46 protein-coding genes, 1 pseudogene and 1 riboswitch (1 of these 48 running past the window's edge) are annotated in these 57,671 nt (G+C 61.0%); of the genes and pseudogenes, 33 read left to right on the top strand and 14 right to left on the bottom strand.

Translation table 11 applies throughout. From position 1 onward, the window contains the following. A protein-coding gene (gene putA, locus ACA047_RS27065) for a trifunctional transcriptional regulator/proline dehydrogenase/L-glutamate gamma-semialdehyde dehydrogenase (RefSeq protein ID WP_497354672.1) crosses the window boundary here: on the bottom strand, positions 1 to 815 show its 5' portion. The gene continues 3,139 nt to the left of window position 1, outside the view; only the first 815 of its 3,954 coding nucleotides appear in the window; it begins with the start codon at positions 813 to 815; its stop codon lies off the left edge, out of view. Between the two features lie 461 nt (positions 816 to 1,276). Here putA and putP point away from each other — a divergent pair, with 461 nt between their 5' ends. Further along, positions 1,277 to 2,761: a sodium/proline symporter PutP gene (putP, locus tag ACA047_RS27060; protein ID WP_497354670.1), complete on the top strand. Its 1,485-nt coding sequence runs from the start codon at positions 1,277 to 1,279 to the stop codon at positions 2,759 to 2,761. 83 nt (positions 2,762 to 2,844) lie between these two features. Here the strand turns inward: putP and ACA047_RS27055 are convergent. Beyond that, positions 2,845 to 2,961, bottom strand: a pseudogene (locus ACA047_RS27055) (DUF2165 family protein); the annotation flags it as partial. Positions 2,962 to 3,192: 231 nt separating this feature from the next. On the opposite strand from ACA047_RS27055, the gene ACA047_RS27050 reads away from it, so the two are divergent. The 3 genes from ACA047_RS27050 (at position 3,193) to ACA047_RS27040 (ending at position 6,915) form a co-directional block, all read left to right on the top strand. Continuing rightward, a complete protein-coding gene (locus tag ACA047_RS27050; protein WP_497354668.1) occupies positions 3,193 to 5,250 on the top strand; it encodes a type VI secretion system Vgr family protein in 2,058 nt (685 codons plus the stop codon). After that, the gene (locus ACA047_RS27045) at positions 5,247 to 5,978 is read left to right on the top strand and encodes a DUF4123 domain-containing protein (protein ID WP_497354666.1); all 732 of its coding nucleotides are present in this window, start codon (positions 5,247 to 5,249) and stop codon (positions 5,976 to 5,978) included. Before ACA047_RS27050 ends, ACA047_RS27045 begins: the two co-directional genes overlap by 4 nt. 97 nt (positions 5,979 to 6,075) lie before the next feature. After that, positions 6,076 to 6,915: a 23S rRNA (adenine(2030)-N(6))-methyltransferase RlmJ gene (locus ACA047_RS27040; protein ID WP_497354664.1), complete on the top strand. Its 840-nt coding sequence runs from the start codon at positions 6,076 to 6,078 to the stop codon at positions 6,913 to 6,915. Positions 6,916 to 6,964: 49 nt separating this feature from the next. Here the strand turns inward: ACA047_RS27040 and msrA are convergent, their stop codons facing one another. The 3 genes from msrA to ACA047_RS27025 all read right to left on the bottom strand — a co-directional run bounded on the left by msrA (position 6,965) and on the right by ACA047_RS27025 (position 11,826). Then, positions 6,965 to 7,612 (bottom strand): peptide-methionine (S)-S-oxide reductase MsrA, encoded by a 648-nt coding sequence (gene msrA, locus ACA047_RS27035; protein ID WP_497360562.1) that lies wholly within the window; start codon positions 7,610 to 7,612, stop codon positions 6,965 to 6,967. A gap of 109 nt (positions 7,613 to 7,721) precedes the next feature. After that, a complete protein-coding gene (locus ACA047_RS27030; RefSeq protein ID WP_497354662.1) occupies positions 7,722 to 10,415 on the bottom strand; it encodes a putative bifunctional diguanylate cyclase/phosphodiesterase in 2,694 nt (897 codons plus the stop codon). 193 nt (positions 10,416 to 10,608) lie between these two features. Continuing rightward, positions 10,609 to 11,826: an alkaline phosphatase D family protein gene (locus tag ACA047_RS27025; RefSeq protein ID WP_497354660.1), complete on the bottom strand. Its 1,218-nt coding sequence runs from the start codon at positions 11,824 to 11,826 to the stop codon at positions 10,609 to 10,611. A gap of 54 nt (positions 11,827 to 11,880) precedes the next feature. On the opposite strand from ACA047_RS27025, the gene ACA047_RS27020 reads away from it, so the two are divergent. Further along, the gene (locus tag ACA047_RS27020) at positions 11,881 to 12,099 is read left to right on the top strand and encodes a hypothetical protein (RefSeq protein WP_497354658.1); all 219 of its coding nucleotides are present in this window, start codon (positions 11,881 to 11,883) and stop codon (positions 12,097 to 12,099) included. Between the two features lie 222 nt (positions 12,100 to 12,321). Here the strand turns inward: ACA047_RS27020 and aceF are convergent, their stop codons facing one another. Both aceF and aceE read right to left on the bottom strand, forming a co-directional pair. Then, positions 12,322 to 13,959, bottom strand: a complete 1,638-nt coding sequence (aceF, locus tag ACA047_RS27015) for a dihydrolipoyllysine-residue acetyltransferase (RefSeq protein WP_497354656.1) — start codon at positions 13,957 to 13,959, stop codon at positions 12,322 to 12,324. An 11-nt stretch (positions 13,960 to 13,970) separates the two neighbouring features. Further along, positions 13,971 to 16,616 (bottom strand): pyruvate dehydrogenase (acetyl-transferring), homodimeric type, encoded by a 2,646-nt coding sequence (aceE, locus tag ACA047_RS27010; protein WP_497354654.1) that lies wholly within the window; start codon positions 16,614 to 16,616, stop codon positions 13,971 to 13,973. A 382-nt stretch (positions 16,617 to 16,998) separates the two neighbouring features. On the opposite strand from aceE, the gene glnE reads away from it, so the two are divergent. From glnE to ACA047_RS26935, 15 genes are all read left to right on the top strand, one after another. Further along, entirely contained in the window at positions 16,999 to 19,938 is a 2,940-nt protein-coding gene (gene glnE / locus ACA047_RS27005) for a bifunctional [glutamate--ammonia ligase]-adenylyl-L-tyrosine phosphorylase/[glutamate--ammonia-ligase] adenylyltransferase (protein WP_497354652.1), read from the top strand. 370 nt (positions 19,939 to 20,308) lie between these two features. Next, a complete protein-coding gene (gene waaF / locus ACA047_RS27000) occupies positions 20,309 to 21,343 on the top strand; it encodes a lipopolysaccharide heptosyltransferase II (protein WP_497354650.1) in 1,035 nt (344 codons plus the stop codon). A 1-nt stretch (position 21,344) separates the two neighbouring features. Then, the gene (waaC, locus tag ACA047_RS26995; protein WP_497354648.1) at positions 21,345 to 22,403 is read left to right on the top strand and encodes a lipopolysaccharide heptosyltransferase I; all 1,059 of its coding nucleotides are present in this window, start codon (positions 21,345 to 21,347) and stop codon (positions 22,401 to 22,403) included. Then, positions 22,403 to 23,527 (top strand): glycosyltransferase family 4 protein, encoded by a 1,125-nt coding sequence (locus ACA047_RS26990; RefSeq protein WP_497354646.1) that lies wholly within the window; start codon positions 22,403 to 22,405, stop codon positions 23,525 to 23,527. Before waaC ends, ACA047_RS26990 begins: the two co-directional genes overlap by 1 nt. Continuing rightward, a complete protein-coding gene (gene rfaP, locus ACA047_RS26985) occupies positions 23,524 to 24,330 on the top strand; it encodes a lipopolysaccharide core heptose(I) kinase RfaP (protein WP_497354644.1) in 807 nt (268 codons plus the stop codon). The genes ACA047_RS26990 and rfaP overlap by 4 nt, the downstream gene beginning before the upstream one ends. Further along, on the top strand, positions 24,330 to 25,064 hold the full coding sequence (locus ACA047_RS26980; RefSeq protein ID WP_497354642.1) for a lipopolysaccharide kinase InaA family protein: 735 nt from the start codon (positions 24,330 to 24,332) through the stop codon (positions 25,062 to 25,064). The genes rfaP and ACA047_RS26980 overlap by 1 nt, the downstream gene beginning before the upstream one ends. Beyond that, positions 25,061 to 25,813: a lipopolysaccharide kinase InaA family protein gene (locus ACA047_RS26975; RefSeq protein WP_497354640.1), complete on the top strand. Its 753-nt coding sequence runs from the start codon at positions 25,061 to 25,063 to the stop codon at positions 25,811 to 25,813. Before ACA047_RS26980 ends, ACA047_RS26975 begins: the two co-directional genes overlap by 4 nt. Continuing rightward, positions 25,813 to 27,264 carry a lipopolysaccharide kinase InaA family protein gene (locus tag ACA047_RS26970; RefSeq protein ID WP_497354638.1) on the top strand — a complete coding sequence of 484 codons (1,452 nt, stop codon included), beginning with the start codon at positions 25,813 to 25,815 and terminating at the stop codon, positions 27,262 to 27,264. Before ACA047_RS26975 ends, ACA047_RS26970 begins: the two co-directional genes overlap by 1 nt. Before the next feature lie 288 nt (positions 27,265 to 27,552). Beyond that, entirely contained in the window at positions 27,553 to 29,310 is a 1,758-nt protein-coding gene (locus ACA047_RS26965) for a carbamoyltransferase family protein (RefSeq protein ID WP_497354636.1), read from the top strand. Then, complete coding sequence (locus tag ACA047_RS26960; protein WP_497354634.1) at positions 29,294 to 30,424, top strand: glycosyltransferase; 1,131 nt, start codon at positions 29,294 to 29,296, stop codon at positions 30,422 to 30,424. Before ACA047_RS26965 ends, ACA047_RS26960 begins: the two co-directional genes overlap by 17 nt. Next, entirely contained in the window at positions 30,424 to 31,320 is an 897-nt protein-coding gene (locus tag ACA047_RS26955) for an antimicrobial resistance protein Mig-14 (RefSeq protein ID WP_497354632.1), read from the top strand. The genes ACA047_RS26960 and ACA047_RS26955 overlap by 1 nt, the downstream gene beginning before the upstream one ends. An 8-nt stretch (positions 31,321 to 31,328) precedes the next feature. Further along, entirely contained in the window at positions 31,329 to 32,732 is a 1,404-nt protein-coding gene (locus tag ACA047_RS26950) for a PIG-L deacetylase family protein (RefSeq protein WP_497360560.1), read from the top strand. 84 nt (positions 32,733 to 32,816) lie between these two features. Further along, a complete protein-coding gene (locus ACA047_RS26945) occupies positions 32,817 to 33,773 on the top strand; it encodes a glycosyltransferase family protein (protein ID WP_497354630.1) in 957 nt (318 codons plus the stop codon). 56 nt (positions 33,774 to 33,829) lie between these two features. Then, positions 33,830 to 34,594: a glycosyltransferase family 2 protein gene (locus ACA047_RS26940; protein WP_497360558.1), complete on the top strand. Its 765-nt coding sequence runs from the start codon at positions 33,830 to 33,832 to the stop codon at positions 34,592 to 34,594. Positions 34,595 to 34,642: 48 nt separating this feature from the next. Then, positions 34,643 to 35,746, top strand: coding sequence for a glycosyltransferase (locus ACA047_RS26935; protein ID WP_497354628.1), 1,104 nt, complete (start codon positions 34,643 to 34,645; stop codon positions 35,744 to 35,746). Here the strand turns inward: ACA047_RS26935 and ACA047_RS26930 are convergent. Next, positions 35,732 to 36,337 (bottom strand): BUD32 family EKC/KEOPS complex subunit, encoded by a 606-nt coding sequence (locus ACA047_RS26930; protein ID WP_497354626.1) that lies wholly within the window; start codon positions 36,335 to 36,337, stop codon positions 35,732 to 35,734. The two genes, ACA047_RS26935 and ACA047_RS26930, sit on opposite strands and share 15 nt — an antisense overlap. A gap of 107 nt (positions 36,338 to 36,444) precedes the next feature. Here ACA047_RS26930 and ACA047_RS26925 point away from each other — a divergent pair, with 107 nt between their 5' ends. The 5 genes from ACA047_RS26925 (at position 36,445) to hldE (ending at position 42,444) form a co-directional block, all read left to right on the top strand. Further along, entirely contained in the window at positions 36,445 to 37,617 is a 1,173-nt protein-coding gene (locus ACA047_RS26925; RefSeq protein WP_497354624.1) for an O-antigen ligase family protein, read from the top strand. 15 nt (positions 37,618 to 37,632) lie between these two features. Continuing rightward, positions 37,633 to 39,438, top strand: coding sequence for a lipid A export permease/ATP-binding protein MsbA (msbA, locus tag ACA047_RS26920; protein WP_497354622.1), 1,806 nt, complete (start codon positions 37,633 to 37,635; stop codon positions 39,436 to 39,438). 185 nt (positions 39,439 to 39,623) lie between these two features. Further along, the gene (locus ACA047_RS26915) at positions 39,624 to 40,328 is read left to right on the top strand and encodes a sulfotransferase family 2 domain-containing protein (protein ID WP_497354620.1); all 705 of its coding nucleotides are present in this window, start codon (positions 39,624 to 39,626) and stop codon (positions 40,326 to 40,328) included. Further along, entirely contained in the window at positions 40,321 to 40,932 is a 612-nt protein-coding gene (cysC, locus tag ACA047_RS26910; protein WP_497354618.1) for an adenylyl-sulfate kinase, read from the top strand. The genes ACA047_RS26915 and cysC overlap by 8 nt, the downstream gene beginning before the upstream one ends. Positions 40,933 to 41,022: 90 nt before the next feature. Beyond that, positions 41,023 to 42,444 carry a bifunctional D-glycero-beta-D-manno-heptose-7-phosphate kinase/D-glycero-beta-D-manno-heptose 1-phosphate adenylyltransferase HldE gene (gene hldE, locus ACA047_RS26905; RefSeq protein WP_497354616.1) on the top strand — a complete coding sequence of 474 codons (1,422 nt, stop codon included), beginning with the start codon at positions 41,023 to 41,025 and terminating at the stop codon, positions 42,442 to 42,444. Positions 42,445 to 42,532: 88 nt separating this feature from the next. On the opposite strand, the gene ACA047_RS26900 is transcribed toward hldE, so the two are convergent. The 4 genes from ACA047_RS26900 to ACA047_RS26885 form a co-directional block, all read right to left on the bottom strand. Further along, positions 42,533 to 43,498 (bottom strand): metal ABC transporter ATPase, encoded by a 966-nt coding sequence (locus ACA047_RS26900; protein WP_497354614.1) that lies wholly within the window; start codon positions 43,496 to 43,498, stop codon positions 42,533 to 42,535. 33 nt (positions 43,499 to 43,531) lie between these two features. Then, entirely contained in the window at positions 43,532 to 44,344 is an 813-nt protein-coding gene (locus ACA047_RS26895; protein WP_497354612.1) for an aldo/keto reductase, read from the bottom strand. Further along, positions 44,341 to 45,516, bottom strand: coding sequence for an NAD(P)/FAD-dependent oxidoreductase (locus ACA047_RS26890; protein ID WP_497354610.1), 1,176 nt, complete (start codon positions 45,514 to 45,516; stop codon positions 44,341 to 44,343). The genes ACA047_RS26895 and ACA047_RS26890 overlap by 4 nt, the downstream gene beginning before the upstream one ends. A gap of 199 nt (positions 45,517 to 45,715) precedes the next feature. Beyond that, on the bottom strand, positions 45,716 to 46,048 hold the full coding sequence (locus tag ACA047_RS26885) for a DMT family transporter (protein WP_003197153.1): 333 nt from the start codon (positions 46,046 to 46,048) through the stop codon (positions 45,716 to 45,718). A gap of 102 nt (positions 46,049 to 46,150) precedes the next feature. Here ACA047_RS26885 and ACA047_RS26880 point away from each other — a divergent pair, with 102 nt between their 5' ends. Then, entirely contained in the window at positions 46,151 to 47,041 is an 891-nt protein-coding gene (locus ACA047_RS26880) for a LysR family transcriptional regulator (RefSeq protein ID WP_497354608.1), read from the top strand. Positions 47,042 to 47,063: 22 nt separating this feature from the next. Beyond that, positions 47,064 to 48,338: a lipid IV(A) 3-deoxy-D-manno-octulosonic acid transferase gene (gene waaA, locus ACA047_RS26875; protein ID WP_497354606.1), complete on the top strand. Its 1,275-nt coding sequence runs from the start codon at positions 47,064 to 47,066 to the stop codon at positions 48,336 to 48,338. A 63-nt stretch (positions 48,339 to 48,401) separates the two neighbouring features. Here waaA and ACA047_RS26870 read toward each other — a convergent pair whose 3' ends face one another. After that, complete coding sequence (locus tag ACA047_RS26870; RefSeq protein WP_497354604.1) at positions 48,402 to 49,841, bottom strand: TolC family outer membrane protein; 1,440 nt, start codon at positions 49,839 to 49,841, stop codon at positions 48,402 to 48,404. Positions 49,842 to 49,995: 154 nt separating this feature from the next. After that, positions 49,996 to 50,101, top strand: a riboswitch (TPP riboswitch). A gap of 175 nt (positions 50,102 to 50,276) precedes the next feature. Here ACA047_RS26870 and thiC point away from each other — a divergent pair. Together thiC and cytX are read left to right on the top strand one after the other, a co-directional pair. Then, complete coding sequence (gene thiC / locus ACA047_RS26865; RefSeq protein ID WP_497354602.1) at positions 50,277 to 52,166, top strand: phosphomethylpyrimidine synthase ThiC; 1,890 nt, start codon at positions 50,277 to 50,279, stop codon at positions 52,164 to 52,166. A gap of 171 nt (positions 52,167 to 52,337) precedes the next feature. Next, positions 52,338 to 53,630 carry a putative hydroxymethylpyrimidine transporter CytX gene (gene cytX, locus ACA047_RS26860; RefSeq protein ID WP_497354600.1) on the top strand — a complete coding sequence of 431 codons (1,293 nt, stop codon included), beginning with the start codon at positions 52,338 to 52,340 and terminating at the stop codon, positions 53,628 to 53,630. On the opposite strand, the gene ACA047_RS26855 is transcribed toward cytX, so the two are convergent. Beyond that, positions 53,599 to 54,345, bottom strand: a complete 747-nt coding sequence (locus ACA047_RS26855) for a DUF3298 domain-containing protein (protein ID WP_497354598.1) — start codon at positions 54,343 to 54,345, stop codon at positions 53,599 to 53,601. The two genes, cytX and ACA047_RS26855, sit on opposite strands and share 32 nt — an antisense overlap. 214 nt (positions 54,346 to 54,559) lie before the next feature. Between ACA047_RS26855 and ACA047_RS26850 the strand changes: the two genes are divergently transcribed. The 4 genes from ACA047_RS26850 (at position 54,560) to ACA047_RS26835 (ending at position 57,648) form a co-directional block, all read left to right on the top strand. After that, on the top strand, positions 54,560 to 55,177 hold the full coding sequence (locus tag ACA047_RS26850) for an NUDIX domain-containing protein (protein WP_497354596.1): 618 nt from the start codon (positions 54,560 to 54,562) through the stop codon (positions 55,175 to 55,177). After that, complete coding sequence (locus ACA047_RS26845; protein WP_497354594.1) at positions 55,168 to 55,620, top strand: DUF1249 domain-containing protein; 453 nt, start codon at positions 55,168 to 55,170, stop codon at positions 55,618 to 55,620. The genes ACA047_RS26850 and ACA047_RS26845 overlap by 10 nt, the downstream gene beginning before the upstream one ends. Before the next feature lie 127 nt (positions 55,621 to 55,747). Continuing rightward, complete coding sequence (gene cpdA / locus ACA047_RS26840) at positions 55,748 to 56,563, top strand: 3',5'-cyclic-AMP phosphodiesterase (RefSeq protein ID WP_497354592.1); 816 nt, start codon at positions 55,748 to 55,750, stop codon at positions 56,561 to 56,563. 725 nt (positions 56,564 to 57,288) lie between these two features. Continuing rightward, positions 57,289 to 57,648 carry a DUF6124 family protein gene (locus ACA047_RS26835; RefSeq protein ID WP_497354590.1) on the top strand — a complete coding sequence of 120 codons (360 nt, stop codon included), beginning with the start codon at positions 57,289 to 57,291 and terminating at the stop codon, positions 57,646 to 57,648. Positions 57,649 to 57,671: the final 23 nt, after the last annotated feature.

Raw genomic sequence — 57,671 nt, 5'->3', positions numbered from 1 at the left:
TTACTGGCGTTGGCCAGGGCTTCGGCGATGGTTTCGCCGGTGACGAACTGCTCGCCCATCAGGCGCATGGCCATGTCGACGCCCTTGCGGATCATCGGCTCGCCGCTCTTGCCGATGATGCGGCTCAGGGAGGAGGTCAGGCCCGTTTCATTATGGGTGGCGACCAGCTTGCCGGTCAGCAGCAGGCCCCAGGTGGCGGCATTGACGAACAGCGACGGGCTGTTGCCCAGGTGCGGCTGCCAGTTACCGGTGCTGATCTTGTCGCGGATCAGCGCATCGCGAGTGCCCTTGTCCGGGATACGCAACAGCGCCTCGGCCAGGCACATCAGCGCCACGCCTTCCTGGGACGACAGGGAAAATTCCTGCAACAGGCCCTGAACAATACCGGCACGGCCGCCGGCACTCTTCTGGTTACGCAGTTTTTCAGCAATCGAAGCGGCAAGCTTGTTGGTGGCGTCGGCCATTTCGATCGGTAGGCGGGCCTGCTCGATCAGCATGGGCACCACTTCCGGCTCGGGGCGACGGTAAGCGGCGGTGATGGAGGCGCGCAGGACCGATTGCGGCAGGATGCTCTCGGCAAACTCCAGGAAGCACTGGTGGGCGTGATCGGCCTGGACGTCGCCAGCGTCATCGTTGTCGCCGCGGGTCGAACCGTTCAGCTCGGTCAGGGTTGCACCACCCTCGAGTTTTTCCAGGTAATTGAAAATTGCCTGCTTGATCAGCCAGTGAGGCGTGCGATCAATCGAGGTCGCGGCCGCCTTGAGACGTTCGCGGGTCGGGTCGTCGAGTTTGACCCCGAGGGTGGTGGTAGCCATATTTTTATCCTCATGTTTACCACGTATCGCGTGGCATCAGCTGGCGGCAAGATTAGCTGCGAGCTGAGTGAGGTGCAACCGGGTGCAACCCTTTTTTGTCGGAATATTAAGTAGCTTGCCAGGAATTATATTTTGCCGGTCATCGTCCCGCTCTTGCTTGGTGCTTTTGCTTCTCGCTAAACGTCATGCTTGCACTAAAAAGGAGCGAAAATCGACGTTTTGGCGAAAAAACCGATCAGGTGCAACTGAATCGAGCGAAACTGGTTGCACCTTATTTCGTTTGTTGCATAGCATTCGCGGCCAAGGTGCAACCGGCTCCAAGCCGAGGGGCATCGGCTGATGGCTTTCCTGGGGAAACATCAGTCATAAATTCGCGGGGCTGCTAATCGTCGCTACAACGTCCGCGTTGTCGGCGCTTTCAACTGCCACCGCTACATAAAAACAAAGCCAGGGCGTAACTCATGAGTGTTAGTAATCCCACCTTGATCACTTTTGTGATCTACATCGCAGCCATGGTCCTGATCGGTCTGATGGCTTATCGCTCCACCAATAACCTTTCCGATTACATCCTGGGCGGTCGTAGCCTGGGCAGTGTCGTGACTGCACTGTCCGCCGGGGCCTCCGACATGAGCGGCTGGTTGTTGATGGGTTTGCCCGGTGCTATCTACATGTCCGGCCTGTCGGAAAGCTGGATCGCCATCGGCCTGATCGTCGGTGCCTACCTGAACTGGCTGTTCGTGGCCGGTCGCCTGCGGGTACAGACCGAGCACAACGGTGACGCACTGACGTTGCCGGACTACTTCTCCAGCCGTTTCGAAGACAAGAGCGGTGTGCTGCGCATCATCTCTGCGGTGGTGATCCTGGTGTTCTTCACCATTTACTGCGCTTCCGGCATCGTGGCCGGCGCCCGTCTGTTCGAAAGCACCTTCGGCATGTCCTACGAGACAGCGCTGTGGGCCGGTGCTGCGGCGACCATTGCCTACACCTTCGTCGGTGGTTTCCTGGCAGTGAGCTGGACCGACACCGTACAAGCCACCCTGATGATCTTCGCGTTGATCCTCACGCCGATCATTGTGTTGCTGGCCACCGGCGGCGTGGACACCACGTTCCTGGCCATCGAAGCGAAGGACCCATCGTCCTTCGACATGCTGAAAAACACCACTTTCATCGGTGTGATCTCGCTGATGGGCTGGGGCCTGGGTTACTTCGGCCAGCCGCACATCCTGGCGCGTTTCATGGCGGCCGATTCGGTCAAGTCCATCGCTAACGCCCGTCGCATCTCCATGACCTGGATGATTCTGTGCCTGGGCGGCACTGTCGCCGTCGGTTTCTTTGGTATCGCTTACTTCTCGGCGCACCCTGAAGTGGCCGGCCCTGTGACCGAGAACCCTGAGCGTGTGTTCATCGAACTGGCAAAGCTGCTGTTCAACCCATGGGTCGCCGGTGTGCTGCTGTCGGCCATCCTGGCGGCGGTGATGAGCACCTTGAGCTGCCAGTTGCTGGTGTGCTCCAGCGCCCTGACCGAAGACTTCTACAAGACTTTCCTGCGTAAGAGCGCTTCCCAGCTGGAACTGGTCTGGGTCGGCCGTGCCATGGTGCTGCTGGTGGCATTGATTGCCATTGCCCTGGCCGCCAATCCACAGAACCGCGTGTTGGGTCTGGTGAGTTACGCCTGGGCCGGCTTCGGTGCTGCCTTCGGTCCTGTTGTCCTGATCTCCGTGATCTGGAAAGACATGACCCGTAACGGCGCGCTGGCCGGCATTCTGGTCGGTGCGATCACCGTGATCGTCTGGAAGCACTTCGAGCTGCTGGGTCTGTACGAAATCATCCCGGGCTTCATCTTCGCTAGCCTGGCCATCTACTTCGTCAGCAAGATGGGCGCGCCTACCGCCAGTATGCTGCAGCGCTTCGAAGCGGCCGAAAAAGATTTTCGTCTGAACCAGTAAGGCTCTCGGCGAGGCCTTGACGGCTCGCTTGAGGATAAGGAAACGGCCCGTCTCCCATGGAGGCGGGCCGTTTTTTGTGGGTGTCAGTCCGGGGTGGCGTCGGGCTGGTTGAGGAAGATCAGCACGCCCAGTAGCGCCATGTAGGACCTGAAAGCTGCGTCCTGGCCATTCCAGATTTCTGATTGCCACATCAGAAACCATTAGCACGCTCGGGTGCAGTCCCGAGGTCCGTCATCTTGTAGGAAGTTGCTGATTGTTTCGTGCGGGGGCCTCTGTGGTCTCCACCCAAGGAATGTCTGTCGGAAAGTACAGCGTGCTCTGCAGTTTTTATCTCTTTGGGTGTAAGGCAAATCTGTTTTTCATGACCGCCAATCAACTCTCCGGCTTGCTCATGCAGAATCGCCCGCCTTCATTCAGCAGAGGCACATCGGATGTTCGCGCCTGCCAACCAACCACGTTTCACGCTGACGCTCGACAGCGGGCCGAATGAGCTCAAGGTGCTTGAGTTCAGAGGCAAGGAAGCTGTCAGTCAACCCTATCGCTTTGACCTGGAACTGGTCAGTGAACGACCGGACCTGGCGCTGGAAGAGCTCCTGCATCGCCAGGCCTATCTGGGTTTTGATGAGCAGGGCTGCGGCATACATGGCCAGGTTTACAGTGTGGCCCAAGGCGATTCGGGAAAGCGCCTGACCCGTTACCAGATCAGCCTGGTGCCGCGCCTGGCTTACCTGAGTCACCGTATCAACCGACGGATTTTCCAGCACTTGAATGTGCCGGCAATCGTTGCCCGTGTCTTGAAGGACCATGGCATCCAGGGCGATGCGTACCAGTTCAGCCTTGGGGGGCAATACCCTGAGCGTGAATATTGTGTGCAGTACGGTGAAAGCGACCTGGCCTTCATCGAGCGGATTTGCGCCGAAGTCGGCATTCATTACCACTTTCGACACAGCCCTGATGGCCACCTGCTGGTGTTCGGTGACGATCAGACGGTGTTTCCCCGTTTGCCCGAGCCGACGTTGTATCTGCCGGGCAGCGGCATGGATGCCGGCGAGCCGGCGATCAAGCGCCTGGCTGTGCGGCTCCAGACCCGGACCACTGCCGTGACGCTGCGCGATTACGATTTTCGCAGGCCCGGCCTGTTGTTGCAGGCCCGCCTCGACAATCAGCAGCAACCAGTGCTGGAGGACTATCGCTACCCCGGCCAGTTTTCCGACCGCGAACATGGCCAGCGCCTGACCCAGCGTGCACTCGAACGCCATGGTGCCGAGTACCGTCTGGCAGAGGGGCGCAGTGATTGCAGCGCGCTCGCCAGCGGGCATTTCATGCAAATCAATGGTCATCCTCGAACGCAGTGGAATGACCTCTGGCTGCTGACGGAAATCACCCACCATGGCCGCCAGCCGCAAGTGCTGGAAGAAACGGTCAGCGACAGCCCGGATGAATTCCAGGGCTACAGCAATACGTTTCTGGCAACGCCGTGGGATGTTTTCTTTCGCCCGCCCCTGCATCACGAAAAACCGCCTGCCCACGGTTATCAGTCGGCGCTGGTGACCGGGCCTGTCGACAGCGAGATCCATTGCGACGAATTTGGGCGGGTCAAGGTGCAGTTGGTCTGGGATCGCGACGGCGAACGCAACGAGCATTCCAGTTGCTGGCTGCGGGTAGCCTCCGGTTGGGCCCATGATCGCTACGGCGCCGTGATGATTCCTCGGGTTGGCATGGAAGTGTTGGTGGGCTTCATCGATGGCGACGTGGACAAGCCATTGGTGGTGGGTTGCCTGCCGAACGGCGCCAACCCGGTGCCACTGGATCTGCCGGCGGACAAGACCCGCAGCATCCTGCGCAGCCAGAGCAGTCCCGGTGGGGGCGGTTATAACGAATTGCGTATCGAGGACCGCAAAGGGGCCGAGGAGATTTACGTGCGGGCCCAGCGAAACTGGACCCAGCATGTGCTGCATGACCAGCGAGTGCAGGTCGATCATGAGCGCAGTATCGTCGTCACCGGTACGGCGCGGCATGAACTCAAGGCCGATGAACAGCGCATCACCCATGGCCGGCGCCAGACCGAAGTCAAGCAGGACGATCACTTGGTGGTGACCGGTGAGCGGCATATCCGCGTGACCAGCCAGGCCCTCGGCGCCAGCCAGCATTTTCACGTCAGCGCCGGCCAACAAGTGGTGCTGGACGGCGGCGTCAGTGCGACCCTTCAGGCCGGCGGGCATTGGATCAGCATCGGGGCGGGTGGGATTTTCAGCAGCGTGCCGATTCAGGTCGGTGGTGCGCCGATGGCCGTCATGAGCGCGGCGCCCGGCTCGCCCGGCACTCCCGAGAAACTCTCTGGCGCCGCAGCCGCTCATCTTTCCCTCGCACAAATCCTCAGCCTGCAAGGCCAGGCGCCATTCTGCGAGGAGTGTGAGCGCTGCAAAAACGGCGTTTGCGAACCTTCGCCGGCTTCTGGCAAGCCTGTTGATGCTCAGGAGCGTCCATGAGCACCGGTCAGTCTCCCCGCGCTTGGCTTCAACAGTACCCCTTGCGGGCATCCGAGCAACTCTTCGCCATCTTCAGCAGCGCCAGTATCGCCGCGCCGCTGGCGGCCTGGAGGCGTTCGATGACTTCGGTACCGAGCCCGGTCTGGGTCGATACGCCATACGCCGGCTGGAAATCGGTCATGCCCTACGTAGCAGTTGTCACCGCAGACAGTGAGTTTCTTGACTGGGTGGCGGCCAGCGACTCGCTAGATTGGGGATGGTTGGCTGTGTCGTCTGTGAGCCAGGAAACCCTGGCTGAACATGTGCGTGGGCTCACGCAGGTCCTGTTGCCTGGGGGCAAGTCGGTTTTTTTCCGCTTTTGGGATGGGCGCTTTATGGGCACGATCCTGCAATCGACGGAGGTTGATGGCGGGCAGCTTTTGCCAGTCATCAGCCGTTGCCTGATCAACGGTCAGTCGTTTGAGGTTGTCGGAAATGTTCAGCGACCCGCTCGGGCTTTTCCTTGGTGGGAAGTGCCTGCGGTGTTGCTAAAAGAATTGGCCGAGGAGACCGCCGATTGCCTGTTGAATAACCTGCTCAGGTGGCTGGACGAGGAACATCAGTCTCTGTTCGAACGGGCCGAGGAGAGCATCCTGCGGTGCAAGATCGCACATTTTCTGAAGACACCTGGGCTGGCTCATGGGCCAAAAGCGCAATTGCAGGCGTACTTGATGCAGGAGCTGGGCTGACGGCCACCGGATCCAATCCTGGCTCGTCCGCTCGGCTGCGAACCCCTGACGTTCGACGCACTTCAAGGTAAACTCCTCGCCCTTCGCAGGAGCCGCCATGAATTATCGTCACGCCTTCCACGCCGGCAATCACGCCGATGTGTTCAAACACCTGACCTTGACCCGCCTCATCGCCCTGATGTCGCGCAAGGAGCAGCCCTTCGCCTACCTCGATACCCACGCGGGCATCGGGCTGTACGACTTGCAGGGCGACCAGGCCAATCGTACCGGTGAATACCTGGAAGGCATCGCGCGGTTGTGGGGCCAGGACGATCTGCCGCCGCTGACCGCCGATTACATGAAGGTGCTGCACGAGATGAACCCGGACGGGCAGTTGCGTTACTACCCGGGTTCGCCGGAACTGGCGCGGCGCCTGACCCGGCCGCAGGACCGGGTGCTGCTCAACGAAAAACACCCCGAAGACGGTGTGCTGCTCAAGGACAACATGAAAGGCGACCGTCGCGTGGCGGTGCACCTGGGTGAAGGCTGGCATGTGCCCCGGGCATTGCTGCCGGTGGCGGAGAAACGTGGCCTGATGCTGATTGATCCGCCGTTCGAGCAGCTTGATGAGATGCAGCGTTGCGCCGCCTCTCTGAAGGAAGCCATAGGCCGGATGCGTCAGACGGTGGCGGCGATCTGGTACCCGGTGAAGGACCAGCGGATGTTGCGCCGCTTCTACCAGGACCTGGCCGGCACGGGTGCACCGAAGCTATTGCGAGTGGAGTTGCTGGTACACCCGCTGGCCACGCCCAACAGCCTGAACGGCTCTGGTCTGGCGATTGCCAACCCGCCTTGGGGGTTGGAGCAAGAGCTGCGTGAGCTGCTGCCGTGGTTGTCGAAAAAGCTTGGTCAGACCCAAGGCGGCTGGCAGATGGATTGGTTGATCACCGAAAGCTGATCAGATGCACTGATCGTTCCCATGCTCTGCGTGGGAACGATCATCAAAGTCAGATCGGGCAAGTCACGCCCGTACCGCCAATCCCGCAATACCCTTCAGGGTTCTTCGCCAGGTATTGCTGGTGATAGGTCTCGGCGAAGTAGAACGTCGGCGCTTCTTCGATTTCGGTGGTGATGGTGCCTTTGCCAGCCTTGGTCAACTCCGCCTGAAATACTTGCTCGCTGTGCTTGGCCGCGGCCAGTTGAGCCGGGTTGGTGGCATAGATGACCGAGCGGTATTGGGTGCCGATGTCGTTGCCCTGGCGCATGCCTTGGGTCGGGTTATGCAGCTCCCAGAACATCTTCAGAAGTTCCTCATAGCTGACTTTTTCCGGTTCGTAGACCACCAGTACCACTTCGCTGTGGCCGGTAAGGCCGGAACAGACCTCTTCATACGTCGGGTTCGGAGTAAAACCACCGGCGTAACCCACCGCTGTACTGACCACACCTTCGCGCTGCCAAAACTTGCGCTCCGCGCCCCAGAAACAGCCCAGGCCGAAGATCGCGAAATCCACGTCCATGGCAAACGGGCCCAGCAGCGGCGCGTCGTGGACGAAGTGTTTTTCCGGCACGGTCATTGGGCTTTCACGGCCAGGCAGAGCTTGTTCTTGAGTGGGGAGCACGTTTTTGTTCACCAGAATTTCCGAGCGCAAGACCATCATCAGTCCTCTCAGTCAGATTGAGTTGAGCGAATAAGACCGTCAGTGTGCCTTAGAAAAGCAGGTTCAAGCTATAAGCTGCCAGTTAGAAGTGGCCTTGGCGCTGCTATTAGACGAGCGGCCCGCGAGGGTAGCGCTTGAGCTTCTCGATCAGCTCTGCACCGGGGATCGGCCGGTCGAACAGGTAGCCTTGGCCGACATCGCAGCGGTGACGCCGCAGGAACGTCAGTTGCTGGGCGGTTTCGATACCTTCGGCCACCACCTTGAGTTTCAGGTTGTGAGCCATGGCGATGACCGCAGAGGTGATTTCCATGTCGTCCTGGTTGTCCGGGATTTCGTGGATGAAGCTGCGATCGATCTTGATGATGTCGATCGGGAATTTTTTCAGGTAACTCAGGGACGAGTACCCGGTGCCGAAATCGTCCATGGCCAGGGTCAGGCCCAGGCGCTTGAGCTGGTCGAGCTGCAAGCGGGTGTCTTCGGTGGCTTCCAGCAGCAGGCCTTCGGTCAGTTCCAGCTCCAGCAGGCGGGCCGGCAGTTGTTCTTCCTTGAGGATGCTGGCGATGGAGGCGACCAGGTCCGGGTCGGAGAACTGCTTGGGTGACAGGTTGATCGCCACTTGCAGGTTGCCCAGGCCGGCGGCGGTCAATTGCTTGCTCATGCGGCAGGCCTGGCGGGCGATCCATTTGCCGATGGGGATGATCAGCCCGGTTTCTTCGGCCACGCTGATGAACTGATCCGGGCGGATCATGCCTTTTTCGGGATGGTTCCAGCGCAGCAGCGCTTCCATACCCAGCAGACGGCCGCTGCGCAGGCACAGCTTGGGCTGGTAGAACACGTCCAGTTCGTTCTGGGTCAAGGCGCGGCGCAGGTTGTTTTCCACAAACAGCTTGTAGCTGGCCTCGGCGTTCAGCGCCTCGGTGAATACCTGGACCTGGTGCTTGCCGTTGGCCTTGGCCTTGTGCAGGGCGAGCCCGGCGTTGCGCATCAGGGTCTGGGGGTCGCGGCCGTGCAGCGGCGCGCAGGCCAGGCCCACGGAGCCGGTCACGCTGATCAACTGGTTATCGACGAACATCGGCTTGTCGAGCGTCATCAGCAACTGGCTGGCGACCTGCTGCCCGGCTTCCAGGTCGGTGTCGTCCAGCAGCACGGCGAATTCATTGCTGGCGAACCGCGCCAGGCTGCCGCTGGGGCTCAGGCTGTTACGCAGGCGTCGGGCCAGGCTGATCAGCAACTTGTCGCCGGTCTGGTGGCCGAGGCTGTCATTGATTCGCTTGAAGTTGTCGATGTCTACCAACAGCAGGCTGATGGGCGAATTGCTGTCCCGGGCGAAGCGTTCATCAAGGTTGCGGATGAACGCGGGGCGGTTGCCCAGGTTGGTCAGGTTGTCGGTGTAGGCCAGGCGCTCGATGCGCTGCTGGGCCAGCTTGCTCTGGGTGATGTCTTCGTAGATGCCGATGTAGTGGGTCAGTTCGCGGTTATCGCCGTAGACCTTGGAGATCGACAATTGGCCCCAGTAGGGTTCCAGGTTCTTGCGTCGGCTCTTGAATTCGCCCTGCCAGCTGTTGCTCTGGGCCAGGGCCGACGGCGCGTCGAACAACAGTTCGCTGAGGTTCTCCAGGGCCGGCAGTTCGGATAGGCGCTGGCCGTGGACTTCATCGGTGGAGTATTGGGTGATCGCGGTGAAGCTCGGGTTGACGTATTCCACCACACCGTCGCAGTTGACCAGCAGGAACGCATTGGCGCTCTGTTCGACGGCGCGCTGGAACAAGTGCAGGGCGTTGGTCGCCGTTCGTCGATTGTGGTTGTTGATGACCTGGGCGAACTGGTCCGCCAACTCACCGGCAAAGGCGATCTCGTCCGACTGCCAAGCGCGCGTGGCGCCCACCTGCTCCAGGCACAGCACGCCAACCACCTGGCCGTCGATACGAATGCTGGCGTCGAGCATGGCGTTGACGTCACGGGAGCGCAGGCTTTCGGCCATTTCCCGGGTGCGCGGGTCGCGCATCGCATTGTGGGCGTCGATGGCACGGCAGGTCTGCAACGCCTCCATGTAATCGGGAAAATCGCTGGCGTTGATCACGTCCGGCAGGAAGTACTCCTGCGCGCCGCGGTTAAACGCAGAGATCGGCACCAGCTTGCCATCTTCCAGGTTCCAGATGCTGGCGCAGTCGATCTGATAGATGTCGCAGGCGCTGCGGGTGATAAGTTCGGCAGCTTCCTGCAGGGAGTTGTTGGCACTGTAGCGCTGACGGGTCAGCAGCAGGATCAGATCCTGTTGGGCACGCACCCGGTCCAGATGCTGGAGCTGCTCTTGCTGGGCGCGCTGGTTCAGTTCCAGGGCGATCTGCAGGCGTGAGTTCTGGGTTTCCAGGTCCAGGGCCGGCATCGATGGCTCGCTTTGCAGCAAGCTGTCCACCGCCAGCAGGTAACCGCGCAGCAGATGGCGATTGTGCTGCTTGTAGGCTTCACCCGTTTCCAGCAGGTTCATGGGGCCATTGGCGGTGTGGAGCGTGTAGCGGATCAGGTAATGCGAGGATTGGGCCAGTTGCTGCTGGATCGCGTCGTGCAACTGATAGCGCGCTTCGGGCTTCATCAGGCTGGCGTAGGGCGAGCTGACCAGCGAGCAAAGCTCTACTGCCGGCAGGCCGAAGTAACGTTCGCAGTTGGGATCGAGGAACAGCAGCGCCCAGCTCGCTTCATTCAGCCGCTCGAAACGCAGCATGCCGAGCCGCGAGGGCACCGGTAACTGCGTCACTACCTCGGCCGCCATACGGCTGGCGGCATCGGGTTGGCTTTTCATGGGGAAACTCGCTTCGAAAATGCTGATCGCGCCGGGCTGACGCCCTCGTTATTACGGACTGCCGCAAGGTTGCATCATTGCGGCACTGGCTGACAAGAGAGATGAAGGCCAAGTGCTATAAACCTTTATCGGCCGACAGAGGTATTTCTCCAGTTGCCAGCCGATCAGAGGGCATGGGTGGTGATACCGCCCGTCAGAGTAACGGAATCTCGACCGTCTGCAATGGGTTACCGTCACGGTCGTGGAACGTGACCTGGACGCTCTGCGCCGTGACATACAAGCGGGCGAAGTTATCCTGGCTGATCACTTGGCTGGTCAACGCGTACTGATAGTCACCGTATTCAGTGCGGGCCATGGGCTTGTCGAAAATAAAATCCGATGTTTTTGCAAAAGGCAGCAGTTTGCTGTTGTAAAACGGTGAGGAAACAATGGTGTTTACTTCGAAGTCAGGATCCTGGCTATGACTCAGGCGGCTGGTCATGGAACCGTGGATGTCGCCGGACACGAAAATCACGTTTTTGATCCCATGGCTGCGGATGGTCTCCAGCAGGCGCAGGCGTTGATTCGGGAAGGCCTGCCAGGCATCACCGTCATCGTGTTTGCTATCAGGGTAAAACATGACGCTGGTCACGATGAATTTGACCCGGGCCGGGCTGTGGATAAGCCATTTTCGCAATGATTGTTCCTGCGCCTCATCCAGAATGCGCCGGTCATCCTCCGACAGGTTGCGTTGGGTGCGGCTGTCGGTGACGAACCATTCGATATCGCCATGGGCGAACAGGTAGCTGTACTGTTTCACCCATTGACTTAATGTTCCGTCGCTTAAAAGTTCATGGGCCGGGCTGTGGCTGGCCTGATAAAGCGCATAAGCGTCCATGGCATTGGCGTATAAAAATTCGTCGTTGCTGTTTTTATTGGCGGGCCAGTTGTCTTCGATTTCATGGTCGTCGAGGATCATATAAGTCGGTACGCCAGACATTAACTTTTTGATGTGGGGCTGGGAAAAAGCAGTGCGGTACTTGAGTAGAATGTTTTTATAGGTCCGGTCCGGGGCGACAATATTCAAGTCGTCGAGATAAACCTGATCGCCGGTCATCAATAAGCCGCTGATTGGCGGGTTGGCCTGCTCCACGATGCGGTTGATGCCAGCGAACGTACGGTCCCCGAGTTCGGGGGCCGACGGGACACCGGCAGTGATTCTCAGGTAGCGGCAAGAACCCACGATGTAGGCGCGTGGCGTAGTGATTTCGCTGGAGGGGGTGCGCAACCGGTAAATGTCCCTGGGCCATTGCAGGGGTAGCTCCTGAATGCTTTCCACGGTATGGGCCGGGCTTAAGGGGGTAAACCAGCCGGCCTGATATTCATAGACGGTGTCGGCTTGCAGCCCCTTCAATACAATGACATCGGACATGTCGCGGTGGGCGTTCAGCTGTACAAATTGTCCTTTCGACCAGGTTGTATCCCCTTGGCATCTATGACGAATACCGGCAAATACCAGGTGATGGTTGTTGTTATCTCCGCGCAGGAATATGCGCGCGTGATCAGTTGTAGTGTGGCCAATGATTGGGCCGACGGTTGGTTTGAACATATTCGAATCCATTCGAAATTCAACAGTATTTTAAAGTTTTTGGCACGAGCGGTAAGTGATCTCGGTGGACTCATGCTAAAGCTCGGCGAGCCATAAATATTGATAGGGGAGAGGGCGCAAGCTGTGGGTAATGACTAATAGAAGGCGTAGTCATTTATGGTGGACGAGGTAGGAAAATTGGCAGCGGTTGGCCTGTCCGCGAAGTCGGGTTTTATTTCAGGCAAAAAAAGCCCCGCCAAATGAGCGGGGTTGAGGTACGAGCGTGGCGCTCGGAAAACAGTCGTCCGAATGGCCCTCCGCGAAGAGGGCCGTACGGCGTTACAGCAAGAGGGTGCGGATGTCGCCCAGCAGGTCGCTCAGACGTTTGGTGAAGCGTGCCGCTGCGGCGCCGTTGATCACACGGTGATCGTAGGACAGCGACAGTGGCAGCATCAGCTTCGGCTGGAAGGCTTTACCGTCCCAGACAGGCTGAATGGTGGCCTTGGAAACACCCAGGATCGCCACTTCCGGCGCGTTGACGATCGGCGTGAAGCCGGTGCCGCCAATGTGGCCGAGGCTGGAGATGGTGAAGCAGGCGCCCTGCATATCGTCAGCGGTGAGCTTCTTGTTCCGGGCCTTTTCGGCCAGGGCAGCGGCTTCGGCAGCCAGTTGCAGCAGGCTCTTCTGGTCGACGTTACGGATGACCGGTACCAGCAGGCCTTCCGGGGTGTCGACGGCAAAGCCGATGTGCACGTATTTCTTGCGGATCACAGCCTTGCCGCTTGGGGCCAGGGAGCTGTTGAAGTCTGGCAGCTCCTTGAGCAGGTGCGCACAGGCTTTGAGCAGCAATGGCAGCACGGTCAGCTTCACGCCAGCCTTTTCGGCCACGGCTTTTTGCGCGACGCGGAAGGCTTCCAGCTCGGTGATGTCGGCCTGGTCGAACTGAGTCACATGCGGAATGTTCAGCCAGCTGCGATGCAGGCTCGACGCGCCGATTTGCATCAGGCGAGTCATTGCCACTTCTTCGGTCTCGCCGAAGCGGCTGAAATCCACCGCTGGAATCGGCGGGATACCCGCGCCGCCAGCGGCGCCTTCGGCCGGTGCGTTCTTGGCCTTCTGCATCATGGCTTTGACGTAAGCCTGCACGTCTTCCTTCAGCACGCGACCGTGTGGGCCGCTCGAACCGACGGCAGACAGCTCGACGCCGAATTCACGGGCCAGCTGACGCACCGCAGGGCCGGCGTGCACCTTGGCACCGCTTGGCGCAGGTGCGGCGGCAGGGGCTGGGGCAGCTTCGGCCTTGGCGGCAGGCGCGGCAGCCGGAGCTGGAGCGGCTTCGGTCTTGGCAGCAGGCGCAGCGGCTTGGGCTGGGGCGGCAGGTGCCGCGGCCCCGGCTACTTTGAGCTTCAGGATCAGGTCACCGGTGCCGACTTCGTCTTCCAGCTTGACCTCGACGCTTTCCACCACACCGGCGGCCGGCGACGGGATTTCCATGCTGGCCTTGTCGGATTCCAGGGTGATCAGCGACTGGTCGGCCTCGACGGTGTCGCCGACCTTGACCAGTACTTCGATGATCTTGGCCTTGCCTGACGAGCCGATGTCCGGAACATGAATGTCCTGGACGGTGGCCGCGGCAGGTGCAGCGGCCGGGGCGGGAGCCGCCTCGGCAGCCGGTGCAGCGGCAGGCTTTTCAGCCGCCGCCGGGGCAGCAGCAGGGGTCGCCGCCTCAGGCGCCGCAGCGGCACCTTCGACTTCCAGCTCCAGCAATTCGTCGCCTTCTTTCAGGCGATCGCCCAGCTTCACTTTCAGGCTCTTGACGATACCGGCCTTCGGCGCAGGCACTTCCATGCTGGCCTTGTCCGACTCAAGCGTCAGGATGCTCTGGTCGGCTTCGATACGGTCGCCGACCTTCACAAACAGTTCAATTACTTCACCTTCACCGCTGCCGATGTCAGGTACGCGAATGAGTTCGCTCACGGAAATTCTCCTCAGCAGTCCAGTGGGTTGCGTTTTTCTGGATCGATGCCGAACTTGACGATGGCCTCGGCCACCACTTTAGGTTCGATATCGCCACGGTCAGCCAGGGCTTCCAGGGCTGCCAACACAACGAACTTACGGTCAACTTCGAAGAAGTGACGCAGCTTCTTGCGGCTGTCGCTACGGCCGAAACCGTCGGTGCCCAGCACCTTGAATTCCTTGGATGGAACCCACTGACGGATCTGCTCGGCGAACAGCTTCATGTAGTCGGTAGACGCGATGACCGGACCTTTGCGGCCGTTCAGGCACTCTTCGACGTAGCTCAGTTTTGGCTTCTGGCCAGGGTGCAGGCGGTTGCTGCGCTCTACGGCCAGGCCGTCGCGACGCAACTCGTTGAAGCTGGTGACGCTCCAGACGTCGGCACCGACGTTGAACTCTTCGCGCAGAATCTTCGCTGCTTCACGCACTTCTCGCAGGATGGTGCCGGAGCCCATCAGCTGGACGTGGTGCGCCGCTTCGCGGGTGTCTTCTTCGAGCAGGTACATGCCCTTGATGATGCCTTCCTCTACACCGGCCGGCATGGCTGGCTGCTGGTAAGACTCGTTCATCACGGTGATGTAGTAGAAAACGTCCTGCTGCTCTTCGGTCATTTTCTTCATGCCGTCCTGAATGATCACCGCCAGCTCGTAGCCGTAGGTTGGATCAAAGGTGCGGCAGTTCGGGATGGTGGCGGCCAGGATGTGGCTGTGACCATCTTCGTGTTGCAGGCCTTCGCCGTTCAGCGTGGTCCGGCCCGCGGTACCGCCGATCAGGAAGCCACGGGTGCGGCTGTCGCCAGCGGCCCAGGCGAGGTCGCCGATACGCTGGAAGCCGAACATCGAGTAGAAGATGTAGAACGGCAGCATGGGCTGGTTGTGGCTGGAGTACGAAGTACCGGCAGCGATGAAGGAGCTCATGGCGCCCGCTTCGTTGATGCCTTCTTCGAGGATCTGGCCCTTCTTGTCTTCTTTGTAGAACATCACTTGGTCTTTATCGACTGGCTCGTAGAGCTGGCCGACGGACGAGTAGATGCCCAACTGGCGGAACATACCTTCCATACCGAAGGTACGGGCTTCGTCCGGGATGATTGGGACGATGCGCGGGCCGATTTCCTTGTCCTTGACCAATTGCGCGAGGATCCGCACGAAGGCCATGGTGGTGGAGATTTCACGGTCGCCCGAGCCGTCCAGGATAGCTTTGAGGGTATCGAGTGAAGGCGTCGGAACGCTGAAGCTCTGCGCGCGGCGCTGTGGCACGAAACCGCCCAGTGCAGTGCGGCGCTCGCTCAGGTAGCGGGCTTCGGCGCTGTTTGGTTCGGGTTTGAAGAACGGCAGGTTTTCCAGTTCTTCGTCCTTGACCGGGATGTCGAAACGATCGCGGAACAACTTCAGGCTGCCGACATCGACTTTCTTGGTGTTGTGCGCCGTGTTTTTCGCTTCGCCGGCACCGGTGCCATAACCTTTGATGGTCTTGGCCAGGATGACGGTCGGTTGTTCTTTGTGGTTGACCGCTTCGTGGTACGCCGCGTAGACCTTGTACGGGTCGTGGCCGCCACGGTTGAGTTTCCAGATCTCGTCGTCGGACAAGTCTGCAACCATTGCCTTGAGTTCAGGCGTGTTGAAGAAGTGTTCACGCACGAACGCGCCGTCTTTGGCTTTGTAGTTCTGGTACTCGCCGTCGATGACTTCGTCCATGCGGCGTTGCAGGATACCGTCGACGTCCTTGGCCAGCAGTGGGTCCCAGAAACGGCCCCAGATGACTTTGGTGACGTTCCACTGAGCACCGCGAAACACGCCTTCGAGTTCCTGGATGATCTTGCCGTTGCCGCGAACCGGGCCGTCAAGGCGCTGCAGGTTGCAGTTGATGACGAAGATCAGGTTGTCGAGCTTCTCGCGGCCAGCCAGCGAGATCGCGCCCAGGGATTCCGGCTCGTCGCACTCGCCGTCGCCCAGGAAGCACCAGACTTTCTGCTTGCCTTGCGGGATGAAGCCACGGGCTTCCAGGTACTTCATGAAGCGTGCCTGGTAGATCGCCTGGATTGGGCCCAGACCCATGGAAACGGTCGGGAACTGCCAGAAATCAGGCATCAGCCATGGATGCGGGTAGGACGACAGGCCCTGACCGTCGACTTCCTGGCGGAAGTTGTTCATCTGTTCTTCGGTGATGCGGCCTTCCATGAACGCACGGGCGTAAACGCCTGGCGAGGTGTGGCCCTGGAAGTAGATCAGGTCGCCGCCGTGTTCGTCGGTCGGGGCCTGGAAGAAATAGTTGAAGCCGATGTCGTACAAGGTTGCGCTGGAGGCGAAGCTGGAGATGTGACCGCCCAGGTCAGAATCCTTCAGGTTCGTACGCATCACCATGGCCATCGCGTTCCAGCGTACCAACGAGCGAATGCGGCGTTCCATGAACAGGTCGCCAGGCATGCGTGCTTCGTGGGTAACGGGGATCGTGTTGCGGTACGGCGTGGTGATGGCGTAGGGCAGTTGCGAACCGCTGCGGGTTGCGAGTTCACCCATACGGGTCATCAGATAATGAGCACGGTCTTCGCCTTCTTTGTCGAGAACCGATTCCAGGGCGTCCAGCCATTCCTGGGTTTCGACGGGATCGAGGTCTTGCATGGCTTGCTCCAGGGCGGAAAGGCTACCAGAATCGGTTGCCTGAGTTTGCGACTGGCCTTGTGGGCAGACGATATAAATTCTTGGATTGCCGAAGGTTGTTTCGGCGGCGTGTAGTTTTACTACAAATCTTCGGCCGTTTCAGCCTTTCGAATGTATAGACGAGTAGTAAAACTACACATGAGCGGCTTGTGGCCCCTCGTTTCGTTGTGAGAATAATCGTTACTGTTGGTCTTTAGCCAACTCGAACAGGTAAAAACTTGATGCCGGCTGCCAATAAAATCAAATTTTCAGCTATTTATCATCTTTGTTCGACAGTCGACAAGGTAGTGTCTTTTGAAAAAACACTACATCCAGCCTTTCCCGCGCCGACCAAGGATAGACCATGAGCCTGCCCTCGCTTGCCAAAGTCCCGACCATTCTCCAGTCATTGGTCAGTCGTGCCGAGCAGTCGTTCCGTGCGGTGGTCGCCTTACTGGACGACGACCACGGTCTGTCCACCTGGACGCCCGAACGCTGGGACGAGTTCAACCGCATCGCCGCCGCCAGTGATTTTGTCATTGAGCAGAGTGTACGCGACCCATCGATGCTGCTGGAGCTGGTGCGCAGCGGCGAACTGGACCGCAGCTTCGCCCCCGGTGAAATGTGCGCGCAGATTGGCGCCGCGGTACAGGCCGCCGAGACGGAAGACGAACTGGGCCGCGTCCTGCGCCGCCAGCGCACCCGCCAGCAGGTGCGGATCATCTGGCGCGACCTGACCCGCCAGGCCGATCTGGTCCAGACCTGCCGCGACCTCTCGGACATGGCCGATGCCTGCATCGACCAGGCCTATCAATGGTTGTACCAGCGCCTGAGCCAGCAATTTGGCACACCCACCGGTCGACGCAGCGGTGAGCCGCAGCAGATGGTCATTCTGGGCATGGGCAAGCTCGGCGCGGTAGAGCTGAACCTGTCGTCGGACATCGACCTGATTTTCGCCTACCCCGAGGGGGGCGAAACCGTCGGCGTAAAGCGGCCGTTGGATAACCAGGAGTTTTTCATTCGCGTTGGCCAGCGCCTGATCAAGGCCCTGGACCCGATGACCGTCGACGGTTTTGTGTTCCGCGTCGACATGCGCCTGCGCCCCTACGGCTCGGCCGGTGCACTGGTGCTGAGCTTCAACGCGCTGGAACAGTATTACCAGGATCAAGGCCGCGACTGGGAACGCTACGCCATGATCAAGGCGCGGGTGGTGGCGGGCGATCAGGTGGCCGGTGCGCAACTGCTCGACATGCTTCGCCCGTTCGTTTATCGCCGCTACCTGGATTTTTCCGCCATCGAAGCGCTGCGGACAATGAAGCAGCTGATCCAGCAGGAAGTGCGGCGCAAGGGCATGGCCGACAACATCAAGCTGGGTTCGGGCGGCATTCGCGAGGTGGAGTTCATCGCCCAGGCGTTCCAGTTGATCCATGGCGGTCGCGACTTGAGCTTGCAGCAGCGCCCGCTGTTGAAAGTGTTAGGCACCCTGGAGGGCCAGGGTTATCTGCCAGCCAAGGTGATTGACGAGCTGCGCCAGGGCTATGAATTTCTGCGGTATACCGAACACGCGATCCAGGCCATCGCCGACCGCCAGACCCAAATGCTGCCGGACAGCCCGCAGGATCAGGCGCGCATTGCATTCATGCTGGGCTTTGCCGACTGGGCGGCGTTCCACGAACAATTAATGTACTGGCGCACACGTGTGGCCTGGCATTTCGGCCAAGTCATCGCTGACCCGGATGAAGAAGAGGGCAGTGAAAGCGAAGTGGTGGTGGGCGGCGAATGGTTGCCGTTGTGGGAAGACAGCCAGGATGAAGAGGCGGCGTGCCGTCAGTTGGAGGAGGGCGGTTTCGTCGATGCGCCCAAAGCTCTCAAGGCACTGGCCGCCCTGCGCGGCAGCCCGCAATTACGCGCCATGCAGCGCCTGGGGCGCGAACGCCTGGATGCGTTCATCCCGCGTCTGCTGGCCCAGGCGGTGGAGCATGCCAGTCCCGACCTGGTGCTTGAGCGGGTGCTGCCGCTGGTGGAAGCCGTGGCCCGTCGCTCGGCCTATCTGGTGCTGTTGACAGAAAACCCCGGCGCCTTGCGACGCTTGCTGACACTGTGCGCGGCGAGCCCGTGGATCGCTGAGCAGATCACTCGTTTTCCACTGCTGCTCGATGAATTGCTCAACGAAGGCCGCTTGTTCAAGCCGCCCCTGGCGCCGGAGCTGGCGGCGGAGCTGCGTGAGCGCCTGACGCGAATCCCCGAGGATGATCTCGAGCAGCAGATGGAGGCGTTGCGGCACTTTAAGCTGGCGCATCGTTTGCGGGTGGCGGCCTCGGAAATCACCGGCAGCCTGCCGCTGATGAAAGTCAGCGATTACCTGACCTGGCTGGCCGAGGCGATCCTCGAGCAAGTGCTGGCCCTGGCCTGGCGCCAGACCGCGGCCAAGCACGGCGTGCCGCTGCGTACCGATGGCAGCCTGTGCGATCCGGGCTTCATCATTGTCGGTTATGGGAAGGTCGGTGGCCTGGAATTGGGGCATGGTTCCGACCTGGACCTGGTGTTCATCCACGACGGCGACCCGCAGGCGGAAACCGACGGCCCGAAACCCATTGACGGTGCACAGTTCTTCACCCGGCTCGGCCAGCGGATCATTCACTTGCTGACCGCCCAGACCAACTCCGGGCAACTCTATGAGGTGGACATGCGCCTGCGCCCGTCCGGGGCGTCGGGGTTGCTGGTCAGTTCCCTTGGGGCGTTTGCCCGTTATCAGGAGAACGAAGCCTGGACCTGGGAACATCAGGCGTTGGTTCGGGCCCGGGTGCTGGTAGGCAGCCAGGACGTGGGCCAGGCGTTCGAGAAGGTCCGCGCCCAGGTACTGGGGCGCCAGCGTGATTTGCCGACGTTGCGCCAGGAGGTCAGCGAAATGCGCGCCAAGATGCGCGATAATCTCGGCAGCAAGGTCACCGCCGCCGGAACCGCGCCAAATGCCTTCGAGGCCACGGCGCCCTTCGACCTCAAGCAGGATGCCGGAGGTATCGTCGATATTGAATTTATGGTGCAATACGCGGCCCTGGCGTGGTCCGAGGAGCACCCGTCGCTGCTGCGCTACACCGATAACATCCGCATTCTGGAAGGGCTGCAAGAGGCCGGGCTGATGCCGGCCGAAGACGCTACCCTGTTGCGCGAGGCCTATAAGGCCTACCGCTCCGCCGCTCACCGCGAGGCCTTGCAGAAAGATCCCGGGGTGATTACAGGCGAGCAGTTCGTTGATGAGCGCCGGCAGGTGCTGCGGATCTGGCGCGAGCTGGGGTTAAGCTGAGGAATAAATGTGGGAGCGAACTTGCTCGCGAAAGCCGTGCGTCAGGCAACACAGAGGCTGGATGTGACGGCCCCTTCGCGAGCAAGCCCGCTCCCACAGTAAATTTGTGGTGTATTTGAGGGGGGGCAGCAGGCAGGAACTAGCCAGCGCCGCTCCTGAGATACATGAAAACCCCTGTGGGGGCGAGCCTGCTCGCGATGGCGATGTGTCAGACGACATTGATGTTGAATGTAATGGCCCCTTCGCGAGCAAGCCCGCTCCCACAGTTTTGGATTCGCGGTGTTTTTGAAGGCAGCAGGTAACGACCTAAGCCACAGTGATTCTCGAGGCGGGGAGGCGTAGGCCTCCCCGTATCGTTTTTGGAAACCACATGAATATTCTGATCGTTGGGCCCAGTTGGGTCGGTGACATGGTGATGGCGCAGACACTGTTCCAGTGTCTCAAGCAACGCCATGCGCATTGCGAAATCGACGTGCTGGCCCCGGAGTGGAGCCGGCCGATTCTTGAGCGCATGCCCGAGGTACGCAAGGCCTTGAGCTTCCCGCTCGGCCACGGCGTGCTGGAACTGTCGACCCGGCGGCGCATCGGCAAATCCCTGGCCGGTCAGTATGACCAGGCGATCCTGCTGCCCAATTCGTTGAAGTCGGCGCTGGTGCCATTCTTCGCAGGCATTCCCAAGCGCACCGGCTGGCGTGGCGAGTTCCGCTACGGCCTGCTCAACGACGTGCGCACGCTGGACAAAGATCGCTACCCGCTGATGATCGAGCGTTTCATGGCCCTGGCCTACGAGCCGGGTGTCGAATTGCCCACGCCGTATCCGCGCCCGAGCCTGCTGATCGACCCTGTGACCCGCGAAGCGGCGCTGGCCAAGTTCGGCCTGAGCCTGGACCGGCCGGTGCTGGCCCTGTGCCCGGGTGCCGAGTTCGGTGAGTCCAAGCGCTGGCCGGCGGACCATTACGCCCAAGTCGCCGAGGCGAAGATTCGCGACGGTTGGCAAGTCTGGCTGTTCGGTTCGAAAAAAGATCACCCGGTGGGCGAAGACATCCGCTCGCGGCTGATCCCGGGGCTGCGGGAAGAGTCGGTGAATCTTAGCGGCGATACCTCCCTGGCCGAGGCCATCGACCTGCTGTCCTGCGCCGATTCGGTGGTGTCCAACGACTCCGGCCTGATGCACGTGGCCGCGGCCTTGAACCGCCCGTTGGTGGCGGTCTACGGCTCAACCTCGCCAGGCTTCACGCCGCCGCTGGCCGACAAGGTCGAAGTCGTGCGCCTGGGCATCGAATGCAGCCCGTGCTTCGACCGCACCTGCCGCTTCGGTCATTACAATTGCCTGCGCCAGCTCATGCCGCCGTCGGTGAACGATGCCCTGGGACGTTTGCAGGGCACACCGGTGGAGGTTCAGTAACTTGCGGGTATTGCTGATCAAGACCTCTTCGCTGGGGGATGTGGTCCACACCCTGCCGGCGCTGACCGACGCGGCGCGGGCGATTCCTGGCATCAAATTCGATTGGGTGGTGGAAGAAGGCTTCGCCGAAATCCCTACCTGGCACCCGGCCGTGGGCAAGGTCATTCCGGTGGCGATTCGGCGCTGGCGCAAAAACCTCTGGCAAACCATCAAGAGCGGCGAGTGGCGACGTTTCAAGCAGAGCGTGCGCGCGCAAAAGTACGACCTGGTGATCGATGCCCAAGGGCTGCTGAAAAGCGCCTGGCTGACCCGCTACGTCAAGGCCCCGGTGGCCGGCCTGGATAAACACTCGGCTCGCGAACCCCTGGCCGCGCGGTTCTATTCCCGACGCCTGGCGGTGGCCCGTGGTCAGCATGCGGTAGAGCGCGTTCGGCAGTTGTTCGCCGTGGCGCTGGGTTATGACCTGCCCAAAACCATGGGCAATTACGGCCTGCGCGTCGATCGCCTGGTGGAATTGCCGCGCAAATACCCCTACGTGGTGTTCCTGCATGGCACGACCTGGGAATCCAAGCATTGGCCTGAACTCTACTGGCGTCAGCTCACCGAGCGCATGGGCCAGGTCGGCGTGGTGGTGAAGCTGCCGTGGGGCAGCCCGCTGGAGAAAGCCCGGGCCGAGCGCATCGCCAAGGGCCTGCGCAACGCCGAGGTGTTGCCGAAACTGAACCTGGGCGGGGTAGGCAAAGTGCTCGCCGGTGCCCAGGCTTGCGTGGCGGTGGACACGGGTCTCGGTCATCTGGCCGCGGCCCTGGACGTACCGACCATTTCGCTGCTCGGCCCGACCAACCCGATACTGACCGGCGCCTATGGCAAGGGCCAGATTCACCTCGCCAGCGATTTCCCTTGCGCGCCCTGCATGCAGAAACAATGCACTTACCCGCCGACCGCCGAAGATGCCCGTCGGTTTGACTTGAAACGCGAGCAGCCCCTGTGCTTCACGCGTCTGAACCCCGAGCGTGTTGCCAGCCGCCTGAGCACGTTATTGGCTGAGGAGCCGCGCTGATGCAATTGGCTTTTGTCCTTTATAAATACTTCCCCTTCGGTGGCCTGCAGCGTGACTTCATGCGCATCGCCCTGGAATGCCAGCAGCGCGGTCACCAGATCCGCGTCTATACGCTGATATGGGAAGGTGACGTGCCGCCGGGCTTCGAAGTGCTGGTGGCGCCGGTCAAGGCATTGTTCAACCACCGTCGCAACGAGAAACTCAGTGCGTGGATGGAGGCCGACCTGGCCAAGCGCCCGGTAGACCGCCTGATCGGCTTCAATAAAATGCCCGGCCTGGACGTGTATTACGCCGCCGACGGCTGCTTCGAAGACAAGGCCCAGAACCTGCGCAATTCGCTGTACCGGCGCTGGGGCCGCTACCGGCATTTTGCCGAGTACGAGCGGGCGGTCTTCGCCAAAGACGCAAAAACCGACGTGCTGATGATTTCCGAAGTGCAGCAGCCGCTGTTCATCAAGCACTACGGTACGCCGCTGGAGCGCTTTCACCTGCTGCCGCCCGGCATCGCCCAGGACCGTCGCCGGCCCGCCGACGCCGACGCGATTCGCACCGCGTTCCGTGCCGAATTCGGGCTGGCCGATGACGAGCTGCTGCTGGTACAGATCGGTTCCGGGTTCAAGACCAAGGGCGTGGATCGCAGCCTCAAGGCCCTGGCCGCGCTGCCTGGCGAACTGAAAAAACGCACCCGGCTGTTTGTAATCGGCCAGGACGACCCCAAAGTATTCCAATTGCAGAGCGCCGCGTTGGGGCTCGGTGACAACGTCCGGTTCCTCAAGGGCCGCAGCGACATTCCGCGTTTTCTGTTGGGGGCCGATGTGTTGATTCACCCGGCGTACAACGAAAACACCGGCACCGTGCTGCTCGAAGCGCTGGTGGCCGGGTTGCCGGTGCTGGTCAGTGCGGTGTGCGGGTACGCCCATTACATCGCCGAGGCCGACAGTGGCCTGGTGCTGGACGAGCCGTTCGAACAGGCACAGCTCACCGAGTACCTGGGCCGAATGTTGAGCGACGCCGACGCACGGGCGGCCTGGAGCCGCAATGGTCTGGCCTTCGCCGAGAAGGCCGACCTCTACAGCATGCCGCAGCACGCGGCCGATGTGATATTGGCGGAGCACGCACAATGAAATTGATGCTGGCCGAACCGTTCAAGAGCCTTTGGGCCGGGCGCGATGCGTTCGCCGAAGTCGAGGCGCTCAAGGGCGAGGTCTATCGCGAACTGGAAGCCCGGCGCACCTTGCGCACGGAGGTGGACGGTCGCGGCTTTTTCGTGAAGATCCACCGCGGCATCGGTTGGGGCGAGATCTTCAAGAACCTGCTCACCGCCAAGCTGCCGGTACTGGGCGCGGGTCAGGAATGGAAAGCCATCCAGCGCTTGCAGGAAGTCGGCGTGCCGACCATGACCGCCGTCGCGTATGGCGAGAAGGGCAGCAACCCGGCGGACCAGCATTCGTTCATCGTCACCGAAGAGCTGGCGCCGACTGTCAGTCTTGAAGATTTCAGCATCGACTGGGTCAAGCAGCCACCGCAGCCCAAACTCAAGCGTGCCCTGATCGCCGAAGTGGCGCGCATGACCGGCATGATGCACCGCGCCGGGGTCAACCATCGCGACTGCTACATCTGCCACTTTCTGCTGCATACCGACAAGCCAGTGAACGCGCAGGATTTCAAGCTCTCGGTGATCGACCTGCACCGCGCCCAGACTCGTCCGGCCATCACCACCCGCTGGCGCAACAAAGACCTGGCGGCGCTGTACTTCTCGGCGCTGGACATCGGCCTGACCCGTCGCGACAAGCTGCGCTTCCTCAAGGGCTACTTCCAGCAGCCGCTGCGCCGGATCCTGGCCGAAGAGGCTTCGCTGCTGGCCTGGCTCGAAGGCAAGGCCAACAAGCTTTATGCACGCAAGCAGCGGTACGGGGATGCGCTCTGATGTCGGGTTGGAAACTGGAACCGGCCTACGCTGAGCTTTCGCAGGATTTCGGTAGCCTCGACGCAGTGTTCGCCCTTCAGGGGGAGCGTCTGACTCGCGACCCGCTGTCAGAAGTGATCCGGGTGAAGCGCAACGGCGTGAATTATTACGTCAAGCGCTACGTCGGGGCCGGCAAGGGTTTGCGACGTTACCTGGGCAAGCCACGGGTCAAGTCCGAATGGCAGAACCTCAAGCGCTTCGCCAAGTGGGGCATTCCCACCGCTGAAATCATTGCCTGGGGCCTGGAGCGAAACGGCGCGGCCTATGCCCGTGGGGCGATGATCACCCGCGAGTTGCCTCGCACCGAAGACCTCTCGGCCCTGGCCGAACGTCACGATCCGAGGCTGACGGACCGCACTTGGGTCGATGGGGTGAGCCGGCAATTGGCCGATTACACCCGGACCATGCACGACCAGCGCTTCACCCATAACGATCTGAAGTGGCGCAACCTGCTGATCGATGACCAGGCCCGGCTGTTTCTGATCGACTGCCCGAACGGCGATTTCTGGCGCGGCTTCTGGCTCAAATACCGCATCACCAAAGACCTGGCATGCCTGGACAAGGTGGCCAAGTATCACTTGTCGGCCACTCAGCGCCTGCGCTTTTACCTGCAATACCGCCAGAGTGACCGGCTCGATGCGCGCGACAAAAATCGCATCCGTCACGTGGTGAGATTTTTCGAGGGGCGTGAATGACTGATTTTCTGGCCGCTGAAGACCGGGCGTTGTTGCAACGTCATGGCCTGGACAGCTTCGAGGCCTTGTGGGCGCGGCAACTGGATGCGGTGGACGAACCCAATACCTCCAATGACGGCTGGAGCAGCGTGTTCCGCCTGGAATTGGAAGGGCAGGGTTATTACCTCAAGCGTCAGAGCAATTACCTGACCCGAACCTTGTCCCACCCCTTTGGCGAACCGAGTTTTTCCCGGGAGTTTCGCAACATCAGCCGTTATCGTCAGTTGGGCATTCCGGCCCTGCAAGCGGTGTTCTACGGTCAGCGCAAAGTGGGCGGCGAGGTGCGGGCGATCTTGCTGACCCGTGCCCTGGACGGCTGGGATGACCTGGATTCACTGCTGCAGCGTTGGTCGACCCTGACGGCGGCGCAACACACCACCATCCTGAAAGCCTGTGGTCAGTTAGCGCGCAACCTGCACGGCATGCGCCAGGTTCACGGTTGCTTCTACCCCAAGCACATTTTTATGCAAACCACCGCCAGCGGCTATCAGGCGCAGTTGATCGACCTGGAAAAGACCCGGCCGCTGCTGTTCGGCCAGCGTGATCGGGTCAAGGATCTGGAGCCCTTGCTGCGTCGTGCGTCAATCTGGAGTAACGACGATATGCGTCAATTGCTGTCTGCCTATCTGGACCAGCCCCTCGACAGCGCGCTGGTCGACAGCTGGATGACCCGCCTGACTGCCCGGCGCAGCCACAAGGAGGCCCGTTGATGCATCTGTCCGAATTGAAGAGTGCCGGCCGCAGCCCGAGCCTGCCCCTGAGCCTGGAACTGGCGGACGCCGCCGGTCCGGCGCAATTGCAGCTGCTTTCGCTGTTGCGGGTGCTGCCGGGGCAGCGCTACGTCGGTGCGGGCGTCTGGCGTGGTCGGCCGGTGCTGGCCAAATTGCTGGTGGGCAGCAAGGCGGCTCGGCACTTTCAACGTGAACTGCAAGGCGTGCGAATGCTGGCCGAGCAGGGGCTGACGACGCCGTTATTGCTGGCCGATGGCCTGAAAGAGGGCGAGGGCGGCTGGTTGCTGTTCGAGTTGCTCGAACGTGCCCAAAGCCTGGGGGACGCCTGGCAACAGGTCGAACATCTGCCATTGCTGGCCGACGAACAAGCGGCGGTATTGGCCCAAGCCCTGGGGGCCATTGCACAACTGCACAGCAAAGGCCTATGGCAGGAAGACCTGCATCTGGACAACCTGCTGCGCCACGACGGCAAGCTCTATTTGATCGACGGCGCCGGTATCTGCGCTGAAACCCCGGGCCAACCGTTGTCGCGGCAGAAAGTCCTCGAGAACCTCGGGGTATTTTTCGCCCAGTTGCCCAAATCCATCGAGCCGTTCAACGAAGAGCTGCTGGTGCATTACCTGCTGAGTAACGCCGAACACGCATTGCCCATGCAAGCGCTGCAAAAGCAGATCGACAAGGTGCACACCTGGCGCCTGAAGGACTTTCTGGAGAAGGTCGGGCGCGAGTGCAGTTTGTTCAGCGTACAGCGCGGGCCGTTTGGCTTGCGGGCGATTCGCCGCGACGAAGAAGCCGCCATGACGCCGGTGCTGGAGCAGGCCGACGCCTTGCTTGACCAGGGCCACCTGTACAAGACCGGTGGCGCGGCGAGCGTCGGCAAAGTCGAGGTGAACGGCCGTCCCCTGGTCATTAAACGCTACAACATCAAAAGCTTCGCCCACTGGCTCAAGCGCTTCTGGCGCCCGAGCCGCGCCTGGCATTCCTGGCGCGAAGGCCATCGCCTGGCCTTTCTCGGCATCGCCACGCCCAAGCCGCTGGCATTGCTGGAAAAGCGCTTTCTGTGGCTGCGTCGCGGCGCTTATCTGGTGACCGAGCATCTGTCGGGGCCCGACATCATCGAGCGCTTCTCTCCTTACGTGGAAAGCGGCGAAGCGCCCGAGCCGCAATTGCTGGCGCTGGACCGGCTGTTCGCCGACCTGATACGCGAACGTATCAGCCACGGCGATTTGAAGGGCCATAACCTGTTCTGGCAGCAAGACCGCTGGGCGCTGATCGACCTGGACTCCATGTGCCAACACCGCACCCACACCAGCTTCGCCCCGGCCTACGCCCGTGATCGGGCACGGTTCATGCGCAATTGGCCTGAGAACAGTGCGTTGTATCGGGTGATTGATGGGCGGGTGCCCAAGGAAGCTGGGACTTCGGCTTGAGCTGATTATTCCCTCTTCCAGAAAGCGAAAAGCCCCGGTGAGACTCACCGAGGCTTAGACGCCGACCGGGATCCCCCAGTCCATTTGCGCGAAGCCTATGTTGGTAGCCAATAGCTGTCAATGAACACGCTATCGACAACCCGCCACAAGCTTGCCGCTTGCAGCTAGAGGCTTAAGGCTGCTTTTAAGCTATAATCCCGCCCTTTAGCTGCCCTTCGCCCCGGCGAGTGGCACATCAATTTTCGAGGCGCTTGTCGCCCGCATGCAGACATAAGAGGCTAGACCCCTGTGGCATTGACGATTCTTGGCCTGTCCGGCGCCCTTAGCCATGATCCTTCCGCAGCGCTGTACATTGACGGCAAGCTGATCGCGGCGGCCGAGGAAGAGCGCTTCGTACGCGATAAACATGCAAAGAACCGCATGCCCTATGAATCGGCGAAGTTCTGTCTGGAGCAGGCCGGCATCAAGCCGTCCGACGTCGATGTGGTGGCGATTCCGTTCGCCCCGATCAGTCTGTTCGGCGAAGCGCGCTGGCACTACGCCAAGCGTTACTGGTACGCCCCGGACCGCGCCCTCGACGCGATCCTGATGGGTAACCGTCGTTACAAGCGCTATCGCCGCAAGATCGTCTGGTGCCTGGAACAATTGGGCTTTGATCCGAAAAAAATCAAGATCGAGCCGGTCGAGCATCACTTGGCCCACGCCTCCAGCGCCTACCACTGCTCCGGTTTCCAAGAGAAAACCGCGATCCTGGGCATCGACGGCAAGGGCGAATACGCCACGACGTTCTTTGGCTATGGCGAAAACGGCAAGATCCACAAGATCAAGGAATTCTTCGACCCGGACTCCCTGGGCGGCCTGTACGGCGCGATCACCGAGTTCCTGGGCTTTGAAATGCTCGACGGCGAATTCAAGGTCATGGGCATGGCGCCCTACGGCGATGCCAGCAAGTACGATTTCTCGCGCCTGGCCTCGTTCGAAAACGGCGAACTGGTGATCAACACCGAGTACGCCAACGTGATTGGCCTACGTCGCTATAAAGAGAAGGGCAAGGGCTTCTACTTCACGCCGAAGCTGATCGAATGGCTCGGTCCGAAACGTGAAGGCGACATCGCCGACGAGCCGTACATTCACTACGCGGCCAGCATGCAGGCGCTGTTCGAGAAGCTTGCGCTGCAAATGATCGACCATTACCTGGGCGACGTGCTCAAGGAAACCGGCAAGCTGGCTTTCGCCGGCGGCTGCGCGTTGAACGTCAAGCTGAACCAGAAAATCATCGCCCGTGACGACGTCAAGGAGCTGTTCGTGCAACCGGCTTCCGGCGACGCCGGTACTGCGGTGGGTGCGGCGGCTTATGTGTCCCACGCCCGTGGCGTGCCGGTGGAGAAGATGGAACACGTCTACCTCGGCCCGGCCTACAGCAACGAAGACGTGATCGCCGCGTGCGCCCGTCATCCGAGCAAGCCGGTGTGGCGCAAGATCGACAACACCCCCGAGCGCATCGCCAAGATCATGGTCGACGGCAACCCGGTGGCCTGGTTCCAGGGCCGCATGGAGTTTGGCCCGCGTGCCTTGGGCGGTCGCTCGATCATCGGTTGCCCGAGTGCCAGTGGCGTGGCCGATCGCATCAACGAGCAGATCAAATTCCGCGAGCGCTGGAGGCCTTTCTGCCCGTCGATGCTCGACACCGTTGCGCCGCAGATGATCAAGGTCGATCACCCCGCACCGTTCATGACCTTCACCTTCGAAGTGGCCGAAGAATGGAAAACCCGCGTGCCGGAAGTTGTCCATGAAGACGGCACTTCCCGGGCCCAGGTGCTCAAGCGTGAATACAACCCGCGCTACTACGACATGATGAAGGCCCTGGAAGTCCTGACCGGCAACGGTGTGTCCCTGAACACCTCGCTCAACCGTCGTGGCGAACCGATGATCTGCTCGCCGACCGACGCGTTGAACATGTTTTTTGGCTCCGACCTGCAGTACCTGATCATGGAAGACATTCTGGTGGTCAAAGACGGCGTGGACGCTTATGACACGCTCGGCTGAGCGACATGTGCTGCAGTTCTGCCACGGTTATGACGGGCCGTTCCTGGACTGTGCCCGTCAGTACGCCAGCCTGTTCGCGGGCACTGGCTATCGTGTGACCACGGTGTTTCTCACCGGAACGGCCGATGCGCAAGTCGCCGCCGGTTGCGCCTCGGACGAGGTGCTGTTCATGGAGTACAGCTCCAGCGCCATTCGTGGCCTGAAGCTGGGCGCCATTGGCGATCTGCGCAAGATCGCCGCCTCGCGCAATTTCAGTTTCTGCATTGCCCACCGCTTCAAGCCGATTTACATCGCCTTGCTCGGCACCGGTCTGCCGGTGATTGGCGTGCATCATGCCTTTGGCGACTACCAGCGGCGTACCCGCCGGCTGTTTGCCCATGTTTTTCGCAAGCGCCTGAGCTTGCTCGGGGTTTCCGATGCGGTGCGTGATGACATGCGCCGCTGCCTGCCGAAATGGCCGGCCACCCAGATCCAGACCCTCTACAACCGTATTGACCTGGACGCCGTACAGGCCGGCCTGGTCTCCCGAGAGGAAGCGCGGCACACCCTGGGGCTGGATACGGACGCCTGGATTATCGGCAACGTCGGTCGCCTGCACCCGGACAAGGACCAGGCCACACTGTTGCGCGGCTTTGCCGCGGCGCTGGCGTATCTGCCGACCCACAGTCAACTGGCGATTCTCGGCAAGGGCCGACTGGAACAGGACCTCAGGGAGCTGGCACTGGAGTTGGGCATTGCCGACCGTGTTCTGTTGCTCGGTCAGGTGCCCGAGGCGCGGCGCTATTTTCGCGCCTTTGATGTGTTTGCCTTGAGTTCCGACCATGAGCCGTTCGGCATGGTGCTGCTCGAAGCCATGGCCGCCGGCGTACCGCTGCTGGCGACGGCCTGCGGCGGGGCCAGGGAAGTGGTCGAAGGCGTGGGTATTCTGTTTCCGTTGGGCGACGCCGAACACATGGCTCAGGGGCTGCAACACCTGGCCGCTATGGACGATTTGCAGCGTCGCCAATGCGCCGAGTTGATGCTCGACCGCTTGCGCGAACGCTTCTCGGATCGCGCCGTACGCGATGCGTTCTGGCGTTTGCCTCAAGTCACCGAACTGGCGCCGAGGGCCTGATGCTCAACCGATTCCAAGGCTGGCGCGAGCGCGGCTGGACAGCTGTAGACGCGTCGATTTATGCCCAGGCCTGGCAACGTTTTGGCGGCAGTGTGGCGACTCATCCCTTGGTGGTCGAGCGTCTGGCGGCTCTGGCCGGGATTCCCGTGCGTTACCTGGCCTTCGAACAGGACGGCGAACTCAAAGCGGCGATCCCGACCTGGGGCCGCGATCTGGCACTGTCCAAGGACGTGCTCAAGCGCAGCGGCAAAAAAGGCTTGTTCGACCTGGGCAATGCCGAGTTGATTCTGCCGGCGGCAGCCGATGCACAGGCGCCGTTGCGTCATCGCGGGCGTTACCTGTCGGCGCTCAACGAGGGGCGTTTCAGCGGCTTGAAACTGCAGAAAGAACAACTGGCCATGGCCCGCACGCCGGAGGAACTGTCGAAGAAGTTTCGCTACAACCAGCGCCGTGAGTTGCGTTTGCTGGAAGAGGCGGGCGGGGTCGTGCGGCCGGTCGGCGAGTTTTCCAGCGCGCAGTTGGCCTCGATCTACTGCGATCTGTTCCTGCGTCGCTGGGGTTTTGCGGCCACCGGCGCCGAGCGCATGGGCGAGGTGATCGAGTTGCTGCGTGAACTGTTGATCGGTTCGGTGATCTTTCTCAATGATGCGCCGATTGCCATTCAACTGGTGTATCGCGTCGAAGCACCCGAGTGGATCAGCGTCGAGTACATCAACGGCGGCGTCGACCCGCAGACCCGTGAATTCAGTCCCGGCAGCGTGTTGAGCTTTCTCAACACCCAAAGCGCCTGGGAACAGGCCCGTGCCGCCGGCAAACCGTTGCGTTTTTCATTCGGTCGGGCGGACCGGGAGTACAAGGACCGTTGGTGCAACCCCGTGCCGGTGTTTACCGTATGAACCCACCGATGAGCCGCAAGCAGCAGTTGCTCAAGCGCCACCGTCGCAACAAGCGCCTGGGGCTGTTGCTCGCGCTCGTCGTACTGGCCCTGCTTGGGGTGTGGGTGATCTGGTGGTTGCCACTGGTGCTTGCGCTGCTGGGCTGGGTCGCTCATGAGGCGTGGTTCGCCGATCATCTGTTTTATTCGCCCAAGGACGACTATCAGTACAGCTTCCCGCCGTTCACCCAGCAGCCCAAGGTGCATTTGAATGCAGGGCGGTTGCGGCTGGACGAGGGCGTGATTCTGGACGATGGCGCAACGCTGATCCTCGCGCTAAGGGTTAAAAGCACCTGGCTTGGGCGTTTCATTGACCCGGTCGTTGAATTGTCGGGCGGTGAATATCCGGATCGACAAACCTTCGAGCGCGGGGTCAACGGCTTGCGCTACCTCAACCTTAGCGAGCAGGGCCCGGCGATGTCCCGGGGCGAGCTGCGTATTCGCGGGCGCTTTTGTCGTTTGCTGGGCGAACCGATGTTGTGGTCTTTCACTTCGCCGCCGGTGCAGCGTCAGCGGGTGATGGTCATCGCTCCCCACGCCGACGATGCGGAGCTGGCTGCCTACGGGCTGTACAGCCAGGCTGAGGAAGCCTGGATCGTTACCCTGACCGCTGGCGAAATCGAAGCCGAGCATTATCAGCAGATGGGCCTGGACCGCGTCGAAGCCGCGCGGCTCAAGGGTCGTTTGCGAGCCTGGGACAGCATCGCCGTGCCGCGCTGGGCCGGAGTACCAGAAGCCCACTGCGTGCAACTGGGTTACTTCTGCCTGCAACTGGCGGCCATGCAAGCTGCACCCGGCCAGCCCCAGGGCTCTCGCGAGGCGGACCTGAGCGATACCCGGCTGTTTCGCCAGTTGAACCCGTTTGCCTTGCCCGGCGATGCCGACGGCGCACCGACCTGGAACAACTTGCTGGCAGACCTGCGCGAACTGCTGCTCAAGGCGCGCCCCGAAGTCATTGTGTTGCCGCACCCGGCCCTCGACCCGCACCCTGATCATCTCTGCGCGCACCATGCCGTCATGCAAGCGCTCGAAGGCCTGGAATGGCAACCCACCACACTGCTGGGCTATGCCAATCACCTGCACGACAACGACCGCTGGCCCATGGGCGATGCGGGCGTGGGCATTGCGTTGCCGCCGTTTTTCGATCCGGCCCGGCCGATGCATCCCGTCAGTCTGCCGTTGGCGCTGGCCGAACAGCGCGACAAGGCCATGGCGCTGGGCATGATGCACGATCTGCAGCCGCCTGCACCGTTCAAGCGTCGCCTGCGCCGTGGCATCCAGCGTCTGCTGGCCGGGCGCGTCCGGTCGTCGTATGGCGAGAACGAATTTTTTCGCAAGGCTGTGCGTCGCCATGAACTGTTCTGGCGACTGTAAGGGCCCACGGTGGGGCGTCTTTGCGCTACGGCACAAAAAGGCCCCCGGTTATCTATCAAGTCGTTCGGTGCCGCAAGGAAGACGATGAAAGTTCTATTTCTGGTGCAGAAAGAACAGCGGGCCATCCTGGACCGACTTTACGAAGGCGTGGCCGCTCATTGCGAGTGCGACCTGCGCTGGCTCGACAGCAAGGAGCAACGCAACCTGCGGGGATATTTCCGACGCCATGTGGACGTATCGCGCTACGACCGGATCGTATTTTTCCTGCGCTTCAAGCAGGAGATCCGTCAGGCTGGGTTCATCCGCACGATCCCCAACCTGGTGATCCTCGAGCACGACGCCTATCAGAACTACATCCCGTGCAAATACACCGGCAAGTTCAGTGCCCACTATCGTCGTTTGCCGTGGGTGCGGGTCATCAGTTCTGGTTTCATGGTGACCGAACGTCTGCGCGCCGAAGGTTTCGATGCGGTGTTCGTGCCCAAGGGCTACGATCAATCGTTATTGCAGGATCAGGGGCGCGAGCGAGATATTGAACTGGCCTTTGTCGGCAGCACCAACAGCGTCGCCTACAGCGGCCGCAAGGCGTTGCTGGATGAGCTGGGACGCGTCGAACCGCTGGTGGTGACCCGCACCAAGTCCGGCGAAGAATATTGCGAGACCCTCAACCGTATCCGCTGTTTCGTCAGTGCCGACGTGGGCATGGGCGAATTCATGATCAAGAATTTCGAAGCCATGGCCTGCGGCTGTGTGCTGCTGGCGTTCGATCAGGGGGCCGATGAAGCACGTGCGCTGGGGTTGCAGGACATGCATAACGTGGTGCTGTATCGCGACATCCCGCAACTCCAGGAAAAGCTTTCCCGACTGCGTGCCGACCCCGAACTGGCGTACAGTGTTGCTCGAAACGGCCAGGCGCTGGCGTTGGAACAGTTCACCTTCGCGCGCATCGGGCAGAAGATCGTTGAAGCGCTGGCGCCGCCCTTGCGGCCTCGTGCATCGTTGAGCCTGCTGGAAAAACTGCGCCTGAAACTGGGCGTTTGACAGGAACCGTTCAGCCACCTGATGTTCAGATGGTGTTTGACTAAATGGTATTTCAGGTGCGATTTTCCGATGAAAGCGACATTACCCTGGTGGTGACCAGCTGCGGTCGGCTCGATCTGCTCAAGCGGACCCTCGAGAGCTTCGACCGTTACAATACCGCGTCGATTCGTGAAGTCTTCATTACCGAAGATGCCGGCGACGAAGGTGTACATGGCGTTATCCCCGCTCACTGGAAGGACCGCTGTACGGTATTCGTCAATCAACCGAAGCTGGGCCAATTGGCCTCGATCGATCTGGCGTATAGCCACGTCAAGACGCCTTATATCTTTCACTGCGAGGACGACTGGGAGTTCTACCGCCCAGCCTTCGTGGAAGATTCGCGCACGATCCTGGAACAACGCCCCGGTATTCTGCAGGTGTGGTTGCGCAACTATGTCTACGACTTGTGCGTACACAGTCCCTACATTCACCTGGGCGAGCGTGAAGTCATCGGTGGAGTGCCTTGTTATCCATTGATTTCAGACAAGCCCGAATGGCAGAGCTTTTCTCTCAATCCTGGTCTGCGACGGCTGAAGGAATATCAACTCTGCGCACCTTTTGCCGGTTTTGGTGGCGAAAAAGCCCTGTCGCTTCGCTATGCACAGCTCGACTTGACGGCTGTAACACTGGAAGGGGATGCTGTTTTGCACACCGGATTCGGGGTTCATGTGGAAGTGCCCGTGGAGCGCGAACGCAAGGCACGCCGCAGGCGCCGCGAGCAAGTCAAGCTGTCTCTGGTTCTCTTGCTCGGAGTCTGCATTGGCTGGCTTATCAATTATTAAATGTCTCGAAGCACGAATCCGGGCTCGCGATAAAAGGTTTGCTGCTCGATGAGCATTATTAATGTCATGTGGGCGGGTGGTCCTCCGTTCGCTTCGGTACACAAGGTTCATCAGCAGATACTGTCCCGGATCGAGCCTGCGATGCCCATCAAGACCTGGCTCTTGCAAGGCACGGCGTCTTCCTGCCAGGTCGATGTGGGGCCGGCGCGGGAGTGGAACCTTACTTCCGCCCGCCTCAAGGGGCGACATGTCTGGCGCCTGTTCAAGCCATTGATGCGCAGCCGTTTCCGTCAGGCATTGCTCGACAGTGACGCTCGTGTCGTGTTGCTCGATGGTGTCGGCGTGGCGCGCACCTTGCTGCCGGTCCTCAAGGACCTGCCGCAGATTCGCGTGGTGGTGATCTTCCATGGCTCGACTCGGCTCAACGCCGCGGGCCGCGAGCTGATGCGCGGGTTTCCTGCTTCACGCCTGACCTTGGCGGCGGTCTCCCAGACCCTGGCGGCCTCGCTTCAGGACGAACTGGATATCCAGGTCACGACGCTGCGCAGCGCGTTCGATCCGCAGGCCTTTCGTTCTGCACTCGTGCCTCGCGAAGAAGCTCGCGCCCGACTGGGCTTGCCGTCAGCAAACCTGCGGGTGTTTGGTGCTGTCGGCCGGCTGGTGAGTGACAAGGGGTTCGCCTGCCTGCTGGAGGCGTTTGCCCGGGCCGCGGTGAACCAGCCCGACTGGCGCCTGGTCATTGCCGGTGAAGGGCCGAAACGCGAAGCGCTGCAAGCGCGGATTGCCCAGCCGGATCTGGTGGGCAAGGTGTTGCTGGCGGGGCATCTTGAGGACGTCGCAACGCTCTATAAAGCGTTCGACTGGGTGCTGATCCCGTCTCTTGACGAAGGCCTGGGCCTGATCCTGCAAGAGGCGGTCATGGCCGGCGTTCCGGTCATGGCCAGCGAGCTGGCGGTGTTCCGTGAACAACTGGGCGACGCTGGCTGGTACGCCCCGGTCAACGACGCCGCGGCCTGGCGCGATGCGATTGTGCGGGCTTCACAGGCTCCGGCTGACGCGGTCGCGGCGGGCCAATACCAGGCACTGGCGCCTGACGAGGCCTGGCTGAGTTTCAGCCAGACCGCTCGGCAGCTATTCTCAGACAGGCAGTAGGGCGTTTTCCAGTGCCTGCATCGGAAAGCTCCCGTTCAGGTTCTCCCGGCTAATATAACGAGCGAAATGCTGCAAGTTACGGCGCGCCAGGTAGCGCGGCAATGGAGCGCGCAGGAAGCGCATATCGGCCACATCGATCAGTCCCAGTTTGTTTTCAGGGGTGACGACGATGTTGCCCAAGTGCAGCGAGCGGAAATAAATGCCGCAATCGTGCAGGCTGCGGATCAGCTCAACCAGCGCCGGAAGGGTCTGCTGCCAGCTGAAGTTTTCCTGATTCGATAGTTGACGCAGGGTTTTTCCCGGAAGAGGCCGGTACAGTACGGCGGTCATACCGGGCTTTGGCAATGTGTAGAAGGCCAGCACTTCGAGGGTCGGTACGCCAAGTGTCTGCAAACGGGCCGCGTTATTGATGAATCGCGTTGAATAAGGCCGTAAAAGAGCCGAAGAAAAAAGCCGCTTGCGGCGAAACAATTTAAGGATATTCCCATCCTGCAACAGATAGACTTTTGGGCCATAGCTGTCGGCCTCCAGAATGTTGGCGCCTTCAATCAATTGATTCAAAGCGGCTTGGGGAAGCCGTGAGGATTGCATCGTAGGGAAACCTTGTTGAAAGAACCGGTGCCGTGGCGGGCCATGATGCCCAAAAGTTTTTGTTTTAACCATGCCGGTTTGGCTGGTAGACCGTTTAGGAGCAACAGATGCAAGCAACACGTTGGGCGCAGGTGTGGATGGCCTTCGGCTTGTTATGGTTTTTGCTGGCGATAGCCCTGGCACCGACCAATAAGGTCTATCAGCAAGGGCTGGTCGCGTTTGTCTGGGTGCCAGCGATCATGTTCGCCTGGCCAGCGCGTCATCGATTGGTGGAGCTGTGGCGTGCACAACGCTTGATTTACATGACGTTGCTGGCGCTGGCGGTCTGGGCGCTGATCACCCTGCTCTGGTCCCAAGTGCCGGAGCCCGCCCGCGAAGCCAAGCGGTTGCTCTATATTCTGGTGTTTCTGTTGTTTTTCCCGATTTTTGCCGACGGTCAGCCCGAGCGAGTGATTCGTATCATGCAATGGGGTGGCGTAGGGCTTGCGCTGACAGCCTTGATGGCCATCGTCCATTTCTACGGCATTGAACACAACCACTGGGTGGCGCGCCTGGAAGGGCTGGGTGAGTTGGCCCATCCGATTCTTGGCGGCTACGTGATCGGGTTGGCGGCGATTTGGATGCTGCATTGGGTACCGCGTCATATCGGCCTGCAAGTACTTTGGGCGGTGGCCTTGGCGCTGCTGGGGGTCTTTGTGGTGATGTGCCAGAGTCGCGGCGCGGCGCTGGCGTTGTTGCTCAGCGTGCTGGCCATGCCGATTTACCGTCGAGACCCGCGCGCGCGCTTCATCGCGGGCACGGCTTTGGTGCTGGCAATGCTGACTTTCTGGTTGCTCGAGCCGCTGGTCATGGCGCGCGGTGCTTCCTATCGGCCCGAGATTTTCATGTCGAGCCTGCACATGATCGCCGAACGTCCGTGGGGCGGTCTTGGGTTGGCGGGAGACTACAAGATCGTGTCTCACGGCCTCTCTTTCGATCACTCCCACAATCTGTTCAGCCACGTCGCCATTCAGCTCGGGCTGCCAGGGCTGTTGCTGTGGTGTATCGTCTGGTTCGCCGTGCTGCGTGAAGCCTGGCGGGCCCGCGAGACCCAATTGGGCCAGGGTGTACTTGGCATGTGGGTGTTTTCGTTCCTGGCGATGCAGTTCGACGCCGCGAGCCTGACCGGAACCCCTCGTGCCGAATGGTTCATCAGCTGGCTGCCGATTGGCCTGGCCAGCGTTTTGGCCTGGGCGCAGGTCAAGTCCGATGGCTGTGATAAAATTCCGCGTTCTTCCTAACCAGTGAGCCCGACGATGAGTGACGCACCGCCCCAAGCGGAACAGGATTCCAGCCTGAAGATCTATTTTCGGTTGCTGGGATACGTCAAACCCTACGCGGGCATTTTCCTGCTGAGTATCGTGGGTTTCGTGATATTTGCTTCCACCCAGCCCATGCTGGCCGGGATCCTCAAATATTTTGTCGACGGCTTGAGCAACCCCGATGCGGTGCTCTTTCCCAACGTGCCGTACCTCAAAGACTTGAAACTGCTGATGGCGGTGCCGCTGCTGATCATTCTGATCGCTGCCTGGCAGGGCCTCGGGTCGTTCCTGGGCAACTATTACCTGGCCAAGGTTTCCCTCGGGCTGGTACATGACCTGCGAGTCGAGTTGTTCAATAAATTGCTGGTGCTGCCCAACCGCTATTTCGACACTCACAATTCCGGGCACCTGATTTCCCGCATCACGTTTAACGTGACCATGGTTACCGGTGCTGCCACCGATGCCATTAAAGTGGTGATACGCGAAGGTCTCACCGTGGTGTTTCTCTTCGCTTACCTTGTGTGGATGAACTGGAAGCTGACGCTGGTGATGCTGGCGATCCTGCCGCTGATCGCCGTGATGGTCAGCAATACCAGCAAGAAATTCCGCAAGCAGAGCAAAAAGATCCAAGTGGCCATGGGCGACGTGACCCACGTCGCGTCCGAGACCATCCAGGGTTACCGCGTGGTGCGCAGCTTCGGCGGCGAGACCTACGAAGAGCAGCGCTTTACCCGTGCCAGCCAGGGCAATACCGATAAACAGTTGCGTATGACTCGCACCGGCGCGGTCTATACGCCGATGTTGCAACTGGTGATCTACACCGCCATGGCGGCGCTGATGTTCCTGGTGCTTTTCCTGCGCGGTGACGCGACGGCCGGTGACCTGGTGGCCTACATCACGGCCGCTGGCCTGTTGCCCAAGCCGATTCGCCAGCTCTCGGAAGTCAGCTCCACCATCCAGAAAGGCGTGGCCGGTGCCGAAAGCATCTTCGAGCAACTGGACGTCGAGCCGGAAGTGGACAGGGGCACGGTTGAGAAGGAGCGCGTCAGCGGCCGTCTTGACGTGCGCAACCTGAGCTTCACCTACCCTGGCACCGACCGGGAAGTGCTCAAGGACATCAGCTTCACGGCGGCACCTGGGCAGATGATTGCACTGGTGGGCCGCTCGGGCAGCGGCAAGTCGACCCTGGCAAGCCTCATCCCGCGCTTCTATCACCATGACGTCGGCCAGATTCTGCTCGACGACGTGGAAATCGAAGACTACCGCCTGCGCAACCTGCGTCGTCATGTCGCCCAGGTGACCCAGCACGTCACGTTGTTCAACGACACGGTGGCCAACAATATCGCCTACGGAGACCTGGCCGGTGCGCCACGGGCCGACATTGAAAAGGCCGCCCTGGACGCCTACGCCATGGACTTCATTGCGCAGTTACCCAAAGGCCTGGACACCGAGGTGGGCGAAAACGGCGTGCTCTTGTCCGGCGGCCAGCGCCAGCGCCTGGCCATTGCCCGGGCGCTGTTGAAGAACGCGCCGCTGCTGATCCTCGACGAAGCCACCTCGGCGCTGGACACCGAGTCTGAACGGCATATCCAGGCCGCGTTGGACCAGGTGATGAAAGGCCGTACGACCCTGGTCATCGCCCACCGTCTGTCGACCATCGAAAAGGCCGATATGATTCTGGTGATGGATCAGGGGCGCATCGTCGAGCGGGGTACCCACGGCGAACTCCTGGCGCAGAATGGCTACTACGCTCGCCTTCATGCCATGGGGCTGGATGCTCCCGCTCAGAATATCGCCTGAGTGCAAGATGAAACCTGTAGGCGCTGAGTGTATTCAGCCCTACAGGTGTTTGTATCTAAACCGTTACACTTCTTGACCAATCCACAATAAATCTGCGATCCGTGCTTGTTAAGGTTTCGGCCACAGGACTTTCCTGAACGAACTCTAATGATCGAGGGGGCCAACCCCTTCGCGCGGGTACTTGAATGCTGCAACGTTACCTGTGGAAGCTACTGCCAAAGTCGCAGCGCTCCTTTCTGTTGGGGCGCCTGTCGGTTGTCGATCGACAGGTGGTGAATAAATCGATGTCGGCCAATTGCCGTTTCCCCCAAGCCTTCGCCCAACGCTCCTGCCTGTTCATCCATGTGCCCAAATGCGCCGGCAGCAGCATTTGCGTGGGGATGTTTGATGGCTACAGCCCAGGGCATCTGCCGCTGTACTGGTACGAAGAGCAGTTTCCGGAGCAGTACGCGGCCAGTTTCAAATTTGCTTTTGTTCGCGACCCGCTGGAGCGTGCGTATTCGGCCTATGCTTTCCTGCGGGGCAACAAGTTGGGGCTGCGCGATCACGCTGCGCAGAAACTGGTGAGCCATTACCGCGACTTCGATGATTTCGTCGCCCGCTGGCTGCATCCAGAGAACATTACGCGGCAATTGCATTTCGCAGCCCAGACGGATTTCCTCACCGACTCCCTCGGCCACCTGGCGATGGACTTTATCGGTTATCAGGAATATCTGGACCGTGATTATCAGTGGGTGTGTGAACATTTGGGCCTGGCCGCGACGTTGCCCCACGTGAACCGCACGCAGCAACGAGCTACGGTGCCGGTCAGGGACATCTGCTCAGTGCGAACCCGCCGGCTGGTGCGGCGGGTGTACCAACGTGACTACGAGATGCTCGGTTATGAATGAGACGTCAAAGGTATTGATGCAACAGGCGCAGATTCGCCCTTACGCGCTGGCGCTCACACCTGCGGATCGGGCCGCGATCAAATCCCAGCGGCCGCGTTGTATCTGGCTGACCGGGTTGTCGGGGGCCGGCAAGTCGGCGTTGGCCAATGCTTTGGAAGTGCAGCTCAACCAGCAAGGCTTGCATACGTGCCTGCTCGACGGCGACAACCTGCGTCAGGGGTTGTGCCGTGACCTGGGAATGGATGCCGAGGCCCGCAAAGAGAATGTCCGGCGGATCGCCGAAGTGGCGCGGTTGATGGTCGATGCCGGCTTGATTGTGATCGTTGCGGCCATTTCCCCTTTTCGCGCCGACAGGGAGGCGGCTCGGCAATTATTTCGCCAGGGCACCTTTATGGAGGTGTATGTGAGCACGCCCTTCGAAATCTGTGCCCAGCGTGATCCCAAGGGGTTGTACCGCGAAGCCCGTGCCGGGCGAATCAAGAATTTCACCGGGCTCGACAGCCCCTACGAAGCACCGCTTGCGCCTGACTGCGAGATCAATACGTGCGAGGTGGAACTGGCCCAGGCCTGTGAGCGGCTCTCGGTTTTGCTGCAAAAAGAATGAAGAAAACGCAGGTCTCGGCAGCCATGGACGAGCCTTTGCCCACCCTGTGCTAATATCGCGGCCCTGTTCATTTTGTATGTGGGATGCTCCATGAAGTTGTCCATGCCGCGATTCGATCAAGCCCCTGTATTGGTGGTCGGCGATGTCATGCTCGACCGCTATTGGCATGGCGGTACCTCGCGGATTTCCCCTGAGGCGCCGGTGCCGGTGGTCAAGGTCGAGCACATTGAGGACCGCCCCGGTGGTGCCGCCAACGTTGCCCTGAACATCGCCGCCCTCGGCGCGCCGGCCTCCCTGGTGGGCGTGACCGGTGACGACGAAGCCGCCGACAGCCTGAGCAACAGCCTCAAGGGCGCGGGCGTGCGGGCGATATTCCAGCGAATCGCGCACCAGCCGACCATCGTCAAGCTGCGGGTCATGAGCCGTCACCAGCAACTGCTGCGAATCGATTTCGAAGAGCCTTTTGCCACCGACCCCCTGTCCCTCGGTGCCGAGGTTGATAAGCTGCTTGAAGGCATCAAGGTGCTGGTGTTGTCGGACTACGGCAAAGGTGCGTTGAAAAACCACCAGGCGCTGATCCAGGCCGCCCGTGCCCGTGGCATTCCGGTCGTGGCCGACCCCAAGGGCAAGGATTTTTCCATTTACCGAGGTGCGAGCCTGATCACGCCGAACCTCAGCGAATTCGAAACCATCGTCGGCGGTTGCGTCGATGAGCATGAGTTGGTGAGCAAAGGCGCGCAGTTGATGCAAGACCTTGAGCTCGGTGCCTTGCTGGTGACCCGTGGTGAGCACGGCATGACCCTGCTGCGTCCCGATCACCCGGCGTTGCACCTGCCGGCCCGGGCCCGTGAAGTGTTCGACGTGACCGGTGCCGGCGACACGGTGATTTCCACCGTGGCCGCAGCGATCGCCGCCGGCGAGGAGCTGCCCCATGCGGTGGCCCTGGCGAACCTGGCGGCGGGCATCGTCGTCGGCAAACTCGGTACGGCGGCCATCAGCGCCCCGGAACTGCGGCGCGCCATCCAGCGTGAAGAAGGCTCCGAGCGCGGCGTGCTGGGCCTGGAGCAATTGCTGCTGGCGGTTGACGATGCCCGTGCCCACAACGAGACAATCGTGTTCACCAACGGCTGCTTCGACATTCTGCATGCTGGCCATGTGACCTACCTCGAGCAGGCCAGGGCTCAGGGCGATCGTCTGATCGTTGCGGTCAATGACGATGCATCCGTGAGTCGTCTCAAAGGGCCGGGTCGGCCGATCAACAGCGTCGACCGGCGCATGGCGGTCCTGGCCGGCCTTGGTGCGGTGGACTGGGTGATCAGTTTCAGCGAAGGCACGCCGGAAAACCTGCTGCGCGAGGTCAAACCGGATGTGCTGGTCAAGGGTGGCGACTACGGGATCGAGCAGGTCGTGGGGGCGGACATCGTCGCGGCCTACGGCGGTACCGTGAAGGTGTTGGGTTTGGTGGAAAACAGCTCGACCACGGCGATTGTCGAAAAAATCCGCAATAACTGAAGCGATGTGTTGTTGAATGAGCTTCGGAGTTTTTCGTGGCGAGGGAGCAAGCTCCCTCGCCACAAAAGCGCTCCAAGGCCAGCGACAGCTAGCGAGCCGCCTTGTGCGGCACGATCTTCTTGAGCAATTGCCGGGCCTTGCCCTTCAATCGGGTCAACCCCGACTCCTTGCCCGGTGGCGTCATGCCTTGCTGGCGCAGCCAGTCTTTCCAGCGAATCCGCTCGTCTCGCACCAGCCAGCCGTCCTGCTTGGCGAAACTCTCCGCCAGGTACAGTCCGCGTGTGCTGGCCGGGTATAGCTGATCCTTTTTCAAGGTATACAGCTCGGGCAATGGTTGTCCGTCCTGCAGCGGCATCAGGTAAAGGTCGGGTCGTTTGCGGTCCAGGCGCGCCACCAGTTGGTCACCCTCCAGGCGTTCATCGACATGAAACAGGCTCAGGGACTTGGCTTCCTTGGGCACATCCAGGCGCAAATCGTAAATCAGCTGCAGCGATGCCGTCGGCAGATGCACGTAAGCCCGTGGCCGCTCGATCAACTGCAGGTTGGCACTGCGCACCGGGCGAGCCGAGCCGGACAGCGGTGTCAGGCGAAACGGCAAGGCTTCGCGATAATGCAGGGCGGTGGCGTAAGGGGCTGGCAGCCAGGTGTCGTTGAACCGGCCGCCGAGCCAGCCTTCAGGGGTTTCCAGAAGGCATTCTTCGGCAATTTCATTGATGGCAGTGAGCAGCGGCAGGTTCAGTTCGTGGGCCGGGACGTAACCGGAAATCAACTTGAGTACCACGTCGCCGCGATCCTGCCGGCGCTGGCGCACCAATACCCAATAATCGCGGTTCTGCCAATGCAGGGTCAGGCGTACCGAGACACCCAGGTTTGCCAGCTCCAGGGAAAAGCGCTCGGCATTGTCCACCGTCACCGGGCGGCGACGCTGCAAGGTCTGGGAAAAATTCAAAGGCATCCCGACACTCTGGTAAGTCAGGCCTTCAGGTGTTGCTTCGACGAACAGGGGCAGGGTTTTGAAGTTGCTCGGGTTTTTTCTGATGAGCGTACGCGGCATGTCGGCTCCTGCTTAATGCCGCGTAGAGCGGCGTCAATTTTTACGTAGGACCTTGGCTACGGTCGAGACGTTATGGGCGAGGTGCAGCGGATTGATGGTGCCGACAATAGCACTGGCGATCCCGGGATGCTCAAACAACAGTTCGAAGCTGGCACGGACCGGGTCGATCCCCGGGCTCAGGCAGACGTGGCCGCTGGCCAGGGCTTTCTTCACCAGGATTGCTTTGCCGTGCTCGGCTGCGTAGTCAATGACAGCCTTCTCGTTTCGTTCGTTCAGATTGTAGGTGACCATTGCGCAATCGCCTTGCTCCAGGGCTTTCAAACCACCGTCTACGGTTTTGCCGGAAAAGCCGAAGCCACCGATCTTGCCTTCGCGCTTGAGCGCCGCGAGGGTCGGGTAGACCTCGCTGTCGTTGAGGATCGCCAGGTCATTGCCGTCGGAGTGCACCAGCACCAGGTCGATATAGTCTGTTTCCAGACGCTTGAGGCTGCGCTCCACCGAGAACCGGGTATGGTCGGCGCTGAAGTCGTGGCGTGACTGGCCGTCGCTGAATTCTTCACCGACCTTGCTGACAATCACCCAGTCCTGACGCTGGCCCCGCAGCAGCGGGCCGAGGCGTTCTTCACTGCGGCCATAGGCCGGCGCGGTGTCGATCAGGTTGATGCCCAGATCGCGCGCCAGTTTGAGCAGCATGCGCGCTTCGTCATCATCGGGAATCTGGAAGCCGTTGGGGTACTTGACGCCCTGGTCGCGGCCGAGCTTGACGGTGCCCAGGCCCAGGGGAGAGACCTGCGGGCCGTTATTACCAAGTGGGCGATACAGGTCGTGCAGGGTCGGTTGGCTCATGGCAGCAGTTGTTCCCAGGCCGGGACGCCCATGGGCGGTTTCGGCAGGTCCGGCAGCGCAGCCGGGTGGCTTGGCTGGATGCCATCGCGTTGCAGCGCTGTGAACACCCGGTCGGCGAAATCCGGGGCCAGGGCCAGTTTGGTCGGCCAGCCCACCAGCAGGCGATCCTGCTCGGCGAGGAAGGCGTTGTCTGGGCGGGTCAGGCCCGATTGCAGCGGTTCGGCACGGTCGACCCGCAGCGTGGCCCATTGCGCGGTGCTGAGGTCGACCCATGGCAGCAATTGGCCGAGCTCTTTCTGGGCGGCGGCGATCTGCGCGGCGGGCTCGCGGGTTACGCCGTCACCTTCGGCGAGGTCGCCGCCCAGGTACCAGACCCATTGGCCATCGGCGGCCGGATGGGTGGTCACGGTGACGCGCGGCTTCGGTCCGCCGCCCAGGCAATGGGCGTAGAGCGGCTTGAGGCTCGGCCCCTTGACCAAAACCATGTGCAGCGGCCGGCGCTGCATGGCCGGTTGGTCCAGGCCCAGGGCGCTCAGCAAGTCGGCGGTGCCGGCCCCGGCACTGAGGACAATGCGCTGGGCGCGGATCTCACGGCCGTCTACCTTCAGGCCCACCAGTTCGCCGCCTTCGCGCAGCGGCTCGATGTGTTGCCCGGCCAGCAAGCCGTCGCCGGCCAGTTCCGCCAGGCGGGCGATCAGGCTGGGTACGTCCACCACCAGTTCGGCCAGGCGATAGACCTTGCCCTTGAAACGCTTGTCTTGCAGGGCCGGCGGCAGTTGCTCGCCCTTGACCTGATCGACTCGCCCGCGCACGGCCTTGCTGGCAAAGAAGCTGGTGAGGTTGCCGGCCAGGGTGCCGGGAGACCAGAGGTAATGGGCATCGGACAGCATGCGTACGCCGGACAGGTCCAGCTCACCTTCGCCGCTCAGGGCCGCGCGCCAGCGGCGTGGCATGTCGGCGATGGCTTCCGAGGCACCGGTCAGGGCGCCGTGCAAGGCGTACTTGGCCCCGCCATGGATGATGCCCTGGGATTTGACGCTCTGCCCGCCGCCGAGGCTGGCGCTTTCCACCAGCACGGTCGAAAAGCCCTGGCGGCGCAGGCGTGCATTCAGCCAGAGGCCGGCGACTCCGGCGCCGACAATCAGAACGTCGGTGGAAATAACGGATGGCATGCAGCGACCTCAGTGTTCAAGACGAGGGCGCAGTATACAGACTCGATGCAACAGGGATTTGTTGTCGATCAACAGTAGCCAAACCCATGGCGAAAAAAGCTTTTGTGGCGAGGGAGCTTGCTCCCGCTGGACCGCGAAGCGGTCCTCGCTTTGGTGGGCGCTTCGCACCCAAGCGGGAGCAAGCTCCCTCGCCACGGGTTCAGTGTCCAGCCGTTTTGGAAAAAAGTTGAATCACGACAACTCCGAGAACAATCAACGCCATCCCCAGCATCGCCGGCACGTCCAGTTTCTGGCCGTAGATGAACAACGCCGCCACGCTGACCATGACGATACCCAACCCGGCCCAGACCGCATACGCCACACCCACCGGGACGGTGCGCACCACCAGGGTCAGCATCCAGAAAGCGGTGCCGTAACCGACAATGACCAGCAACAGCGGCAGGGGTGTGCTCAGGCCTTTGATTGCCTTCATCGAAACGGTGGCGATCACTTCGGCGCAGATGGCGATGGCCAGGTAGTAGTAAGCGTTCATGGGCAACTCCTCTTTGAATACGGCGTCTTTCGATGTCGGTATTTTAGGGCGCGCTCAGGTGCGGTAAAGTCATTACCTATCTGTTTTGAAGATGGGTTGGCGATGAATGTTCAATGGAATCTGGAACAACTGCGGGTGTTTGTCGGGGTTGCCGAGAAACGCTCGTTTTCTGCCGTCGCCCGGGACCAACGCAAGGCCCAGTCGGCCATCAGCAGCGCGATTGCCCTGCTGGAAACCGACCTGGGCGTGAGCCTGTTCGAGCGCAGCAGCGGCCGCCAACCGAAGCTCACCGAAGCCGGCGAGGCGCTGCTGGAAGAGGCGCGGGAAGTGCTGCGCCAATGCGAACGCCTCAATGGCCGGGCCTTGGCCCTGATGCGCGGTCAGGAAGCGCGATTGCGCCTGGCCCAGGACGAGGCGATGCCCTATCAGCCGGTCATCGACAGCCTGGTGGCCCTGGCCGAGCAGTTCCCCACCCTCGAAGTGCAACTGGCCAGCGCCGCCCAGGGCGATGTGGCGCGCAAACTGGTGGAGCGCCGCGCCGACCTGGGGCTGTTGTTCTATCACGACCAGATCCCCGAGGCGCTGGAGCGTCGGGTGTTGGGCAGTGTCGAGATGGTCACGGTGTGCGGCAAAGGGCATCCCCTGGTCAATTCTGATTACGTGACCTGCCTGGAAATGGCCCGGCATCGGCAATTGCTGATGGCGACCCAGTCCAGCGTCTACCCCGGCAGTGAGCAGGCCAGCCCGCAGGTCTGGCGTGCCGACAGTTTCTACGTCATGGCCGAATGGTTGAGGCGCGGCCTGGGCTGGGCCTGGCTGCCACGGCACGTGGTGCAGTACCCGGCGTACCTGGGCGAGATGGTCGAGCTCAGCAGCGAATGGACCCCGCCGGCCCTGGTGGTGGAACTGGTCTGGCGCCGCGACGAACCGTTGGGCCCGGCCGCGCGCTGGCTGGCGGAACGTTTTGCCGTGCAGTTGCAGGCGATCGGCTGAAAAACCGATAAACTCCGCCGCCATGAACAGAACTCTCTATAGCGCGTTGTTTTATCTGGGGCTGCCACTGGTAGCGATTCGGCTGTGGCTGCGGGCACGCAAGGCGCCAGCTTATGGGCAGCGTATCGGCGAGCGTTTTTCCTTGAGCTTGCCGATAATGGCGCCGGGCGGCATCTGGGTCCATGCCGTGTCGGTGGGTGAAAGCATTGCCGCCGCGCCGATGATCCGTGCCTTGCTGCAACGTTATCCACAGTTGCCGATCACGGTCACCTGCATGACGCCCACAGGTTCGGAGCGGATCCAGGCGTTATTCGCCAACGAGCCACGCATCCAGCATTGCTATTTGCCTTACGACTTGCCCTGTGCCGCCAAGCGTTTTCTCGACCGGGTTCGCCCGTCACTGGCGGTGATCATGGAAACCGAGCTGTGGCCCAACCATATCCACCACTGCGCTAAACGCGGCATTCCTGTGGCCCTGGCTAACGCTCGCCTGTCGGAACGCTCGGCACGCGGTTACGCACGATTTCCCAAACTCACCCGGCCGATGCTCACCGAGATGAGCCTGTTCGCCGTCCAGACTGAAGCCGAAGCCGAGCGTTTTCGCCAGTTGGGTGCCCGGGCGGAAACTGTCGAGGTCACCGGTTCCATCAAGTTCGACCTGACCATTGACCCGCAATTGCTCGAAAACGCCAGCGCCTTACGTCACCAATGGCACGCGGCGGAGCGCCCAGTGTGGATCGCCGCCAGTACCCATGAAGGTGAAGACGAAGTGGTGCTGGCGGCCCACCGCCGGCTGCTCGCCAGTTATCCCGATGCGTTGCTGATCCTGGTGCCGCGCCACCCCGAGCGTTTCGATTCTGTGCACCAGCTGTGTGAAAGCGAAGGTTTCGCCACGGTCCGGCGTTCCAGCGCGCAGCCTGTCACCGCGCAGGCCTCGGTGCTGCTGGGCGACACCATGGGCGAACTGCTGTTTCTCTACGCGCTGGCCGACAGCGCTTTTGTCGGCGGCAGCCTGGTGCCCAATGGCGGCCACAACGTGCTGGAGCCGGCGGCGCTGGCGAAACCGGTCCTTAGCGGGCCGCACCTGTTCAATTTCCTTGAAATCGCCGCGCAACTGCGTGCCGCCGGGGCGTTGCAGGAAGTTGAAGATGCCGAAAGCCTGGCCTTGGCGGTACAGCGCCTGTTCGAACTGCCCCGCGATGCCCAGCGCATGGCCGAGGCCGGGTTGAAAGTGATGCACACCAATCAGGGCGCGTTGCAGCGGTTGCTGGACGGGTTGGGGCGGTTGATCGACTGAGCGCAGGTGCTGCATGTGTGGCGAGGGAGCAAGCTCCCTCGCCACAACAGCTCTTTTGCCCCCTTACTGGGAGGAGGGCCGCGACCGCAACTGCTCCGCCGCAGCCTGCGCCAGGTCCGGCGGCAGGAAGTCCTTGTCGGGGTTGTAGTCGGGTTTGAGATAGCGCGACAGATCCTGCAGATCCGCCGGGCTCAAAGTGCCGGCGGCCTGCTTGAGGCGCAGGTTGTCGAGGATGTAGTCGTAGCGGGCGTTGTTGTAGTTGCGCACCGAGGTGTACAGCTGACGTTGAGCGTCGAGTATGTCGACGATGTTGCGAGTGCCTACCTGATAACCGATCTCGGTGGCTTCCACCGCGCTCTGATTGGAGATGATCGACTGGCGCCGGGCCTGGACCTGTTCCACATCGGTGTTCACCGCGCGATGCAGGTTGCGGGTGTTTTCCACCACCTGTCGGCGCAGGGACTCGCGTTGCTGTTCGGTCTGGCTGAGCTGCGAGTAGGACTCGCGAACCTGGGAGCTGGTCAGCCCGCCGCTGAAAATCGGAATGTTCAGTTGCAACGCCAGGGTGCGCTGCTCGGCGTCGCCGCCGTAATGAGTAAGCGCGTTCGGGTTGCTGAAACCCAGGGCGTCGTTATCGCCTTTTTCGTATTTCACCACGGCATCCAGGGTCGGTGCGTGACCGGCCTTGCGCTGGCGCAAGGTGTCTTCGGCGGCGGTGACCGCGTAATTGCTGGCCAGCAGGTTGAGGTTCTGTTTGGCCGCGGTGTCGACCCAGGCCTTGGCGTCGTTCGGTGTCGGCGGCAGGATCGGCAGCGTGTGGACGATGCCCTGAAGCGAGTTGTATTGACGGTTGGTCAGGGTGATCAGCGCTTCGAAGGCATCGTCTACCTGGCGTTGAGCGACGATGCGATTGGCCCGGGCAGTGTCATAGCTGGCCTGGGATTGCAGCACGTCGGTCTTGTCCGAGAGGCCCACGTCGAAGCGTTCGTTGGATTGGTCGAGCTGGCGCTTGAACGCCGCTTCCTCGGCCTTGGTCGAGGCCAGGTTGTCCTGGCTGCGCAGCACGTTGAAATAGCTCTCGGCGCTTTGCAGGATCATGTTCTGTTCGGTGGCCGACAGTTGCAGCGACGCTTGTTCGCTCACCGACTTGGCGGCCTGGAGCTGGAACCAGCGGTCAGCACGAAACAGCGGCTGGGAGAGCGTGGCCTGATACGAGCGGGCGCTGCGGTTTGCAACGCCGGAAGGCTCGTCGAGATCGGTGCGCACGCTGGCAACTTCCGCGCCGCCGGACAGGTTGGGCAACAACCCGGCACGAGCCTGGGGCACCACTTCCTTCTGGGCGCCATACTGGGCACGGGCGGCGGCCAGGTCGGCGTTGTTGTCCACCGCTTCCTGATACACGCTCACCAGATCGGTTTTGGTGGTCAAGGGCGCTTCGGCAGCCCAGGCCATTCCATTGGACGCACAAGACACGGCAAGGGCCAGTGAGAGTTTGCGCAGCATGAGGCGTTCCCTACTTCTCAAATGATTGCGCACAAGAGGCGCGGCGTAGCGAGTGTAGTTGCGCGCACGCACGGCAACAATCCTGTATATGCACCATTCATCACGCCTTTTGCCCTGGCGATGGCGTTCTTTGGTGGTTGTGGCTAGACTGGCCGGGTTCTTGTCGGGGTGCCTTGCTATGAGGCTGAGATCGAATAATTTCGGATCCCGTTGAACCTGATCAGGTTAGCGCCTGCGTAGGGAACAAGATTTCTCGTCACCCGGCGAGTCCTCTTGTGCTTCGTCCGGGATGTTGTTCGACCATCGACTTTCGATCTTCGAGCATACTCGAGCAGCAAGCACAGCATCCGCACTTTCGTGCTGGGGTGCGTCCATTCGTTACAGGTTCGCTCCGACAAAAATCCACTGCCTGGATGTGTGTCTGGAGAGCCCGTGATGACGACAAAATCAAAAAACGCGACCAACCTCAGTGATTCGGCCAAGGTCGATCAGCAATCGGTTCAGCCCTTTACCCGCTCGCAAAAAATCTATGTCCAGGGCAGCCGTCCGGATATCCGCGTGCCGATGCGCGAAATCAGCCTCGATGTGACCCCGACCGACTTCGGCGGCGAAATCAACGCGCCCGTGGTGGTGTACGACACCTCGGGCCCCTACACCGACCCGAACGTGATCATCGACGTGCGCAAAGGCCTGGCCGACGTGCGCTCGTCGTGGATCGAAGCCCGTGGCGACACGGAGCGCCTGTCGGGCCTGAGCTCCAACTTCGGCCAGGAGCGCCTGGCCGACCCCGAACTGACCAAGCTGCGCTTCGCCCACGTGAACAACCCACGTCGCGCCAAGCCGGGCGCCAACGTCAGCCAGATGCACTACGCGCGCAAAGGCATCATCACCGCCGAGATGGAATACGTCGCCATCCGCGAAAACATGAAGCTGGAAGTGGCCCGCGCCGCCGGCCTGCTGGACCAGCAACACGCCGGCCACAGCTTCGGCGCCAGCGTGCCGAAAGTCATCACCCCCGAATTTGTGCGTGACGAAATTGCCCGTGGCCGCGCGATCATCCCGGCCAACATCAACCACACCGAACTGGAACCGATGATCATCGGCCGTAACTTCCTGGTGAAGATCAACGGCAACATCGGCAACAGTGCGCTGGGTTCGTCCATCGAAGAAGAAGTGGCGAAACTGACCTGGGGCATTCGCTGGGGTTCGGACACGGTCATGGACCTGTCCACCGGCAAGCACATCCATGAAACCCGCGAGTGGATCATCCGCAACTCGCCGGTGCCGATCGGGACCGTGCCGATCTACCAGGCCCTGGAAAAAGTTGGCGGCGCGGCCGAAGACCTGACCTGGGAGCTGTTCCGCGACACGCTGATCGAGCAGGCCGAGCAGGGCGTCGACTACTTCACCATCCACGCTGGCGTGCTGTTGCGCTATGTGCCGATGACCGCCAAGCGCGTCACCGGCATCGTCAGCCGTGGCGGTTCGATCATGGCCAAGTGGTGCCTGGCGCACCATAAAGAGAACTTCCTCTATACCCACTTCGAAGACATCTGCCAAATCATGAAGGCCTATGACGTCAGCTTCTCGCTGGGTGATGGCCTGCGTCCGGGCTCGATTGCCGACGCCAACGACGAAGCGCAGTTCGGCGAGCTGGAAACCCTCGGCGAGCTGACCAAGATTGCCTGGAAGCATGACGTGCAGTGCATGATCGAAGGCCCGGGCCACGTGCCGATGCAGTTGATCAAAGAGAACATGGACAAGCAGCTCGAGTGCTGCGACGAGGCGCCGTTCTACACCCTCGGCCCGCTGACCACCGACATTGCGCCGGGCTACGACCACATCACCTCCGGCATCGGTGCGGCGATGATCGGCTGGTTCGGTTGCGCCATGCTTTGCTACGTGACCCCGAAAGAACACTTGGGGCTGCCGAACAAGGATGACGTGAAGACCGGGATCATCACCTACAAGATCGCCGCGCACGCCGCCGATCTGGCCAAAGGGCATCCGGGCGCACAGATCCGCGACAACGCCTTGAGCAAGGCGCGTTTCGAGTTCCGCTGGGAAGACCAGTTCAATCTCGGCCTGGACCCGGACACCGCCCGTTCGTACCACGACGAAACCCTGCCGAAGGACTCGGCCAAGGTGGCGCATTTCTGCTCGATGTGCGGGCCGAAATTCTGCTCGATGAAAATCACCCAGGAAGTGCGCGAATACGCGGCCAACCAGCGCATCGAAGCGGTGGACGCGGATGTTGCACAGGGATTGGCGGAGCAGGCTGAGCGGTTCAAGCAGGAAGGTAGTCAGCTTTACAAGAAAGTGTGATCGGTGCTGATGACGGCGGTGTCCTTACCGCCGTCATCGCGAGCAGGCTCGCTCCCACAGTGGATCTCGGTCGTTCACAAGTGTTGTGTTCACCACAGGCCCCCTGTGGGAGCGAGCCTGCTCGCGATAGCGGTCGATAGAACAACAAGTATCCCTCTGAGATAACAACCCTTGAACATCCAACCCAGCACCTATTCCCCAGACACCGCAGTGCCCCTGGACAAGCGCGTCTTCGGCGCCCGCGATCTGTTTTCCCTGTGGTTCTCCCTTGGCATCGGCCTGATGGTCTTGCAGGTCGGAGCCTTGCTGGCGCCGGGCCTGGGCCTGAGTGGTTCGTTGCTGGCGATTTTCCTGGGCACGTTGGTGGGCGTTCTGCTGCTGGCGGCCGTTGGGGTCATTGGCAGCGACACCGGCCTGTCGGCCATGGCTGCCCTCAAGCTCAGCCTCGGTGGCAAGGGCGCGAGCGTGCCGGCGGTGTTGAACCTGCTGCAGCTGATCGGCTGGGGCTCGTTCGAAATCATCGTCATGCGTGATGCCGCCAGTCTGCTCGGCACACGGGCCTTCAGCGAAGGCAGCCTGTGGTCGAGCCCACTGTTGTGGACGTTGTTCTTCGGCGCCCTGGCGACCCTGCTCGCGGTGAGCGGGCCGCTGACGTTCGTGCGCAAGGTCCTGCGCAAGTGGGGCATCTGGCTGCTGCTGGCGGCGTGCATCTGGCTGACCTGGAACCTGTTCGCCAAGGCTGACCTGGCGGCGCTGTGGGCCCAGGCGGGCGATGGCTCGATGCCGCTGGCGGTGGGGTTTGATATCGCGATTGCCATGCCACTGTCCTGGCTGCCGTTGATCGCCGATTACTCACGCTTCGGCAAGCGCGCCAAAAACGTCTTCGGCGGCACCGCGCTGGGCTTCTTTATCGGTAACTTCTGGCTGATGAGCCTGGGCGTTGCCTACACCCTGGCGTTCGCGCCGAGCGGTGAAGTCAATGCATTGTTGCTGGCCCTGGCCGGTGCCGGGTTGGGTATTCCGCTGCTGCTGATTCTGCTGGACGAGTCGGAAAACGCTTTCGCCGACATTCACTCGGCGGCGGTGTCCAGCGGCATGTTGTCGGGGCTGAAGGTCGAACACCTGGCCTTGGCGATTGGCGTTATCTGCACCTTGATCGCCTGCTTCGCGCCGTTGGCGCAGTACCAGAACTTCCTGTTGCTGATCGGCTCAGTGTTCGCACCACTGTTCGGCGTGGTGCTGGTGGACCACTTCATCCTGCGCAAGCGCAGCAGCCAGGTGATGTCAGCCGCGTTGCGCTGGCCGGCACTGCTGGCCTGGCTGGGCGGGGTGAGCACCTATCACGTGCTGGCCAATTTCTACCCGGACATCGGCGCAACCCTGCCGTCGCTGATTCTGGCAGGGTTGCTGCAACTGCTGCTGGGCCGGGCTTTCAGCTACGGCCGGGGAACAGCTCAGGCTTGAGGATGCCATTAAGGCGTGGGTAAGCGATCTTCAGTTCGATGTGGCCCAGGGCGTATGGCGCGATGGTGCTCACTTCGTACTTGAGGATCACTCCGCCGTAGGTCAGCGCCACGTTCGGGGTTTTCTGGAAATGCCACTGTTTCATGAACTCGGGTTCCTGATCCAGTTTGGTGCTGATCAGCCAGCTGTTGTGGGCGACCTGCGCGGCTTTCCAGAAAGCCTCTTCCTGGCCCGGCAGCAGCATGTCCGACAGTGTCAGCACTTTGTGCTGCTGGCGCGAATAGTTGATGAAACCGCGACCCGGCGTGCCGTGGGCTTCGCCGATGTCCAGGTAACTGGACAATTCGATGATCACCAAGCCGTCATGCTGCTCACGTACCTTGGCTTGCAAATAGCTGCTGCTGCGCGGGGCGGCGTTGCGCAAAAACTGCTCGCGATAGGCAGCAAGCGTCGCCGCCGCCGGGGCGTCCGGGGTGGTGCGGGTCAGTTGCAGCAGGCGTTTTTCGACGATGCCGTCCAGGGTCGGTTCGGCAGGAAAGCGCAAGGTATCGATGTTCACCAATGGGCAATCAGCGCTGGCGCAACCTTGTTTCAGTTGCTCCGAGGCGTCGCGGGTGGTTTCCAGCGGGGCGCGGTAATTGGGTTGGAACAGGCTTTGGCAAGCGCCCAGGGTCAGGGCAATAGCAGCCACGGAAGCGGTTTTGAAAAGCGACATGGGCGTCCTTCATGAAACAGGGAAAGGCGAAAAAGTTACCCGCTTCGACTGTCAGCAGGGCAATCAGTTCGCCACTAAGCTCATTAGAGTTCTTTCACCTTCTGCCGTCCATCCCGATGAGTGGAAAGGGGCTGCATCAAGGGTACGGGCGCGTTAGGATGGCGCGAAGCCGAGGTTGGAACCTCGTATTGATCCGCTGCAAACGAGGATTGTCATGACCGATTTCGCCAACGCCACACCGAACGCTGTGGACATCGTCAAGCGAGAGACCTGCTTCCAGGGTTTCTACAAACTCGATCGTGTCCTGTTGCGCCACGAGTTGTTCGCCGGTGGCATGAGCCGTGAAATCAGCCGTGAACTGTTCGTGCGTCATGACGCAGTATGCGTTCTGCCCTACGACCCGAAGCGTGATGAAGTGGTGCTGATCGAGCAGTTTCGCGTGGGCGCCATGGGCAAGACCAGCAACCCTTGGCTGGTGGAGCTGGTGGCCGGCCTGATCGACAAGGACGAGCAGCCGGAAGAAGTTGCTCATCGCGAAGCGCAGGAGGAAGCTGGGCTTGTCTTCGCTGCGCTGTGGCCGATGACCCAATATTTTCCATCGCCGGGCGGCAGCAATGAATTTGTGCACCTTTACCTGGGGCGTTGCGACAGTACGGGGGCCGGTGGCCTGCATGGCCTGGTGGAAGAAGCCGAAGATATCCGCGTGAGGGTCTGGGCTTTGGAAGATGCCCTGCAAGCGGTGCGCGACGGGCATATCTGCAACGCGGCCAGCATTATTGCCTTGCAATGGCTGGCCTTGAATCGCGATGAAGTGAGGGGGCTATGGTCTTAAACAAGCTGCGCGATCGTTATCGTGTCGATCTGGTGGGCCTGCAAGCCGCCTGTGAGGCCAATTACGCTCGCCTGATGCGCTTGTTGCCGGAGATGCGCAACGACCCGGCGCCGCGCCGCATCGCCGTGACCCACGGTAACCAGATGCTTGGCGTGCTGGCCCTCGAAGTGCTGCAAACCTGCCCCTACACCACTACGTTGCAAGTGCGCCAGGAACACAGCCTGCCTTGGTTGCCGGTGCCGCAGCTGGAGGTTCAGGTCTATCACGATGCGCGCATGGCCGAAGTCGTGAGCGCCGAATATGCACGACGCTTTCGCGGCATCTATCCTTATCCCAATGCGTCGATGCACCAGCCGGACGAAAAGGCCCAGTTGAATCTGTTCCTGGGTGAATGGCTGAGTCATTGCCTGGCGCTGGGCCACGAGTTCGAAGTCGTTCGCTAGCGTGCTGTCTGGCACATACTGGACGCTGGTTGTGAACCGGTTCCGGTTCGCGGGTTTCCCCTTTCGATCATCCCCAGCATAATTGCGGCTTCATCCAATGGCGTGACGGCGCCTGGGAGAGAGCGATTTGCCGAGCGTATCCAACTTGACCACCGCCGATGCGGCGTTGCTGGTCCAACTGTCCGACAGCCATCTGTTCGCCGAGGCCGACGGCTCGTTGCTGGGCATGTACACCCGCGACAGCCTGCGGGCGGTCATTGAGCTGGTGCTCAGGCAGCAGCCCAAAATCGATCTGGTGCTTGCCACGGGGGATTTGTCCCAGGACGGGACGCTGGAGTCCTACGAGGCGTTTCGGCAGTTGAGTGGGCGCATCGATGCGCCGGCGCGCTGGATTCCGGGCAACCATGACGAGCCGCAGGTCATGCTTGAAGCCGCGGTCAAAAGCACGCTGCTTGAGCCAGTGGTGGATATTGGGAACTGGCGCATCACCTTGCTCGACTCTGCCGTACCGGGTTCTGTGCCGGGTTTTTTGGCTGAAGAACAACTGATTCTATTGGCCAATGCCTTGAGTGAGGCGCCGCAGCGGCATCATTTGGTGTGCCTGCATCATCATCCGGTGTCGATTGGTTGCGTGTGGATGGAGCCTATCGGCTTGCGTAATCCTGAGGCGTTGTTTGCGGTGCTGGATCGGTTTCCTCAAGTGCGCGCGGTGCTTTGGGGGCATGTGCATCAGGAGGTTGATCAGGTGCGCGAGGGGGTTCGTTTGTTGGCTTCGCCTTCGACCTGTATTCAGTTTGAGCCTGGGAGTGAGAGTTTTGCGGTGGGTGAGCAGGCGCCGGGGTATCGGTGGTTGCGGCTTTGGCCGGATGGGCGGTTGGAGACTGGGGTTGAGCGGGTGGTGGGGTTTGAGTTCGTCGTGGATTACGGATCCAACGGGTATTGAAGACGAGGCGGCCTGACAGCCGGCCAGGATTTTGTTGACGGAGTACATATCCATTGCTGCGGTAACGGCCGCTTAGGGTTCCGCCCTTACGGCGGCTCACTTTCGAAAAGCGCGAAAGTAACCAAAGCGCTTTTTCCCCCACCACTCGGTGCCTCGCCTAGGCTCGGCATGCCCGAACGCAGGCATTGCTCCGTGGGCCCGCCGCGAAGGGCCATCCATGGCCCAGCGCGGCTATCCCGGCATCCATGCCGGGATGCCCACTGCGCAATACCTGCGTTCGGCCATCGTGGTTAACGGGGCGCCGAGATCAACGTCCACCGCGAGGCGGCCTTATAGCCGGCCTGGCTCTTGCGGGTGTACCCAGTCCAATTGTGGGAGCGGGCTTGCTCGCGAAGGCGGCGTTACATTCAGCATTGATGCAAGCAGACCCACCGCTATCGCGAGCAAGCTCGGCTCCCACAGGGATCGGCGGTGGACACTGATCTTATAAACGACCAAAAACCTGTGTGGGAGCGAGCTTGCTCGCGATGGCGGCCTGACAGCCGACCAGGTGTGTGGGAATGGTCGGACAAACTCCCTGACTCAAGCAGATTTTTCCGACGAGCTCTGGCGGTTGCCGGGTGGGAAGGGCTGTCGCTAACCTTTTTCCGTCGCTGAAAATTCAGCGGCCGGGCCTGGAAACCCGAAAGTAGGGGGCGTTATTTCAATTCCAGTGGAGCGCCAGCATGTCTGCAAACAACTCTGAATCAACGAAAAACGATCCCATTTTCCCCGAAACCAACCTGAACCCAAAACAGCTTGAAGAGGCCGCTAATAGAGCTTTGGATTTCTATCTCAAGCCAAAATCGGACACACCGAATCCTTCAGATTCTTGCCAACTGTTCATTGTGAACAAAAGCCTCGACACCGAAACCCTCCTCGCCAACCTCAGCGAAACCCTCGCTTCCGCCAATGTCATGCTCAACGAGCTGGCCTTCGACCTCGAAGGTTCGCCCCGGCATTTTGCCCTGGGTATCCAGCAGATGATCGAACTCAGCGAACTGCTGGCAAATCGGGCGTTGGACATCGTCGAGCCCAGACAATGAAATTTAATGGCTGACAAAGTACC

It is taken from the genome of Pseudomonas sp. LBUM1664, assembly GCF_059695895.1.
Note: the sequence above shows the minus strand (reverse complement) of the source record. Positions and strands in the feature narration are given on the sequence as shown.

Excerpts from the sequence above, each read along its gene's own strand:
- putP (WP_497354670.1), top strand. The coding sequence starts at position 1,277 with ATGAGTGTTAGTAATCCCACCTTGATCACTTTTGTGATCTACATCGCA.
- ACA047_RS27050 (WP_497354668.1), top strand. The coding sequence starts at position 3,193 with ATGTTCGCGCCTGCCAACCAACCACGTTTCACGCTGACGCTCGACAGC.
- ACA047_RS27045 (WP_497354666.1), top strand. The coding sequence starts at position 5,247 with ATGAGCACCGGTCAGTCTCCCCGCGCTTGGCTTCAACAGTACCCCTTG.
- ACA047_RS27040 (WP_497354664.1), top strand. The coding sequence starts at position 6,076 with ATGAATTATCGTCACGCCTTCCACGCCGGCAATCACGCCGATGTGTTC.
- msrA (WP_497360562.1), bottom strand. The coding sequence starts at position 7,612 with ATGGTCTTGCGCTCGGAAATTCTGGTGAACAAAAACGTGCTCCCCACT.
- ACA047_RS27030 (WP_497354662.1), bottom strand. The coding sequence starts at position 10,415 with ATGAAAAGCCAACCCGATGCCGCCAGCCGTATGGCGGCCGAGGTAGTG.
- ACA047_RS27025 (WP_497354660.1), bottom strand. The coding sequence starts at position 11,826 with ATGTCCGATGTCATTGTATTGAAGGGGCTGCAAGCCGACACCGTCTAT.
- aceE (WP_497354654.1), bottom strand. The coding sequence starts at position 16,616 with ATGCAAGACCTCGATCCCGTCGAAACCCAGGAATGGCTGGACGCCCTG.
- glnE (WP_497354652.1), top strand. The coding sequence starts at position 16,999 with ATGAGCCTGCCCTCGCTTGCCAAAGTCCCGACCATTCTCCAGTCATTG.
- waaF (WP_497354650.1), top strand. The coding sequence starts at position 20,309 with ATGAATATTCTGATCGTTGGGCCCAGTTGGGTCGGTGACATGGTGATG.
- ACA047_RS26990 (WP_497354646.1), top strand. The coding sequence starts at position 22,403 with ATGCAATTGGCTTTTGTCCTTTATAAATACTTCCCCTTCGGTGGCCTG.
- rfaP (WP_497354644.1), top strand. The coding sequence starts at position 23,524 with ATGAAATTGATGCTGGCCGAACCGTTCAAGAGCCTTTGGGCCGGGCGC.
- ACA047_RS26980 (WP_497354642.1), top strand. The coding sequence starts at position 24,330 with ATGTCGGGTTGGAAACTGGAACCGGCCTACGCTGAGCTTTCGCAGGAT.
- ACA047_RS26975 (WP_497354640.1), top strand. The coding sequence starts at position 25,061 with ATGACTGATTTTCTGGCCGCTGAAGACCGGGCGTTGTTGCAACGTCAT.
- ACA047_RS26970 (WP_497354638.1), top strand. The coding sequence starts at position 25,813 with ATGCATCTGTCCGAATTGAAGAGTGCCGGCCGCAGCCCGAGCCTGCCC.
- ACA047_RS26960 (WP_497354634.1), top strand. The coding sequence starts at position 29,294 with ATGACACGCTCGGCTGAGCGACATGTGCTGCAGTTCTGCCACGGTTAT.
- ACA047_RS26955 (WP_497354632.1), top strand. The coding sequence starts at position 30,424 with ATGCTCAACCGATTCCAAGGCTGGCGCGAGCGCGGCTGGACAGCTGTA.
- ACA047_RS26950 (WP_497360560.1), top strand. The coding sequence starts at position 31,329 with ATGAGCCGCAAGCAGCAGTTGCTCAAGCGCCACCGTCGCAACAAGCGC.
- ACA047_RS26945 (WP_497354630.1), top strand. The coding sequence starts at position 32,817 with ATGAAAGTTCTATTTCTGGTGCAGAAAGAACAGCGGGCCATCCTGGAC.
- ACA047_RS26935 (WP_497354628.1), top strand. The coding sequence starts at position 34,643 with ATGAGCATTATTAATGTCATGTGGGCGGGTGGTCCTCCGTTCGCTTCG.
- ACA047_RS26930 (WP_497354626.1), bottom strand. The coding sequence starts at position 36,337 with ATGCAATCCTCACGGCTTCCCCAAGCCGCTTTGAATCAATTGATTGAA.
- ACA047_RS26925 (WP_497354624.1), top strand. The coding sequence starts at position 36,445 with ATGCAAGCAACACGTTGGGCGCAGGTGTGGATGGCCTTCGGCTTGTTA.
- msbA (WP_497354622.1), top strand. The coding sequence starts at position 37,633 with ATGAGTGACGCACCGCCCCAAGCGGAACAGGATTCCAGCCTGAAGATC.
- ACA047_RS26915 (WP_497354620.1), top strand. The coding sequence starts at position 39,624 with ATGCTGCAACGTTACCTGTGGAAGCTACTGCCAAAGTCGCAGCGCTCC.
- cysC (WP_497354618.1), top strand. The coding sequence starts at position 40,321 with ATGAATGAGACGTCAAAGGTATTGATGCAACAGGCGCAGATTCGCCCT.
- hldE (WP_497354616.1), top strand. The coding sequence starts at position 41,023 with ATGAAGTTGTCCATGCCGCGATTCGATCAAGCCCCTGTATTGGTGGTC.
- ACA047_RS26900 (WP_497354614.1), bottom strand. The coding sequence starts at position 43,498 with ATGCCGCGTACGCTCATCAGAAAAAACCCGAGCAACTTCAAAACCCTG.
- ACA047_RS26895 (WP_497354612.1), bottom strand. The coding sequence starts at position 44,344 with ATGAGCCAACCGACCCTGCACGACCTGTATCGCCCACTTGGTAATAAC.
- ACA047_RS26890 (WP_497354610.1), bottom strand. The coding sequence starts at position 45,516 with ATGCCATCCGTTATTTCCACCGACGTTCTGATTGTCGGCGCCGGAGTC.
- ACA047_RS26885 (WP_003197153.1), bottom strand. The coding sequence starts at position 46,048 with ATGAACGCTTACTACTACCTGGCCATCGCCATCTGCGCCGAAGTGATC.
- ACA047_RS26880 (WP_497354608.1), top strand. The coding sequence starts at position 46,151 with ATGAATGTTCAATGGAATCTGGAACAACTGCGGGTGTTTGTCGGGGTT.
- waaA (WP_497354606.1), top strand. The coding sequence starts at position 47,064 with ATGAACAGAACTCTCTATAGCGCGTTGTTTTATCTGGGGCTGCCACTG.
- ACA047_RS26870 (WP_497354604.1), bottom strand. The coding sequence starts at position 49,841 with ATGCTGCGCAAACTCTCACTGGCCCTTGCCGTGTCTTGTGCGTCCAAT.
- thiC (WP_497354602.1), top strand. The coding sequence starts at position 50,277 with ATGACGACAAAATCAAAAAACGCGACCAACCTCAGTGATTCGGCCAAG.
- ACA047_RS26855 (WP_497354598.1), bottom strand. The coding sequence starts at position 54,345 with ATGTCGCTTTTCAAAACCGCTTCCGTGGCTGCTATTGCCCTGACCCTG.
- ACA047_RS26850 (WP_497354596.1), top strand. The coding sequence starts at position 54,560 with ATGACCGATTTCGCCAACGCCACACCGAACGCTGTGGACATCGTCAAG.
- ACA047_RS26845 (WP_497354594.1), top strand. The coding sequence starts at position 55,168 with ATGGTCTTAAACAAGCTGCGCGATCGTTATCGTGTCGATCTGGTGGGC.
- ACA047_RS26835 (WP_497354590.1), top strand. The coding sequence starts at position 57,289 with ATGTCTGCAAACAACTCTGAATCAACGAAAAACGATCCCATTTTCCCC.